Raw genomic sequence first — 55345 nt, forward strand, 5'->3', positions numbered from 1 at the left:
CCCGACGGCAGGGCCCGAAGGCAGGGCCCGAAGGCAGGGCCCGAAGGCAGGGCCCGAAGGCAGGGCCCGAAGGCAGGGCCCGGGGCGGGAGCCGGAGCGGCTCCGGGGGCGGGGCCTGCCGGACCGGGGGCCCCGGGCCGAGGCCCGAGGGGGGACCGCTCGTTCGGCTACGCCATGACGCTGCGCCAGGCCCCCGGCAGCGCACCGGCCACCTCCTGCGCCACCACCGGCGCCCCGCCGGCCGCGAACCGCCCCGCGAGCCCGTGCAGGTAGGCCGCCGCCGACCCCGCGTCCACCCCGCCGAGCCCCCCGGCGAGCAGCGCCCCCGCCAGCCCCGACAGCACGTCCCCGCTCCCGGCGGTGGCCAGCCACGGCGTCCCCGTCGGGTTCACCCGGACGGCCCCGAGGCCGTCGCCCGCGGCGACCAGCGTCGTGGACCCCTTCAGCAGCACCGCCGCCCCGTACCGGCCCGCCAACTCCCGTACGGCGCCCAGCCGGCCCGCCTCCACCGCCTCCCGGGCCACCCCCAGCAGCGCCGCCGCCTCCCCCGCGTGCGGGGTCAGCAGGGTCGCGGCCCGCCGCGCCCGCACCGCCGCGGGGTCCAGCCCGCGCAGCCCGTCCGCGTCGACCAGCACCGGCACGTCCACGTCGGCCAGGGCCCGCCCGACCTCCTCCGCGCGCCCCGCGCCCAGCCCCGGCCCGACCACCCAGGACTGCACCCGGCCCCGCCCGACCAGCACCTCGGGGAACCGCGCCAGCACCGCCTCCGCCGCCGGCCCCACGTACCGCACCGCACCCGCGCCGCCCCGCAGCGCCCCCGCCACGGCGAGCACCGCCGCGCCCGGGTACTGCTCCGATCCGGCGACGACCCCGACCACGCCCCGCCGGTACTTGTCGCTCGACGCCGCCGGCACGGGCAGCAGCCGGGCCACGTCCGCGTGTTGCAGCGCCTCCATCGCGACGGCGCGGTCCCCGAAGTCCAGCCCGATGTCCACCAGCCGCACCGCCCCCACCCGCGCGGCCCCCGGGTCGGTCAGCAGCCCCGGCTTGTACGCCCCGAAGGTCACCGTCACATCGGCCGTCACCGCCGGGCCGGACACCTCCCCGGTGTCGGCGTCCACCCCGCTCGGCAGGTCCACCGCGACCACCGCCGCCCCGGCCGGGATCCGCTCCACCAGCTCCGCCGCGGCCGGACGCAGCCCGCCCCGGCCGCCGATCCCGAGCAGCCCGTCCACGACCAGGTCGGCCCGCTGCGGAACCACCGCCCCGACCCGCCCCCCGGCGGCCCGCAGCGCGGCCAGCCCGCCCGGGTGCATCCGTTCGGGGTCCATCGGCACCGCCGTCACCGCGGCCCCGCGCCGCGCCAGCCGGGCGCCCGCGTACAGGGCGTCGCCCCCGTTGTCCCCGGGCCCGACCAGCAGCACCACCCGGGACCCGTAGACCCGGCCCCGCCCCCCGGCCGCCAGCAGCTGCGCGCACACGGCGGCCAGCCCCGCCGCGGCCCGCGCCATCAGGGCGCCCTCCGGCAGACGGGCCATCAGCTCGCGCTCGGCGGCCCGCACGGTCTCCACGCTGTAAGCAGTACGCATGCCACCAGCGTGCCGCACACCGGGGCGCTCAGCCCTCGGCGATCACCACCGCCGACGCGATCCCGGCGTCGTGGCTCAGCGAGATGTGCCAGGACTTCACCCCCAGGGCCCGCGCCCGCGCCTCGACGGTGCCGGACACCCGCAGCCGCGGCTGACCGGTGTCCTCGACGTACACCTCGGCGTCGGTCCACAGCAGCCCGCCGGGCGCGCCCAGCGCCTTCGCCAGGGCCTCCTTGGCCGCGAACCGGGCGGCGAGCGAGGCGACTCCGCGCCGCTCGCCGCTCGGCAGCGTCAACTCGGTGGGGAGGAAGAGACGCTCCGCCATCTGCGGCGTCCGCTCCAACGCCGCGCCGAACCGGGCGATCTCGGCCACGTCAATCCCCACACCGACAATCACGGCAACAACCCCTCCTACTCCACCGTCACGGACTTCGCGAGATTACGCGGCTGGTCCACCTCGTTGCCGCGCGCGGTCGCCAGCTCGCACGCGAACACCTGGAGCGGGACCGTCGCGACGAGCGGCTGGAGCAGCGTCGGGGTGGCCGGGATGCGGATCAGGTGGTCGGCGTACGGCACGACCGCGTCGTCACCCTCCTCGGCGATGACGATGGTCCGCGCCCCGCGCGCCCGGATCTCCTGGATGTTCGAGACGATCTTGTCGTGCAGCACGGAGCGGCCGCGCGGCGACGGGACGACCACCACCACCGGCAGGTCCTCCTCGATCAGCGCGATCGGCCCGTGCTTGAGCTCGCCCGCCGCGAAGCCCTCGGCGTGCATGTACGCCAGCTCCTTGAGCTTGAGCGCGCCCTCCAGCGCCACCGGGTAGCCGACGTGGCGGCCCAGGAACAGCACCGTGTCCTTGTCGGCGAGCGAGCGCGCCAGGGCCCGGACCGGCTCCATCGTCTCCAGGACCCGGTCCACCGCCGCGGCGATGTCCGACAGTTCCCGGATCACCGCCTCGATCTCGTCGCCCCACTTCGTCCCGCGCACCTGGCCGAGGTACAGGGCGACGAGGTAGCAGGCCACCAGCTGCGTCAGGAACGCCTTGGTCGAGGCGACGGCCACCTCCGGCCCGGCGTGCGTGTACAGCACGGCGTCCGACTCGCGCGGGATCGTCGACCCGTTCGTGTTGCAGATCGCCAGCACCCGGGCACCCTGCTCGCGCGCGTGGCGCAGCGCCATCAGGGTGTCCATCGTCTCGCCGGACTGCGAGATCGCGATCACCAGCGTCCGCTGGTCCAGGATCGGGTCGCGGTAGCGGAATTCGCTGGCCAGCTCGGTCTCGCACGGGATGCGGGTCCAGTGCTCGATGGCCAGCTTCGCGATCATGCCCGCGTGGTACGCCGTACCGCACGCCACGATCACGACCTTGTCGACCTCGCGGAGCACCGAGGCGGGGATGCGCACCTCGTCGAGGGTCAGCAGGCCGCTCGCGTCGATCCTGCCCAGGAGGGTGTCGGCGACCGCCTTGGGCTGCTCGGCGATCTCCTTGAGCATGAAGTAGTCATAACCCCCCTTCTCGGCCGCCGAGGCGTCCCAGTCCACGTGGTAGGCCCGCACGGACGCGGGCGAACCGTCGAAGCCGGTCACCGAGACCCCGTCGCGGCGGAGCTCGACGACCTGGTCCTGCCCCAGCTCGATCGCGGACCGCGTGTGGGCGATGAACGCGGCCACGTCCGAGGCGAGGAAGTTCTCACCTTCCCCAACGCCCACCACCAGCGGGGAGTTCCGGCGCGCCCCGACCACCACGTCCGGCTCGTCGGCGTGCACCGCGACCAGGGTGAAGGCGCCCTCCAGCCGCCGGCACACCTGCCGCATGGCCTCCGCCAGCCCCGACCCGGCCGGCCCCGAGCCTGCCGGTCCCGAGCCGGCCGGTCCCGCCGCGCCCCCGGCCTCCCGGACCGCGTCGAAGTGCTCGGCCAGCAGGTGCGCGACGACCTCGGTGTCCGTCTCGGACTCCAGCCGGTGCCCGCGCTCGGCCAGTTCGGCGCGGAGCGCGGCGAAGTTCTCGATGATCCCGTTGTGGACGACCGCCACCCGGCCGGAGTTGTCCAGATGCGGATGGGCGTTGACGTCGGTCGGCCCGCCGTGGGTCGCCCACCGGGTGTGCCCCAGGCCCGTGGAACCCGCCGGCAGCGGCTGCGCGACCAGCTCCTTCTCCAGGTTGACCAGTTTTCCGGCCTTCTTGGCGCTGACGAGCTTGCCGTCGGCGAGGACGGCGACCCCGGCCGAGTCGTAGCCGCGGTACTCCAGCCGCTTCAGTCCGGCGATGACCACATCGAGCGCCGACTGCGCTCCCACGTATCCCACAATTCCGCACATAGGGCGCAGGGTACGCCTGAGTCGGGTGTCTGTCGGGTACCCGAACAGGACGAAAACAACCCTCGGCCCTGTCGGGGCGTCAGCCCAGCTTCCTGACCTGCGCCTCGATCGCGGGGGCCGCCAACTGCGCCTCGCCGGACAGCCGGCTGGCGTGGAAGTTGACGAGGGTGGCGCCCTTGCGGACCACCATCAGCTCGGTCTGGTACGGCTCCCCGTCGCGCTCCGCCTCGACGGTGTAGGCCAGGGACTCGTCACCGCCGTACGCGGCGTGCGGGACGACCCGGGTCACGGTGAAGACCTCCCCGTCCACCGTCGCCGCGTACCCGCCCTCGCAGGCCCGCCCCGCCGCCTGCACCTCGGCGAAGTGCCCGTGGGCGGCCTCCCCGGCGTACGAGCCGACGGTCACCACGGTCACCGTCGAGCTGGCGGCGTCCAGCGCGGCCGCCCGCTTCTGCCCCTCCGACGCGTCGTCCGGCAGCGCCGAGGCCATCGCGACCACCGAGGCCCGGGCCCAGCCGGTCCGCCCCGCCGGCAGGAACCCGGAGACGGCACGGGCCAGCTCCCGGCACTCGGGCCGGTCCACGCTCGCCGGGGCGCTGTCGTGCGCCTCCGGGGTGACCTTGTGGTCCAGGAGGTCCCCCTGGGCCACCAGCAGGTGCTCCGGGGCCGCCTGGGACCTGCCCTTCTGCGGGGTGCCCGCCTGCCGCCCCTTGCGGGCCGTCCCGTCGGCCGGGTCGGACACCGGCAGCTCGGCGGCCGGGCCGTCCGCCTCCACCACGATCACGGTGGGCCGGCCGGCCCCGCATCCGGTGGCCAGCACGGCCAGCGCCAGCCCCGAGACGACCGCGGCGGCCGCGCGCCGCACGCGTCCGGGTCTCATCCGAGCTTCTTGGACTGCGCCTCGACGACCGCCTTGGGCGGCTGCGGGGCGTCGCCGAGCACGCTCAGCACCTCGAAGCTCGCCAGGACGTCGCCCTTGCGGACGAACACGAACTGCATGTTGGCCTTCGGGCCGCTCTTGAGGTCCAGCACCGTCGTGTAGGCCAGCGACTCGTCCCCGGCGGGGTCCTGGGCGACGGGCAGCACCTTCTCGACCTTCATGGTCTTGGACCCGTCGACGGCCGTGTAGCCGTCCGCGCAGGCCGCGACCGCCTTCTTGACCGCCGCGAAGGCCTCCTCGGCGCCCTTGCCCGCGTAGGAGTCCAGGAACACGGAGGTCCCCGTCCGCCCGCCGTTCTGGCGCAGCTGGTCGAGCTTCTCGTCCTCGCTCGCGTCCGCCGGAAGCGGCTTGGCCTTCCCCAGAGCCGACGCGACGGCCGTGCCGGCCGCCTTGCCGACCGGTACGCCGGCCTGCGCCCGCACGAGCGGCTCGCAGGCCTGCTTGTCGGACGAGACCTTCCGCCCCGGATCCCCCTTCGGGGTGTCCGTGTCCACCGTGTAGTCCGGCAGGTCGGCCGGTGCGATCAGCAGCCGGCCCAGCTCCGCCGCCGGCGTGCCCCCACCGCCCCCGCCGCCCCCGTCACCCGACGAGGTGCATGCGGCGGCCGGCAGGCACAAGGAAACGGCGCACACGGCCAGGACGCCGCGACGGACGGACGTGGTACCCACGTGAAGGCTCTCCCCCATGAACAAGATCACCGCGGGACGCCGGTCAACGTCGCGGTGACGAACAATGTACGACTTGCTCGATCACGTGACCGGTGTTAATGGCACATCCGCAGGATCTTCCTGGTCACACCGGGAAATCGTGATCGACACGAGACAGGACGGGCTTCCGATCGAGACCGGCTCGGGCCACCGGCGCCACCAGGCCGTTCCCGCCACCCGAACCCGCCACGTGACCGACCCCACCACCCACGGCGGCCCCCGAGCCCCGACAATGGGCGGTGTGATCACATCGCCGACGCGCTGTACGCCGGAGCACGCAACGGAGCGTTCCGGTTCCCGCCGGGTGCCCGACCCTTCGCCCTACGTCGAACTCACGCGGGCCGAGTGGAGCGCCCTGCGCGAGCGCACCCCCCTGCCACTGACGGCGGAGGAGGTGGAGCGGCTGCGCGGCCTCGGCGACGTCATCGACCTCGACGAGGTGCGGGACGTCTACCTGCCGCTCTCGCGCCTGCTCAACCTGTACGTCGGCGCCACCAGCAACCTGCGCGGCACCCTGAACACCTTCCTCGGCGACGCCGGCGGCAACGGCCACGGCGCCCAGCAGGGGACCCCGTTCGTCATAGGGGTGGCCGGCTCGGTCGCCGTCGGCAAGTCCACGGTGGCCCGTCTGCTCCAGGCCCTGCTGGCCCGCTGGCCCGAGCACCCGCGCGTCGAGCGGGTCACCACGGACGGGTTCCTCTACCCGATGAAGGAGCTCCAGCGCCGCGGCCTGACCTCCCGCAAGGGCTTCCCCGAGTCCTACGACCGCCGCGCGCTGACCAAGTTCGTCGCCGACATCAAGGCCGGCAAGGACGAGGTCACCGCGCCGGTCTACTCGCACCTGATCTACGACATCGTCCCGGACGAGCGGCTCGTCGTGCGCCGCCCGGACATCCTGATCGTCGAGGGCCTGAACGTCCTCCAGCCGGCCCTCCCCGGCAAGGACGGCCGCACCCGGGTCGGCCTCGCCGACTACTTCGACTTCAGCGTGTACGTGGACGCCCGCCCCGAGGACGTCGAGCGCTGGTACCTCAACCGCTTCCGGAAGCTGCGCGAGACCGCGTTCCAGAACCCGTTCTCCTACTTCCGCAAGTACACGCAGGTCTCGGAGGAGGAGGCCCTGGAGTACGCGCAGACGATGTGGCGGACCATCAACAAGCCCAACCTGCTGGAGAACGTGGCCCCCACGCGCGGCCGCGCCACCCTCGTCGTCCGCAAGGGCCCCGACCACAAGGTCACCAAGCTCAGCCTGCGCAAGCTCTGACCGCTACGGTGCAGGCATGCTGCATCTGCGGATGATCACCCCGCACCACCTCACCGACCAGGTGGTGGAGCTGGCGGGCCGTACCGTCGGGACCACCCACCTGGTCGTCCTGCCGGGCGCGGCCCGCGACCCCGAGGGCGATGTGGTGTTCGTCGACGTGGCCCGCGAGGCGGCGGACGAGCTGCTCGCCGAGATGCGCTCGCTCGGCATCGACGAGGCGGGGTCGATCGCCGTCGAGAACATCGACCTGTCGATCTCCCGGCGCGCCGACGAGGCCGAGAAGGAGGCTCCGGGGGAGGCCGCGGACGCGGTGATCTGGGAGCAGCTCGCCGAATCCACGCACGAGGAGTCGACCCTCACCATCACCTACAGCGTGTTCATGATCGTCGCCACGATGATCGCGGCCTGCGGTGTGGTCCTGGACAATGCGATCCTGATCGTCGGCGCCATGGCCGTGGGCCCCGAGTTCGGCCCGCTCGCCGGGATCTGCACCGGTCTGGTGCAGCGGGCCCCGAAGCTCGCGTGGCGCTCGGCGCTGGCCCTGCTGGTCGGCTTCGCCGCCGCGATCGTCGCGACGACCGTGTTCAGCCTGGCCATGGACGCGCTCGGGCTGTTCGACCGGGGGATGCTCGACCGGCCCCGCCCGAACACCAGCTTCATCTGGCAGCCCGACCCGTTCTCGTTCGTCGTGGCCGTGCTCGCGGGGGTGGCCGGGATGATGTCGCTGACCTCGGCGCGGGCGGGGGCGCTGGTGGGCGTGGCGATCTCGGTGACCACGGTCCCGGCGGGCGCGAACGCCGCCGTGGCGCTCAGCTACGGCGACGTGGGCCAGATGTGGGGATCGGCGGAGCAACTGCTGCTCAACCTGGTGGGCATCGTCGTCTCCGGCACCCTGACCCTGATCGGCTGGAAACTGCTGTGGCGCACCCAGCACGGGCGGATGCTCCGCCCGCCGGGTGCGCCACCGCGCAAGCCGTGAGGCCCTAGCCCAGCGCCGACTTCACCACGTCGGCGAGCCGACCGGCGACCGCGCGGGCCTGCTCGATGTCGGCGGCCTCCACCATCACCCGGACGAGCGGCTCGGTGCCCGAGGGGCGCAGCAGCACCCTGCCGGTGGTGCCGAGCTCGCGCTCCGCCTCGGTGACGGCGTTGGCCAGCTCGGCGGAGGTGGAGACGCGGGACTTGTCGACGTCCTTGACGTTGATCAGGACCTGCGGGAGCCGGGTCATGATCCCGGCGAGGTCGGCCAGCGAGCGGCCGGTGGCGGCGACCCGGGCGGCCAGCATGAGGCCGGTGAGGGTGCCGTCGCCCGTGGTGGCGTGGTCGAGGATGATCACGTGGCCGGACTGCTCGCCGCCCAGCGCGTAGCCGTGTTCCTTCATCGACTCCAGGACGTAGCGGTCGCCGACGGCGGTCTGGACGAAGCGGACGCCCTCGGCCTCCATGGCCAGCTTGAAGCCCAGGTTCGACATGACGGTGGCGACGACGGTGTCCTGGCGCAGCTGCCCGGCCTCGCGCATGGCGAGGGCGAGCACGGCGAGGATCTGGTCGCCGTCGATCTCGTTGCCGTCGGCGTCCACCGCGAGGCAGCGGTCGGCGTCCCCGTCGTGGGCGATGCCCAGGGCCGCCCCGTGCTCGACGACGGCCGCCTTGAGCAGGTCGAGGTGGGTGGAGCCGCAGCCGTCGTTGATGTTCAGGCCGTCGGGCTCGGCGCCGATGGTGACGATCTCGGCGCCCGCCCGGGTGAAGGCCTCCGGGGACACGCGGGCGGCCGCGCCGTGGGCCTCGTCCAGGACGATCTTCAGGCCGTCGAGGCGGTTGGGCAGGACCCCGATCAGGTGGGCGACGTACTTGTCGAAGCCCTCGTCGTAGTCCGAGACCCGGCCGACGCCGGAGCCGGTGGGCCGGACCCAGGGGGCGCCGGTGCGGTGCTCCTCGTAGACGGCCTCGATCTTGTCCTCCAGCTCGTCGGCGAGCTTGTGGCCGCCGCGCGCGAAGAACTTGATGCCGTTGTCGGGCATGGCGTTGTGGCTCGCGGAGAGCATCACGCCGAGGTCGGCGCCCAGCGCACCGGTGAGATACGCCACCGCCGGGGTGGGCAGCACACCGACGCGCAGGACGTCCACGCCGGCGCTGGCGAGGCCCGCGACGACCGCGGCCTCCAGGAACTCGCCCGAGGCGCGGGGGTCACGGCCGACCACGGCCGTGGGGCGGTGGCCCGCGAAGGTGCCCGCCTCGGCCAGTACGTGCGCGGCCGCCACGGAGAGGCCGAGCGCGAGCTCAGCCGTCAGATCCGCGTTGGCGACGCCTCGTACACCGTCCGTCCCGAAGAGTCGTCCCACTGTTGTCCTCCCGAGTTCACGCTTCGCTAGGTGACCGCTAGTGACAGATGTTTGCCGCTTTTGGCGGTAAACGAACCGCCCCGACAGCACAGAGAGTGCTGCCGGGGCGGTTTCGTTGCTGAACAGCAGGCGCAGATTAACGCTTGCTGTACTGCGGAGCCTTACGGGCCTTCTTGAGACCGGCCTTCTTGCGCTCGACCGCACGGTCGTCGCGGGAGAGGAAGCCGGCCTTCTTGAGCGCCGGGCGGTTGTTGTCCACGTCCGCCTCGTTCAGCGCGCGGGCCACGCCGAGGCGCAGGGCGCCGGCCTGACCGGAGACGCCGCCACCCGAGATGCGGGCGATGACGTCGTAACGGCCGTCGAGCTCGAGGAGCTTGAAGGGCTCGTTGACTTCCTGCTGGTGCACCTTGTTGGGGAAGTAGTCCTCAAGGGTGCGACCGTTGATCTTCCACTTGCCGGTGCCCGGAACGATCCGGACGCGGGCGATGGCGTTCTTGCGACGGCCCAGGCCGGCGGCCGGCTGGGGGTCACCGAAGCGACCGGCAAGGGACTCGGAGGTGTAGTCGCCCTCGACGACGACGTCCGACTCGGTGGTGTACTCCTCGACGCCCTCGAACTCGTCGACGGGGGTCTCGGCGGTGGTCTCGGCCACGATGCTCCTCAGAATTCTCTGTGTGTAAGGGGTGGCCGGAACTACTGCGCGACCTGGGTGATCTCGAACGGCACCGGCTGCTGGGCAGCGTGGGGGTGCTGGTCGCCCGAGTAGACCTTCAGCTTCGAGAGCATCTGACGGCCCAGGGAGTTCTTGGGGAGCATGCCCTTGACGGCCTTCTCGACGGCCTTCTCCGGGTTGTTCGCCAGCAGGTCGTCGTAACGCACGGAGCGCAGACCGCCCGGGAAGCCGGAGTGGCGGTAGGCCATCTTCTGGGAGGCCTTGTTGCCGGACAGGTGGACCTTGTCGGCGTTGATGACGATGACGAAGTCGCCCATGTCCATGTGGGGGGCGTAAGTCGGCTTGTGCTTGCCCTTGAGGAGGGTGGCGGCCTGGGTCGCCAGACGACCGAGGACGACGTCCTGGGCGTCGATGACGAGCCACTGGCGCGAGATGTCGCCGGGCTTGGGGCTGTACGTACGCACGCGTATGCCTTCGCTTCTTCAGTGGTGGGTCATCCCATAGGGCGCAAGCCCCGCGGGAAGGGTCCTGACAGGGTCACCACGGACGATCACGACAGCCCTCGTTCACATCGGGGACGCACCCGAGTGAAAACCGCTGGTCATCGGTCCGGTGGACCGGCGTAAGGCCCTTTCACGTGAGAATGAGAAAGCCAATACGCATAACAAACCAGCAGGATACCCATTCGGACCCGTACGGGTCAAAACGCGGTCCGCGATGCCGATGCTGCTGGCGTCGCGGCGCACTCCGGTTCGGTCCTGGGTGGGGACCCCGCAGTTGTTACTGGACTCAGAATAACCCGACCCGAACGCAGTGCACGACGCCCCAGCAGGAACGCGAGCCCGCACAGGGTCGCCGCGTCCTTGAACGCGCGCCGCTTGTGGGCCAGCTCCGAGGGCCACGGGACCAGCGCCAGCTGGGGCGTCAGGGCCAGCCAGAACCAGGGCGAGCGGGGCATCGAGCCCGGCCGCACCCCCGAGGCCAGCAGCAGCGGCAGCACCACCAGCAGGTAGTGGTCGAAGGAGGGACGGGACACCAGGAATGCGGCGAGCATCACCATGCAGGCCGTCTCCGCCAGCCGCAGCTCACCCGCGTCCGGCTCGGCCGCGTCCGGCCGCCGCCACCTCCGCCAGGCCCCCCACAGCCCCGCGCCGGCCCCCGCGAAGGCCACGGCCACCGCGACCGGCTGCGGCACCCCCAGCCGCGGCAGCACCGCGATCGGCGAGGCGTCCCACGGCAGCGCGTACGCGTCCTGCCCCTGGAACAGGAACGGCAGCGTCTTGGTGAAGAACAGCGTCGGGCTCGGCATCAGCAGCGCCCCCGCCAGCGACAGCACCGCCGGCACCGCCACCGCCACCGCCAGCCCCCGCCACCGCCGGGCCAGCACGAAGACCAGCCCGACCGGCACCAGCATCGGCTTGCAGGCGATCGCCAGCCCCACCACCAGCCCCGCGGCCACCCAGGACCTGCGGTGGGCCAGCAGCAGCGCCACCGGCAGGGCCGCCGCGGAGACCGCCGTCCAGTTCCCGATCAGCACCAGGTTCAGGTACGGCTTGTACAGCACCCCCAGCAGCCCCAGCCCACCGACCGCGAACCGCGAGCCCGGCGGAACGGAGAACAGCCGCAGCGCCGCCCACCAGCCGACGCCGACCAGCCCCGAGATCACCGCCGGCAGCAGCCAGCGCAGCACCCCCGTGGGCACCAGCGCCTCCGGCACCGCCATGAGCACCGCACTGGGCGGGTACAGGAAGCGCCGGTCCTCATACGGGGAGACCCCCGCCAGCAGCGCGTCCGCCGCCTTGACCACGAACGCGTTGTCCGAGCCCCAGTTCGCCCGCAGGCTCGTCGAGACCGAGACGGCCAGCAGCACCACGAGCGCCACGACCCGCCAGGGCCGCGGCGCCGCTCCGAGCAGCCAGGCCGCCGGCCGGTCCCCGGTGACCGGCCGGCCACTCCGCGTCAGCCAGATGCGCATGAGCCAGATGCTAGGCCGCAGCCCCACCACGCCTCCCCCTCGACCCGCGCGGGGGAGGTCGGTCCCCTAGCGCTTCCGGTCGACCCTACGTTCGTCCCAGACGGGCTCCTGGGTCTCCCGGACAACGCCGTCTGAACCGAAGACCAAGTAACGGTCAAATGTGCGCGCGAACCAGCGGTCGTGCGTCACGCACAGCACCGTGCCCTCGTACGACTCCAGACCGTCCTGCAGGGCCTCCGCCGACTCCAGGTCCAGGTTGTCGGTGGGCTCGTCCAGCAGCAGCGCCGTGGTCCCGGCCAGCTCCAGGAGCAGGATCTGGAACCGCGCCTGCTGACCGCCCGAGAGCCGCTCGAACGGCTGCTCCGCCTGCCGCTCCAGTTCGTAGCGGCGCAGCGCCCCCATCGCCTGGCCCAGCGGCTTGGCCGCCTCCGTCCACAGGATGTCGACGAGCGTGCGGCCGAACAGCTCGGGGTGCGCGTGGGTCTGCGCGAAATGGCCGGGAACCACCCGTGCGCCCAGCTTCCAGTCACCCGTGTGCTTGACGTCCTCCCCCGCAAGCAGCCGCAGGAAGTGCGACTTGCCCGAGCCGTTCGAGCCGAGGACCGCGACCCGCTCCCCGTAGAAGACCTCCAGCGAGAACGGCTTCATCAGGCCGGTCAGCTCCAGGTTCTCCACGGTCAGCGCGCGCACGCCCGTCCGGCCGCCCTTCAGCCGCATCTTGATGTCCTGCTCCCGCGGCGGCTCCGGCGGCGGCCCGGCCTCCTCGAACTTCTTGAAGCGGGTCTGCATCGCGTGGTACCGCGAGGCCATGTCCGGGCTGCTCGCCGCCTGGTTACGCAGCCGCAAAACCAGGGCCTTCAGCCGGGCGTGCTCCTCGTCCCAGCGCCGCTTGAGCTCCTCGAAGCGGGCGAAGCGCTCCTTGCGGGCCTCGTGGTACGTGCCGAAGCCCGCGCCGTGCACCCAGACGTCCGAGCCCGTCGGGCCCGCCTCCAGGCTGATGATCTTCTCGGCACCCTGGGTGAGCAGCTCCCGGTCGTGGGAGACGAACAGCACCGTCTTGCGGGTGGCCCGCAGCTGCTCCTCCAGCCACCGCTTGCCGGGGACGTCGAGGTAGTTGTCCGGCTCGTCGAGCAGCAGCACCTCGTCCGGCCCGCGCAGCAGCGCCTCCAGCACGAGCCGCTTCTGCTCGCCGCCCGACAGCGTGCGCACCTGCCGGAACTGGGCCTGGTCGTACGGGATGGCCAGCGCGGCCATCGTGCAGACGTCCCAGAGCGTCTCCGCCTCGTAGCCCTGGACGTCGGCCCAGTCGCTGAGCGCCTGGGCGTAGGCCATCTGCGCGGCCTCGTCGTCCACGGTGAGGATCAGCTCCTCGGCCCGGTCGACGGCCTTCGCCGCCTCCCGGATCCGCGGCTGGGACACCGACACCAGCAGGTCCCGGACGGTCGACTCGTCCCGGACCGAGCCCACGAACTGGGACATCACGCCGAGGCCGCCGCTGATGGTGACCCCGCCGCCGTGCGGCTGGAGCTCACCGGAGATCAGCTTCAGCAAGGTGGTCTTGCCGGCGCCGTTGGCCCCCACGAGGGCCACCACCGCCCCCTCCCCCACGCGGAAGGAGACGTCGGGGAGCAGCACCCGTCCGTCGGGCAGGTAGTACTCCAGATGGCTGGCTTCGAGATGTCCCATGCCGGGCATTGTCCAGGTCCGGCGGCGCCGGACCCAAACCCCGCGGGCGGAGGAGGGCTAGCAGCAGCCCTTGCCGGGCAGGGTGCGCATGTTCCGCGCCTCCTTGCTGCGGGCGGCCAGCAGCTCGTCCGCCGGGTAGCCGACCTCCTCCAGGGTCAGCCCGTGCGGCTTGACCACGTGCACGGAGGAGTCCCGGACGGCCGCGGCCAGGACCTGCCCGGGCCACTCGACGGGCCGGTGGCCGTCGCCGACGTGCAGCAGGGCGCCGACCAGGGAGCGGACCATGTTGTGGCAGAAGGCGTCGGCGCGGACGGTCGCGGTGACGATCCCGTCCTCGCCCCGCACCCAGCTGAGCTCCTGGAGGGTGCGGATGGTCGTGGCGCCCTCGCGCTTCTTGCAGTACGCGGCGAAGTCGTGCTCCCCGAGCAGGGCGCGGGAGGCCTCGTTCATCGCGTCCACGTCCAGCGGCCACTGGTGCCACAGCACGTGCCCGCGGCGCAGCGGGTCGACCCCGCCCTGGTGGTCGCCGACGCGGTAGGCGTAGCGGCGCCAGATCGCGGAGAACCGGGCGTTGAACCCCTGAGGGGCCTCGGCGACCTTCCACACCCGGATGTCGTGCGGGAGGCGTCCGGCGAGGCGGCGCAGGAGCAGGCCGGCGTGCTCGGCCCACACCTCCTCCGCGATGTCGAACTGCGCGACCTGCCCGCGGGCGTGCACGCCGGCGTCGGTGCGCCCGGCGACGGTCAGCTCGACCGGCTCGGGCAGCCGCATCACGGTCTTCAGGGCCGATTCCAGCTCGCCCTGGACGGTCCGCAGCGTCCGCTGCTTCGCCCAGCCGGAGAAGTCCTTGCCGTCGTAGGACAGGTCCAGCCGTACCCGGACGTGCCCGGGCTCCACCTCGTCACTCACGTGACAGATCCTCTCAGACGCACAGAAATGCAGAACGGGCCCGCCCCGGGAAGGGGCGGGCCCGTTCAGAGCCGATCAAGCAAGCTCGATCCCGGAGCGGGATCAGGCCTCCTTGGTCTCCTCGACAGCCTCGGTCTCGGCAGCCTCGGCCTTGGCCTCGGCCTCCTTCACCGCACGCTTGGTGGCGGCCTCGGCCTCACCGGTGGCCTGCTGGGCCACGGTCAGGGCCTCGACGAGCTCGATCACGGCCATCGGGGCGTTGTCGCCACGACGGTTGCCGATCTTGGTGATGCGCGTGTAACCACCGGGGCGGTTCTCGTAGCGCGGGGCGATCTCGGTGAACAGCGTGTGCACGATGCTCTTGTCCGTGATCGTCTGCAGCACCAGGCGACGGTTGTGGATGTCGCCCTTCTTGGCCTTGGTGACCAGACGCTCGGCGTAGGGACGCAGGCGGCGGGCCTTGGCCTCGGTGGTGGTGATGCGGCCGTGCTCGAAGAGCGCCTTCGCGAGGTTCGCGAGAAGGTGCTTCTCGTGCGCGGCGGAGCCGCCCAGACGGGCACCCTTAGCGGGACGCGGCATGGTGTTACTCCTTCATATCTGCACCGGCCGTGTCAGGTACCGGTGTCAGTTCCCCCGGGGCGGACGCCCCGGGAAAGTCTTTTCTTAGTACTGCTCGGTCTCGACGAAACCGGCGTCCGCGTCGTCGTCGGCGCCGAAGGCGTCGGCGGCGGCGGTCGGGTCGAATCCGGGCGGGCTGTCCTTCAGGGCCAGGCCCATGCCGGCGAGCTTCGCCTTGACCTCGTCGATCGACTTCGCACCGAAGTTGCGGATGTCGAGCAGGTCGGCCTCGGAGCGGGCCACGAGCTCACCCACGGAGTGGATGCCCTCGCGCTTGAGGCAGTTGTACGAGCGGACCGTGAGCTCGAGCTCCTCGATCGGCAGCGCCAGGTCGGCGGCCAGGGCGGCGTCCGTGGGGGACGGGCCCATGTCGATGCCCTCGGCGTCGATGTTGAGCTCGCGGGCCAGACCGAACAGCTCGACCAGGGTCTTGCCGGCGGACGCCATGGCGTCGCGCGGGCGCATGGCCTGCTTGGTCTCGACGTCGACGATGAGCTTGTCGAAGTCGGTGCGCTGCTCGACTCGGGTCGCCTCGACCTTGTAGGTGACCTTCAGAACCGGCGAGTAGATGGAGTCGATCGGGATGCGACCGATCTCCTGGCCCACCTGCTTGTTCTGGACGGCGGAGACGTAGCCGCGACCGCGCTCGACGGTCAGCTCCATCTCCAGCTTGCCCTTGCCGTTGAGCGTGGCGAGGACCAGGTCCGGGTTGTGCACCTCGACACCGGCCGGGGGCGCGATGTCGGCAGCGGTGACCAGGCCGGGACCCTGCTTGCGCAGGTACATCACGACCGGCTCGTCGTGCTCCGAGGAGACGACCAGCTGCTTGATGTTGAGGATGATGTCCGTGACGTCTTCCTTGACGCCCGGCACGGTGGTGAACTCGTGCAGGACGCCGTCCACGCGGATGCTGGTGACAGCGGCACCCGGGATGGAGGACAGGAGGGTACGGCGCAGGGAGTTGCCGAGGGTGTAGCCGAAGCCCGGCTCCAGCGGCTCGATCACGAACCGCGAGCGGTACTCGTCGACGACCTCTTCGGTCAGCGAAGGACGCTGAGCGATAAGCATGTCTTTTCCTTCAGTCGTGGACGCCCACTATTTGACGCCCGACATGTACTGCTGGGTACTGCAAGGGTACGGGCGGCACGGCCCCCGAAGGGGTCGTACCGCCCGGACACTCAAGAACGCACAGGTGCGTCCGCTGCGTCAGACGCGGCGGCGCTTCGGCGGGCGGCAGCCGTTGTGCGGGGTGGGGGTGACGTCCTGGATCGAACCCACCTCGAGGCCGGTGGCCTGGAGGGAGCGGATCGCGGTCTCACGGCCGGAGCCGGGACCCTTGACGAAGACGTCGACCTTGCGCATGCCGTGCTCCTGCGCGCGGCGGGCGGCCGACTCGGCGGCCATCTGCGCGGCGAAGGGGGTGGACTTGCGCGAGCCCTTGAAGCCGACGTGGCCGGCGGAGGCCCAGGAGATCACGTTGCCGGACGGGTCCGTGATCGAAACGATGGTGTTGTTGAACGTGCTCTTGATGTGGGCGTGCCCGTGAGCGACGTTCTTCTTTTCCTTGCGGCGCACCTTCTTGGCAGCGCCCTGACGACCCTTGGGGGGCATCTCTTACTCCTACGGGAGGTGGTCGGTCCTACAGCGCAAGACCGCTGAACAGGACTACTTCTTGCCCGGCTTCTTCTTACCGGCGATCGCGCGACGCGGGCCCTTGCGGGTACGCGCGTTCGTGCTGGTGCGCTGACCGTGCACCGGCAGGCCACGACGGTGGCGGATGCCCTGGTAGCACTGGATCTCGATCTTGCGGCGGATGTCGCCCTGGATCTCGCGGCGGAGGTCACCCTCGGTACGGAGGTTGGCGTCCACGTACTCGCGGATCTTGACGAGGTCCTCTTCGGCCAGGTCACGAACGCGGGTGTTCGGGTTCACGCCGGTGGAGGCGAGGATCTCCTTGGACCGGGTGCGCCCGATACCGAAGACGTAGGTGAGTGCGATCTCCACGCGCTTTTCGCGCGGGATGTCAACACCGGAAACGCGTGCCATTCAATGGCTCCTGTGTGTTCGGGGGTCTGCAACAGAACCGCTCCCGACCGCCGACCACCCGTGTGGGTGGTGGTACGTCCGGGTCCCCGGCCCCCGCCGGAGGTGCCGCCGGCCCCTGAGGGCTGGGCGGGTTCTGCTTATGTACGTTTTGTTACGTCGCGCGAAGAACTGCGGAAGGCAGGTCGGTCGGCGTGCGTCAGCCCTGGCGCTGCTTGTGGCGCAGGTTGTCGCAGATGACCATGACCCGGCCGTGACGGCGGATCACCTTGCACTTGTCGCAGATCTTCTTGACGCTCGGCTTGACCTTCATGTGGGTGAGGTTCTCCGGGTCAGTGCCACCACCCGCGCCGGAGCGGGGTGCGGGGGCAAGATCTACTTGTATCGGTAGACGATCCGGCCACGCGTCAGGTCGTACGGAGACAGCTCCACAACGACCCGGTCATCGGGGAGGATGCGGATGTAGTGCATACGCATCTTGCCGCTGATGTGCGCGAGGACCTTGTGACCGTTCTGGAGTTCCACCTTGAACATGGCGTTCGGGAGGGACTCGATCACGGTGCCCTCGATCTCGATGGCACCTTGCTTCTTGGCCACGCTTCGCCTTTCGAATCGGCTACCTTGATCGGCTCACGGACATGCGAATGCACGTAAGCCGACGAGTCAGTCTACGTCAGGGCACCCAGAAAGACGAATCCGGAAAGTTTGCCCCAGAGTCTAGATCATTAACCGGCGGCTAGCCGAGGGGGTCCGGCGCAGTGGTGACGCCGTACTCCGCGAGCTTCGCCTTCCCGCAGTCCGGGCTGGTCAGCACGATCGGGCCGGCCTCGGTGAGGGCCACCGAGTGCTCCCAGTGCGAGGACCAGGTGCCGTCCGTGGTGATGACCGTCCAGTCGTCGGCGAGTACCTCCGTCTGGGCGGTGCCCAGGGACACCATCGGCTCGATCGCCAGGCACAGGCCCGGGACCAGCTTGACGCCCTTGCCCCGCTTGCGCGAGACGTAGTTCAGCAGGTGCGGGTCCATGTGCATCTCGGTGCCGATGCCGTGGCCGCCGTAGTCCTCGATGATCCCGAACTTGCCGAGGCTGTGCTCACCGGTGGACGGGCGGGGCTGGCGCTTGATGTAGCCCTCGATCGCCTTCGAGATGTCCACGAGGCGGTTGCCCGCCTTCATGGCCGCGATACCGGCCCACATGGACTCCTCGGTCACCCGGGAGAGGTCGACCAGCTCCGGAGCGTGACCGGTGCCCACGAAGGCCGTGTAGGCGGCGTCCCCGTGCCAGCCGTCCACGATGGCGCCGGCGTCGATGGAGATGATGTCGCCGTCCTTGAGGACCGTCTTGTCGTCCGGGATGCCGTGGACGACGACCTCGTTCACCGAGGTGCAGATGGTCGCGGGGAAGCCGCCGTAACCGAGGAAGTTCGACTTCGCCCCGGCGTCCGCGATGACCTTGCGGGCCACCATGTCCAGGTCGCGCGTCGTGGCGCCCGGCACGGCCGCCTCACGGGTCGCCGCGTGGATCGCGGCGACGACCAGCCCTGCCTCGCGCATCTTCGCGATCTGCTCGGGGGTCTTCAGCTGAACCATGAAACGGGCCTTCCACCTTCGAAAAACGGGGTCTTCCCAACAGTACGGCCGCGATGCCCGGAGGACATCGCGGCCGTACTGTCGGTCACGTACTGGAGTGACTACTTCTTCAGGGCGTCCATCGCCCGCTTGGTGATCTCGTGCACCTCGCCGAGGGCGGAGATCGTCACCAGCAGGCCCTGGGCCTTGTAGTAGTCGATGATCGGCTCGGTCTGCGTGTGGTAGACCTCCAGCCGGTTGCGGACCGTGGCCTCGGAGTCGTCGCCGCGCTGGTACAGCTCGCCGCCGCACTGGTCGCAGACGCCCTCGACCTTCGGCGCCGCGTAGATCACGTGGAAGACGTGCGCGGAGTCCTGGCGGCAGATGCGCCGGCCGGCGATGCGCTTGACGACCTCGTCCTCCTCGACCTCCAGGTCGAGGACGGCGTCCAGCTTCATGCCTGCACCGGTCAGCATCGCGTCCAGGGCCTCGGCCTGGGCCACGTTGCGCGGGAAGCCGTCGAGCAGGAAGCCGTTCGCGGCGTCCGGCTGCTCCATGCGGTCCTTGGCCATGCCGATGGTGATCTCGTCCGGGACGAGCTCGCCGGCGTCCATGAACGCCTTGGCGCGCACACCCAGCTCCGTGCCCTGGCTGATGTTGGCGCGGAAGAGGTCGCCCGTGGAGATGTGCGGGATCGACAGGTTCTTGGCGAGGAACGCGGCCTGCGTTCCCTTGCCCGCCCCGGGGGGTCCGACGAGGACGATTCGCATCAGCGGAGGAACCCTTCGTAGTTGCGCTGCTGGAGCTGGCTCTCGATCTGCTTCACGGTTTCCAGACCCACACCCACGATGATCAGGATGCTCGTCCCGCCGAACGGGAAGTTCTGGTTCGCTCCGAAGCCGGCCAACGCCATTGTCGGCACTAGAGCGATGAGACCCAGGTACAGCGAGCCCGGCCAGGTGATCCGGTTGAGTACGTAGCTCAGGTACTCAGCGGTAGGCCGGCCGGCGCGGATGCCCGGGATGAACCCACCATACTTCTTCATGTTGTCGGCAACTTCCTCGGGGTTGAACGAGATCGCCACGTAGAAGAACGCGAAGAAGACGATCAGGAGGAAGTAGGCGGCGATGTAGTACGGGTGGTCGCCCTTGACGAAGTGCTTCTGGATCCAGGTCGCCCAGCTCGCGGTCGAGCCGCTGAACTGCACGATCAGGGCCGGGATGTACAGCAGCGACGAGGCGAAGATGACCGGGATGACACCGGCCTGGTTCACCTTGAGCGGGATGTAGGTGGACGTGCCGCCGTAGGCACGGCGACCGATCATGCGCTTCGCGTACTGGACCGGGATCCTGCGCTGCGCCTGCTCGACGAAGACCACGAGGGCCACCATCGCGAGGCCGACGAGGATGACGACCGCGAACTCGACCCAGCCACCAGCGATCTTGCCCTGGAGCTTGATCGTCCACAGGGCGGAGACGAAGCCGGCGGCGATCGAGATGAACATCAGGATCGACATGCCGTTGCCGATGCCGCGGTCCGTGATGAGCTCGCCGAGCCACATGACGATGCAGGTACCGGCGGTCATGGTGACCACCATCGTGATGGTGGTGAAGATCGAGCGGTCCGGGACGATCTCGCGAGCGACGGGGCAGCTGCCGAACAGGGCGCCGGTACGCGCGGTGGCGACGAGGCCGGTGCCCTGGAGGATCGCGAGCGCGACCGTCAGATAGCGCGTGTACTGAGTGATCTTCGAGGTGCCGGCCTGTCCCTCTTTCTTGAGGTTCTCCAGCTTCGGGATGACCACGGTCAGCAGCTGCAGGATGATGCTCGCGGTGATGTACGGCATGATGCCGAGCGCGAAGATCGTGATCTGCAGCAGCGCACCGCCGCTGAACATGTTGACCAGACCGAAGAGGCTGTTGCTGCTCCCCATCTGGTCCACACAGATCTGAACGTTCTTGTAGCTCACGCCGGGTACCGGGATGTGGGACCCGAGCCGATACAGCACGATGATGCCGAGCGTGAAGAGCAGCTTCTTGCGCAGGTCGGGCGTCTTGAACGCCCGGGCGAACGCGGTGAGCACGGTGCCTCCTGCGACCCCCGCGCTACTGCGTCAGAGGTGACGGTCTGAGGATCGACGATTACGTACAAGCAAAGGTGCAGGCCACCTTACCGGCGACTGCGCCCCCCGTGGAACGACCAACCGGGGATGCCCCATATGTGAGGCATCCCCGGTCGGGTTTTAGCTATTTGTCACAGAGTTCGTCTTAGACGAGCTCGGTCACGGAACCGCCGGCGGCGGCAATCTTCTCCTTGGCGGAGGCGGAGACGGCGTCAACCGAAACCGTCAGCGCCACGGAGATCTCGCCCTGGCCCAGGACCTTGACGAGGCTGTTCTTGCGAACCGCGCCCTTGGCGACCAGGTCGGCCACCGTGACCTCTCCACCCTCGGGGTAGAGGGCACCGAGCTTGTCCAGGTTGACCACCTGGAACTCGGTGCGGAACGGGTTCTTGAAGCCCTTCAGCTTCGGCAGGCGCATGTGGAGGGGCATCTGCCCACCCTCGAAGCGCTGCGGAACCTGGTAGCGGGCCTTCGTACCCTTGGTACCACGACCAGCCGTCTTACCCTTCGACGCCTCACCACGACCGACACGGGTCTTCGCGGTCTTGGCACCGGGGGCGGGACGGAGGTTGTGAGCCTTCAGCGGGCTGTTCTCAGCCATGATTAGTCAACCTCCTCAACCGTCACGAGGTGGCGGACGGTGTGCACCATGCCGCGGAACTCGGGGCGGTCCTCCTTGACGACCACGTCGTTCAGGCGCTTGAGCCCGAGCGAACGAAGGGTGTCGCGGTGGTTCTGCTTGCTGCCGATGTACGACTTCGTCTGCGTGATCTTGAGGCGGGCCATCAGACACCCGCCCCAGCGCGCGCACGAAGGAGAGCCGCGGGAGCGACGTCCTCGAGGGGCAGACCACGGCGAGCCGCGATCTCCTCGGGACGCTGCAGGCCCTTGAGGGCCTCCACGGTCGCGTGCACGATGTTGATCGCGTTGTCGGAGCCGAGCGACTTCGACAGGATGTCGTGAACGCCGGCGCACTCCAGAACGGCGCGCACCGGGCCACCGGCGATAACACCGGTACCGGGGGAAGCAGGCTTCAGCAGGACAACGCCGGCCGCCTTCTCGCCCTGGATCGGGTGCGGGATGGTGCCCTGGATGCGGGGAACCTTGAAGAAGTTCTTCTTGGCTTCCTCGACGCCCTTGGCGATGGCCGCGGGAACTTCCTTGGCCTTGCCGTAACCGACACCTACGGTGCCGTCACCGTCACCCACCACGACGAGCGCGGTGAAGCTGAAGCGACGACCACCCTTGACAACCTTGGCGACGCGGTTGATCGCGACAACGCGCTCAACGTAAGCGGTCTTCTCGGCGGCAGCGCCACCGTCGCGACCCTTCCGGTCCCGCCGCTCGCCGCCACCGGCACCGCTGCCGCGGCGCTGGGGTCCAGCCATTGGATTACCTCTCTCTGTTACGTCCGTGAGTCCCGGAACCGGGGCTTAGAACTTCAGCCCGGCTTCGCGGGCGGCGTCAGCCAGAGCGGCAATGCGCCCGGCGTATCGGTTGCCACCGCGGTCAAAGACGACGGTCTCGACGCCGGCAGCCTTCGCACGCTCGGCGACGAGCGCGCCGACGGCCTGGGCCTGGGCGCTCTTGTCGCCTTCGCCACCGCGGATCGAAGCGTCCAGGGTCGACGCGGACGCCAGGGTGTGGCCCTGGAGGTCGTCGATGACCTGAGCAACGATGTTGCGGTTCGAACGCGTCACGACGAGGCGCGGACGCTCCGCCGTACCCGAGACGTTCTTGCGGATGCGGATGTGGCGGCGAGCCTTGGCAGCGCGCTTGTACGCGTCGCCCTTGGCGATCTTCACACCGTATGCCATGGCTACTTACCAGCCTTTCCGACCTTGCGGCGGATGACCTCGCCGGCGTACTTGACACCCTTGGCCTTGTACGGGTCGGGCTTCCGCAGCTTGCGGATGTTGGCGGCGACCTCGCCGACCTTCTGCTTGTCGATGCCCTCGACCGAGAACTTGGTCGGGGACTCGACCTTGAACGAGATGCCCTCGGGCGCCTCGACCAGGATCGGGTGGCTGTAGCCGAGCTGGAACTCCAGGTCGGAGCCCTTCGCGGCCACGCGGTAACCGACACCGCTGATCTCGAGAGCCTTCACGTAACCCGTGGTCACGCCGGTGATCATGTTCGCCACCAGCGTGCGGGACAGGCCGTGCAGGGCCTTGTTCTGACGCTCGTCGTTCGGGCGGGTGACGTTCAGAACGCCGTCCTCACCCTTGACGATCTCGATCGGCGCCTTGACGACGTGCGTGAGGGAACCCTTGGGGCCCTTCACCGCGACCGTCTGGCCATCGATGGTGACGTCCACACCGGCGGGAACCTGGATGGGGAGCTTGCCGATTCGCGACATTGCTTTTCCTCCGTTCCCGACTACCAGACGTAGGCGAGGACTTCCCCACCTACGCCCTTCTTGCCTGCCTGCTGACCGGTCAGGAGACCGTGCGACGTGGAGATGATCGCCACGCCCAGGCCACCGAGGACCTTCGGCAGGTTGGTGGACTTCGCGTACACGCGCAGACCGGGCTTCGAGATCCGCTTGATGCCCGCGATGGAGCGCTCACGGTTCGGCCCGAACTTCAGCTCGAGGACGAGGTTCTTGCCGACCTCGGCGTCCTCGACCTTCCAGCCGGTGATGAAACCCTCCTGCTTGAGGATCTCCGCGATGTGCGACTTGATCTTGCTGTGCGGCATCACGACGGTGTCGTGGTACGCCGAGTTAGCGTTACGCAGACGCGTGAGCATGTCTGCGATCGGGTCAGTCATGGTCATGAAAGTGGCCTTCGGCCTCTCTCGCCGGGGTTTCCTGTATGTGCCATCCCTCTCCCCACTCGGTGGCGGGACGGGTGCGGCACGGGGACCTACGGCGTAGTAAGTCGATAGGGCGGCGGACGCCCAACCCCACAAGCCTACGGCATGTGGGCAGGGCGGTCCGCCGACCTGATGCTTACCGAGAGCGTCTGGAAAACCTCAACACCCAAAGGGTGAAGCGGATTTACCAGGAGCTCTTGGTCACGCCCGGCAGCTCGCCACGGTGAGCCATCTCACGGAGGCACACGCGGCAGAGGCCGAACTTGCGGTACACGGAGTGGGGACGACCGCAGCGCTGGCAGCGGGTGTACGCACGCACACCGAACTTGGGCTTGCGGGCAGCCTTCGCGATGAGAGCCTTCTTCGCCATCTCGCTTACGCCTCCTTGAAGGGGAAGCCGAGGTGACGGAGGAGCGCGCGGCCCTCAGCGTCGTTGGTCGCCGTGGTCACCACGGTGATGTCCATACCCCGGGTACGGTCGATCTTGTCCTGGTCGATCTCGTGGAACATGACCTGCTCGGTGAGACCGAAGGTGTAGTTGCCACGGCCGTCGAACTGCTTCGGCGACAGACCACGGAAGTCACGGATACGCGGCAGCGCGAGCGACAGCGTACGGTCCAGGAACTCCCACATGCGGTCACCACGGAGGGTGACGTGGCAGCCGATCGGCTGACCCTCACGCAGCTTGAACTGCGCGATGGACTTGCGGGCCTTCGTGACGGCCGGCTTCTGACCGGTGATCGTCGTCAGGTCGCGGATGGCACCGTCGATCAGCTTCGAGTCACGGGCGGCGTCGCCGACACCCATGTTCACGACGATCTTGACGAGGCCGGGAATCTGCATGACGTTCTCGTAGGAGAACTCTTCACGCATCTTGCCCGCGATCTCCTCGCGGTACTTCGTCTTCAGACGCGGAGTGGTAGCCATCAGATGTCCTCACCCGTGCGCTTGGCAACGCGGATCTTGTTGCCCTCGTCGTCGAAGCGGAAACCGACGCGGGTGACGACCTTCTTGCCGTCCTTCTCCACGACCAGCTGGACGTTGGACACGTGGACGGGGGCCTCGGTGATCACGATGCCGCCGGCCTGGTTCTGCCCAGCCTTGGTGTGCTTCTTGACCCGGTTGACACCCTCGACCAGGACGCGGGACTCGGTCGGGAAGGCCGCGATGACCTTGCCCTGCTTGCCCTTGTCCTTACCGGTGATGACCTGGACCAGGTCGCCCTTCTTGATCTTCATGCTTACAGCACCTCCGGCGCGAGCGAGATGATCTTCATGAACTTCTTCTCGCGCAGCTCACGGCCGACGGGGCCGAAGATACGGGTGCCGCGAGGGTCGCCGTCGTTCTTCAGAATGACGGCGGCGTTCTCGTCGAAGCGGATGTACGAGCCGTCCTGGCGGCGGCGCTCCTTGACGGTGCGAACGATGACGGCCTTGACGACGTCACCCTTCTTCACGTTGCCGCCGGGGATCGCGTCCTTGACGGTGGCGACGATGACGTCACCGATGCCCGCGTAGCGGCGACCGGAGCCACCGAGAACACGGATGCAAAGGATCTCCTTGGCACCAGTGTTGTCGGCGACACGCAGTCGCGACTCCTGCTGGATCACGTCTATCTCCTGTTTGTCTGCCGGTTCCCGGCCGGGGCTCCTTCGCGGAGCCCCGACCGAGCCTGGCGGAACGAATCCGGGGGAGGCCCCCCGGAGTGATTACTTGGCCTTCTCGAGGATCTCGACGATGCGCCAGCGCTTGCTCGCCGACAGCGGACGCGTCTCCATGATGAGGACGCGGTCGCCGACGCCGGCAGCGTTCTGCTCGTCGTGAGCCTTGAGCTTGTTCGTACGGCGGATGACCTTGCCGTACAGCGCGTGCTTGACGCGGTCCTCGACGGCGACGACGACGGTCTTGTCCATCTTGTCGCTGACGACGAGACCCTCACGGGTCTTGCGGAAGCCGCGCTCGTTCGTCTCAGTCACGTTGTTCTCGCTCATCAGGCGTTCTCCACCGTCTCGATACCGAGCTCACGCTCGTGCATCAGGGTGTAGATGCGAGCGATGTCCTTACGGACGGACTTGAGCCGGCCGTTGTTCTCCAGCTGGCCGGTGGCCGCCTGGAAACGGAGCTTGAACAGCTCCTCCTTGGCCTCGCGCAGCTTGGCAACGAGCTCCTCGTTGCCGAGCTCGCGGAGCTCGGACGCCTTGGTTCCCGTCGCCATCACGACTCACCTGCCTCGCGCTTGACGATGCGGCACTTCATCGGCAGCTTGTGGGCCGCACGAGTGAGAGCCTCACGCGCAATCTTTTCGTTCGGGTAGGACAGCTCGAACATGACCCGGCCCGGGTGCACGTTCGCGATCCACCACTCCGGGGAACCCTTACCGGAACCCATGCGGGTCTCGGCAGGCTTCTTCGTCAGCGGACGGTCCGGGTAGATGTTGATCCAGACCTTGCCGCCACGCTTGATGTGGCGGGTCATCGCGATACGAGCCGCCTCGATCTGGCGGTTCGTCACGTAGGCGGGGGTGAGCGCCTGGATGCCGTACTCGCCGAACGAGACCTCAGTACCGCCCTTGGCCATACCGCTGCGCTTCGGGTGGTGCTGCTTGCGGTGCTTGACCCTACGAGGGATCAGCATGTCGGTCAGGCCTCCGTTCCGGTGCTCTCGGCCGGAGCGGCGGCGGGGGCGTCGGCCTTGGGGGCCTCGGCACCAGCAGCCTGCTGCGGCTTGCGGCCACCACGGCCGCCGCGCTCGCCACCACGGCCACCACGGCCGGCGGGACGGTCGCCAGCGCCGGCGCCACGGGCCGGGCGGTTACCCGCACGGGCCGCAGCGTTCTCGGCGCGAACCTCGGCGATGTTCTTGACGTCGCCCTTGTAGATCCAGACCTTCACGCCGATACGGCCGAAGGTGGTCTTGGCCTCGAAGAAGCCGTAGTCCACGTTCGCGCGCAGCGTGTGCAGCGGCACACGACCCTCGCGGTAGAACTCGGAGCGGGACATCTCGGCGCCGCCGAGACGGCCGCCACACTGGATCTTGATGCCCTTGGCGCCGGCCTTCATGGTGCCCTGCATGCTCTTGCGCATGGCACGACGGAAGGAGACGCGGGAGGAGAGCTGCTCGGCGACGGCCTGAGCAACCAGCTGAGCGTCGAGCTCGGGGTTCTTGACCTCGAGGATGTTCAGCTGGACCTGCTTGCCCGTGAGCTTCTCGAGGTCACCGCGGATGCGGTCGGCCTCGGCGCCGCGGCGGCCGATGACGATGCCGGGACGAGCGGTGTGGATGTCCACACGCACGCGGTCACGGGTGCGCTCGATCTCAACCTTCGAGATGCCGGCGCGCTCCATGCCGGACGTCATCATCCGACGGATGGCGACGTCTTCCTTGACGTAGTCCTTGTACAGCTTGTCGGCGTACCAGCGGGACTTGAAGTCCGTGGTGATGCCGAGTCGGAACCCGTGCGGGTTTACCTTCTGGCCCATTACCGGGAACCTTCCTTGCTGCTGACGACCACGGTGATGTGGCTGGTCCGCTTGCGGATCCGGTAGGCACGGCCCTGGGCACGCGGACGGAACCGCTTCAGGGTCGGGCCCTCGTCCACGTACGCCTCGCTGATGACCAGCGTGGAGGCGTCCGGGTGGTTGTAGTTGTGCGCGGCGTTGGCAATGGCGCTGTCCAGCACCTTGCCGACCGGCACGCTCGCGGCCTGCGGGGCGAAACGCAGGACCGCCTGAGCCTCCGTGGCATCCATGCCACGGATGAGGTCCACCACGCGGCGGGCCTTCATGGGCGTGACGCGGATGTACCGCGCCTGGGCCCTGGCTTCCATGGTTGTCCCTTCGGTGTTAGTCATAGTCGTAACCACCCCGCGATTAGCGGCGCTTCGACTTCCGGTCGTCCTTGACGTGGCCGCGGAAGGTGCGAGTCGGCGAGAACTCGCCGAGCTTGTGGCCGACCATCGACTCGGTGACGAACACCGGGACGTGGGTCTTGCCGTTGTGCACCGCGATGGTGTGACCCAGCATGCTGGGGATGATCATCGAGCGACGGGACCAGGTCTTGATGACGTTCTTGGTGCCGGCTTCGTTCTGGGCGTCCACCTTCTTTACGAGGTGGTCGTCGACGAAGGGCCCCTTCTTGAGACTGCGCGGCATCTAAACCCGCTCCTAGCGCTTCTTGTTCGTCTTGCGGCGGCGGACGATGTACTTGCTCGAAGCCTTCTTCGGCGAGCGAGTACGACCCTCCTTCTGACCCCACGGGGAGACCGGGTGACGACCACCGGAGGTCTTACCCTCACCACCACCGTGCGGGTGGTCAACCGGGTTCATCGCGACACCGCGGACGGTCGGGCGGACGCCCTTCCAGCGCATGCGGCCGGCCTTGCCCCAGTTGATGTTCGACTGCTCGGCGTTGCCGACCTCGCCGACGGTGGCGCGGCAGCGCGCGTCGACGAGACGGATCTCACCGGACGGCATGCGGAGGTGGGCCATCACGCCCTCCTTCGCGAGCAGCTGCACGGAGGCACCAGCGGAGCGGGCGAACTTCGCGCCGCCACCGGGACGGAGCTCGATCGCGTGGATCGTGGTACCGACCGGGATGTTGCGGAGCGCGAGGTTGTTGCCCGGCTTGATGTCGGCCGTGGGGCCGTTCTCGATCCGGTCACCCTGCTGCAGACCGCGCGGCGCGATGATGTAGCGCTTCTCGCCGTCGGCGTAGTGCAGCAGCGCGATGCGCGCGGTGCGGTTGGGGTCGTACTCGATGTGCGCGACCTTGGCCGGCACGCCGTCCTTGTCGTGACGACGGAAGTCGATCACTCGGTAGGCGCGCTTGTGTCCGCCACCCTGGTGGCGAACGGTGATCCGGCCGGTGTTGTTACGGCCGCCCTTGCTGTGCAGAGGGCGAACCAGCGACTTCTCCGGCGTGGACCGCGTGATCTCGACAAAGTCGGCGACGCTGGAGCCACGACGGCCCGGGGTCGTCGGCTTGTACTTGCGGATACCCATTTCTCAGTCCTCGTCCGATTCCGGACGACTAGACCTCCGTTAGGAGGCCTGGCCGCCGAAGATGTCGATACGGTTGCCCTCGGCAAGGGTCACGATGGCGCGCTTGGTGTTGGCGCGCTTGCCGAAACCGGTCTTGGTGCGCTTGCGCTTACCCTGACGGTTGATCGTGTTGACCCCGGTGACCTTGACCGAGAAGACCGCCTCGACGGCCTGCTTGATCTGGGTCTTGTTGGCGCCGGGCGCGACGATGAACGTGTACTTGTTCTCGTCCAGCAGCGCGTAGCTCTTCTCCGAGACGACCGGCTTGATCAGCAGGTCGCGCGGGTCGGTGAAGGTCTTGCTGGTAACGGTCGCCTCAGACATCAGGCCTCGTTCCCTTCGGTCTCATCGGCCTTGGGGCCAGACACGAAGGACTCGAGCGCGGCCTGGGTGAAGACCACGTCGTCAGAGACGATCACGTCGTACGTGTTCAGCTGGCCCGGCTCCAGGATGTGAACCTGGGGCAGGTTGCGGGCGGACAGCCACGCCAGCTCGTCAGAGCGCTCGGCGACCAGGAGCAGGTTCTTGCGCTCCGAGATCTTGCCGAACAGCGTCTTCGCGGCCTTGGTGGAGGCGGCACCCTCGACCACGCCGGTGACGACGTGGATGCGGGAGTGACGCGCGCGGTCCGAGAGGGCACCGCGGAGGGCGGCGGCCTTCATCTTCTTGGGGGTCCGCTGCGAGTAGTCACGCGGCTGCGGGCCGTGGACGACGCCACCGCCGGCGAACTGCGGAGCGCGGGTCGAACCCTGACGGGCGCGGCCGGTGCCCTTCTGGCGGTACGGCTTCTTGCCACCACCACGGACTTCGCCACGGGTCTTGGTCTTGTGCGTGCCCTGACGGGCAGCGGCCAGCTGGGCGACGACGACCTGGTGGATCAGCGGAACGCTGGTCTTCGCGTCGAAGATCTCCGCGGGGAGCTCGACGGTACCGGCCTTGTCGCCAGCCGGCGAAAGGATGTCAATGGTGCTCATTACCTCAAGCCCCCTTGGCCGCGGTACGGACCAGGACGAGGCCGCCGTTCGGACCGGGGACCGCGCCCTTGATGAGGAGCAGACCCTTCTCCGCGTCAACCGCGTGGATGGTCAGGTTCTGGGTGGTGACGCGCTCGTTACCCATGCGACCGGCCATGCGCATGCCCTTGAAGACACGCCCAGGGGTGGCGCAGCCACCGATCGAACCGGGGGAGCGGTGCTTGCGCTGCACACCGTGACCGGCGCCGAGGCCCCGGAAGTTGTGGCGCTTCATGACACCGGCGAAGCCCTTGCCCTTGCTGTTGCCCGTGACGTCAACCTTGACGCCGGACTCGAACACGGCAGCCGTGATCTCCTGGCCGAGCGTGTACTCGCTGGCGTCGGAGGTACGGAGCTCCACCAGGTGGCGGCGCGGGGTCACGTCGGCCTTGGCGAAGTGGCCCTTGAGGGGCTTGTTCACCTTGCGCGGGTCGATCTCGCCGAAGGCGATCTGGACCGACTCGTAGCCGTCGATGTCGTTGGTACGGACCTGGGTGACAACACAGGGCCCGGCCTTGACGACGGTCACCGGGACGACACGGTTGTTCTCGTCCCAGACCTGGGTCATGCCGAGCTTCTCGCCCAGGACGCCCTTGATCTGCTTAGCCATCTTCTCGACGCCTCTCAGAGCTTGATCTCGATGTCAACGCCGGCCGGAAGGTCCAGGCGCATCAGCGAGTCAACGGTCTTGGGCGTCGGGTCGAGGATGTCGATCAGGCGCTTGTGCGTGCGCATCTCGAAGTGCTCGCGCGAGTCCTTGTACTTGTGCGGCGACTTGATGACGCAGTACACGTTCTTCTCAGTGGGCAGCGGCACCGGGCCCGCGACCGACGCACCAGTGCGGGTCACCGTCTCGACGATCTTCTTCGCCGAGGAGTCGATGACCTCGTGGTCGTAGGCCTTGAGCCGGATGCGGATCTTCTGTCCCGCCATGGCTACTCCGTAGTCCTGTCTCGTGTGGAAACGCTCTGGCTCCCGGTCGGCTGCGGAACGGGGTTCCGCGGCCTCTCCTCCGACCCACGCGGTCGGGCGTGTCGCACTCCCTCCGAGAAAATCCCCATACGGGAACTCCCTCATCAAAGGGGGTGCGGCCCTGGGCCGCGCATCGGGGGAGAAACACCCACCGAGTGCCTGGTGCGGACCGTGCTGACACTTCCCAGAAGATTCCCGTACGTCCGCCCTCATTGCTGCCCCGAGAGGCAGATTAAGGGCGACGAGTACCGTGGGACTCGCTTCCGGTCCTCCCGGCGGGAGGCGCGCAGCATCGGCACACAGCCGAGCAACTTGAGTAGTCTGCCATACGAGACACGTACCTGGCCAATCGGGCCGAAGAGAATACCCCGCCGAGCGATCACGTCAAACCGCGGCACGCGACGGGGATCCCAGGTCAGGACCTGGAGGCCGTCGTGCACTCCTTCGGCATGTCGGCCATGCTCCGGCTCCGGTCGTACGGGTCGACGACCGGCCCGGACGGGGCCGTCCCCGCCGCCACGCGCTCGCTGTCGAAGGTCGGGTGCAGGAACCCGGTGCCGGCGCGCCGGCAGTCGTCGTTCCCGCCGCTCTCCAGCCACTCCACGACCTGGAGCTTGCCGGGGGTCGTGACCACCTTGCGCGGGTCATAGAGGGCCATGGTCACCGTCCGCCGCACGACGGTGCGGGCGACCTCGTCGGAGCCGGCCTTCGCCCGGACCAGGGGGTAGACGAAGGTGTAGTCGGCGTGGACCTTCACCTCGCCGTCCCGGCCGCTGTCGAAGCTCACCCGGCCGCGCGTCTTGACCACGTCGCCCACGAGCCGGACATGCGCCGGGTCGAACCGGCTGAACAGCCACAGCGGGTCCGCCTCCACCGAGGGGGCGCTCAGCCCGCGCTCGATGAGGGGCCGCCCGTCCTCCTGCGCCGGGTCCAGCAGGTCCAGCGCCGCCTGGGGCCGCTCGCCCCGCAGGGTGGCCGGGTCCAGGTTCGACGCGATCAGCAGCTGCTTGGTCATGGCCAGCGCGTCGGCGACCCGCTCCTTCGGCATCCCGCCCACGGCCGCCGCCTCCGGGAGCTCGATGCCGGCGGCGCCGTCGGCCCACTGCGCGGCCGGCGAGCCCCGGAAGGGCTCCTTGAGCGTCGGGCGGTCGGCCGGCACCGCCCCCGGCGCCCCGGTCGGACGCGCCGTCTCCGCGGCGAGCGGGCCGGCGTCCCGCGCCTCCCGGCGGGCGTCCGCCTCCCCCGTCAGCCGGTCGATGACCAGCTCCGGCCGCAGCGCCACCAGCGCGAGCCCCGCGATGACGACGATCGCCGCCGCGGCCTTGAGGCGCCGCCTGCCCCGCCCCCGGCCCTCCATCTCCTGCCAGGCCGGCCCCGTCCGCCAGCCGGGCGGGTCCCCCGCCCCCGGCTTCGGCGCCCGCCCGAACCGCCGGCGTCCGGCCCGCGCCCGCTCCTCGTCCTCGCGCCGCAGCCGCTCGGTGACCATCCGCGCCCGCGCCGACGGCTCCTTCGGCGCGCCGGCGCTCTCCCGCGCGACCTCCTCGCTGAAGCGCGCCCACTCCTCGTCCGATATCTCCGGCCGTCCGCCGTCCCGCTGCTCCATGCTCCCCACCCCTGAACGTTCCTGCCGTACGTGGAAGGGCCCCTCCCCCGCCGCCGGAGCGGTGGGGAAGGGGCCCTTCCGTCACACATGGTGCCCGCTGGTGCGAGCTACCAGGTCAGAACACGAATTACTTCGTGATCTTGGTGACCTGGCCGGCGCCGACCGTACGACCACCCTCACGGATGGCGAACTTCAGGCCCTCCTCCATGGCGACCGGCTGGATCAGCGCGACCGTCATGTCGGTGTTGTCGCCCGGCATGACCATCTCGGTGCCCTCGGGGAGGGTCACGACGCCGGTCACGTCCGTGGTACGGAAGTAGAACTGCGGGCGGTAGTTGTTGAAGAACGGGGTGTGACGGCCACCCTCGTCCTTCGACAGGATGTACGCGGCGGCCTCGAACTCGGTGTGCGGCGTGACCGAACCGGGCTTGATGATGACCTGGCCGCGCTCGACGTCCTCGCGCTTGATGCCACGGAGGAGCAGACCGACGTTCTCACCGGCCTGGCCCTCGTCGAGCAGCTTGCGGAACATCTCGATGCCGGTGACCGTGGTGGTGGTCTTCTCCTGCTTGATGCCGATGATGTCAACGGTCTCGTTGACCTTCAGGACACCACGCTCGATGCGGCCGGTGACGACGGTGCCACGACCGGTGATCGTGAAGACGTCCTCGACGGGCATCAGGAAGGGCTTGTCGGTGTCACGCGGCGGGGTCGGGATCGCGGCGTCCACGGCGTCCATCAGGCCGAGGAGCTTGTCACCCCACTCCTTGTCACCCTCGAGCGCCTTCAGCGCGGAGACCTGGACGACCGGCAGGTCGTCGCCCGGGAAGTCGTACTCGGAGAGCAGCTCACGGACCTCGAGCTCGACGAGCTCCAGGATCTCCTCGTCGTCCACCATGTCGGCCTTGTTCAGGGCGACGACGATGTACGGAACGCCGACCTGGCGGGCCAGGAGCACGTGCTCCTTGGTCTGCGGCATCGGGCCGTCGGTGGCGGCGACCACGAGGATCGCGCCGTCCATCTGCGCGGCACCGGTGATCATGTTCTTGATGTAGTCGGCGTGACCCGGGCAGTCGACGTGGGCGTAGTGACGCGCCTCGGTCTGGTACTCGACGTGCGCGATGGAGATGGTGATACCGCGCTGGCGCTCCTCAGGAGCCTTGTCGATCTGGTCGAACGCCGACGCCGCGTTCAGGTCCGGGTACTTGTCGTGCAGCACCTTGGTAATGGCGGCCGTGAGGGTCGTCTTACCGTGGTCAATGTGACCGATGGTGCCGATGTTGACGTGCGGCTTAGTCCGCTCGAACTTCGCCTTCGCCACGGGGTCCTCCTGAGAGTGGTTCTGTACGCCTTGAATCGTCGGCGCCAGGTGATCTTTGCTGGAAAGCCGGCTCCCCGGGGCAACGGGAGGGTTGCTCCTGTTGCCCCAGAGGCTCCGGTGACAAGCCTAAAACGTGAACTCGGAAGAGTTACTCGCCCTTGGCCTTCGCGATGATCTCCTCGGCGACGTTCCGGGGAACCTCGGCGTAGGAGTCGAACTGCATCGAGTAGCTGGCGCGACCCGAGGTCTTGCTGCGGAGGTCGCCGACGTAGCCGAACATCTCCGAGAGGGGCACGAGGCCCTTGACAATCTTGGCTCCGTGACGGTCCTCCATGGCCTGGATCTGGCCACGGCGGGAGTTGATGTCACCGATGACATCGCCCATGGACTCCTCGGGCGTGGTGACCTCAACGGCCATCATCGGCTCGAGCAGAACGGGCGAAGCCTTGCGCGCGGCCTCCTTGAAGGCCTGCGAACCAGCGATCTTGAAGGCGAGCTCGGAGGAGTCGACCTCGTGGTAGCCACCGTCGAGAAGCGTGACGCGGACGCCCGTCATCTCGTAGCCGGCGAGGATGCCGAACTGCATGGCCTCCTGCGCACCGGCGTCGACCGAAGGGATGTACTCCTTCGGCACGCGGCCACCGGTGACCTTGTTGACGAACTCGTACGCCGGACCATCGGCGTCCGTGATCGGCTCGATCGCGATCTGCACCTTGGCGAACTGACCGGTACCACCGGTCTGCTTCTTGTGGGTGTAGTCGTGACGCTCGACGGCCTTGCGGATCGTCTCGCGGTACGCGACCTGCGGCTTGCCGACGTTGGCGACGACCTTGAACTCGCGCTTCATACGGTCGACCAGCACCTCGAGGTGCAGCTCGCCCATACCGCCGAGGATGGTCTGGCCGGTCTCCTCGTCCGAGTGGACGTGGAACGACGGGTCCTCTTCCGCGAGACGCTGGATGGCGACACCCAGCTTCTCCTGGTCGCCCTTGGAGGCGGGCTCGATGGCGACCTGGATGACCGGAGCCGGGAAGTCCATGGACTCCAGGATCACGGGCGCCTTGTCGTCACACAGCGTCTCACCGGTGGTGGTCTGCTTCAGGCCCATGACGGCGACGATGTCGCCGGCGCCCACCGCGTCGATCTCCTCACGCTTGTTCGCGTGCATGCGGTAGATCTTGCCGATGCGCTCCTTCTTGCCCTTGACGGAGTTCAGCACCGCGGTGCCGGCCTCCAGGCGGCCCGAGTAAACCCGGACGAAGGTGAGCTTGCCGAGGTGCGGGTCGCTCATGATCTTGAACGCGAGCGCGGCGAGGGGCTCCTCGTCCGACGGCTTGCGCTTGACGACGACCTCGGCGTCCTTGACGTCGTGGCCCTCGATGGCCTCGATGTCGAGCGGCGACGGGAGGTAGCGCACGACGGCGTCGAGCAGGGGCTGGACGCCCTTGTTCTTGAACGCCGTACCGCAGAAGACCGCGGTGATCGTGGGCTCGCCCTTGCCCTTGCCGGAGCCGAGGATGATGCGGCGCACGGCCGCGTGCAGCTGCTCCTCGGTGGGCTCGGTGCCCTCGAGGAAGAGCTCCATCATCTCTTCGTCGTTCTCGGCGACCTGCTCGACGAGGGTGGCGCGCCACTCCTCGGCCAGCTCGGTGTGGGTCTCCGGGATGTCGACGACGTCGTACATCTCACCCTTGGTGGCCTCGGCGGACCACACGAGGGCCTTCATGCGGACGAGGTCGACGACGCCCTTGAAGTCCGCCTCGGAGCCGATCGGCAGCTGCATGACGATCGGAACCGCGCCGAGGCGGTCCTTGATCATGTCGACGCAGCGCATGAACTCGGCGCCCGTACGGTCGAGCTTGTTGACGAAGCAGATACGCGGGACGCCGTAGCGGTCCGCCTGACGCCAAACGGTCTCGGACTGCGGCTCCACACCGGCGACACCGTCGAACACGGTGACGGCACCGTCGAGGACGCGGAGCGAACGCTCCACCTCGACCGTGAAGTCAACGTGACCCGGGGTGTCGATGATGTTGATGGTGTGGTCGACGTCCTCGAGCGGCCAGTGGCAGGTCGTCGCGGCGGACGTGATGGTGATGCCGCGCTCCTGCTCCTGCTCCATCCAGTCCATCGTGGCAGCGCCGTCGTGGACCTCACCGATCTTGTACGACACACCGGTGTAGAACAGGATGCGCTCGGTGGTGGTCGTCTTGCCCGCGTCGATGTGGGCCATGATGCCGATGTTGCGCACCTTGGCCAGGTCAAGCGAAGTGGTAGCCATAAGGCTTCAGTCTTCTCTCGGTCTCGATGTGGGTTGCGACTACCAGCGGTAGTGCGCGAAGGCCTTGTTGGACTCGGCCATCTTGTGCGTGTCCTCGCGCTTCTTGACGGCCGCACCGAGGCCGTTCGAGGCGTCGAGAAGCTCGTTCATCAGGCGCTCGGTCATGGTCTTCTCGCGGCGGGCGCGGGAGTAACCCACGAGCCAGCGGAGGGCCAGGGTCGACTGACGACCCGGCTTGACCTCGACGGGAACCTGGTAGGTCGCGCCACCGACACGGCGGGACTTGACCTCGAGGGACGGCTTGACGTTCTCCAGCGCGCGCTTCAGCGTGATGACCGGGTCGTTGCCGGTCTTCTCGCGGAGGCCTTCCATGGCGCCGTAGACGATGCGCTCGGCGGTGGAGCGCTTGCCGTTCAGGAGGATCTTGTTGATGAGCGAGGTCACCAGAGGAGAGGCGTAGACCGGGTCGATGATGACCGGGCGCTTCGGGGCGGGGCCCTTACGAGGCATTCTTACTTCTCCTTCTTGGCGCCGTAGCGGCTGCGGGCCTGCTTGCGGTTCTTGACAGCCTGGGTGTCAAGCGCACCGCGGATGATCTTGTAACGAACACCCGGCAGGTCCTTCACACGGCCACCACGCACGAGCACGATCGAGTGCTCCTGCAGGTTGTGTCCCTCACCCGGAATGTAAGCGGTGACCTCGATGCCGGAGGTCAGACGCACACGCGCGACCTTACGGAGCGCCGAGTTCGGCTTCTTCGGGGTGGTCGTGAACACACGCGTGCAGACACCACGACGCTGAGGCGAAGCCTCGAGCGCGGGGGTCTTCGTCTTCTCGACCTTGTCCTGCCGGCCCTTCCGGACCAGCTGCTGGATCGTAGGCACTACTTCTCCGGTTTCTGTGTGCCGTGTAGTGAAGCTAACCTGGAACTTTTCCGACCCACGCGGTCGGGTGTGTCGGATCCGGCGGAGCTCCGCGCAAGCGTGGAGGCGCATGAATCTCGGTGGCCGATGCGGCTCGCCGTGCGGTTGATGGACACGCGCGGGAGCCCAGGCACACCCCAGGCACAAGGTCTGAGCGTACCCACCGCATCCACTCCGGTCAAAACATAAGCCGCACCGCCACGGCCCGCACGGCCGCGCAGCTCAGGCGCCCCTTGGGTGTGGCCCTCCCGAGCCGGGGCGGCCGTGCGGAGGTCACACCGGCGTGGTAGTGCGGGCGAACTACACTGCCAGCGAATCCCAGCGAGTCAGTTCAAAACGATACGAGCGCCAGGAGCAGGACATTGGGGACGGTCACCTCGGAGCCGAAGACGGCCGCATCCCCGCCGCCCGGCCCCGTGCCCCGGCGGCGTGCCGCCCTCCCCCGCCTCTACGGCCCGCTGCTGGCCTTCCTCCTCACCTCGGCCGCCTTCTGCGCCTCCTGGGCGGCCCGCGGCAGCTTCCCCTTCGGCAACACCGGCCGGGCCATCAACGACCAGGCCAACCAGTACGTGCCCTTCCACCGCGCCCTGTGGGACCTGGTGCACGGGCAGGCCGCCGGCGACGTCCTGTTCAGCTGGCGCGGCGGCTTCGGGCAGCAGTTCCTGTCCGACTACTACACCTACCTCGGCAACCCGTTCTCCTGGCTGGTCGTCCTCGTCCCGCGCGCCCACGTCGACCTGGCGGTCTTCCTGATCACCCCGGTGACGATGGGCGCGGCCGCCGCGCTGATGACCGTCTACCTCGGCAAGCTCCAGGCCGGCCCGTGGTGGCAGCGGGGGGTCCTCGGCGCCTGCTACGGCCTGTGCGGCTGGGCGCTGAGCGACGCCTCGTACATCCCGATGTGGCTGTGGGGCCTGGTGGCCCTCCCCCTCCTCGGCATCGCCGTCGAGTGGTGCCTGGAGGGCCGGCGCTGGCCGGGCGCGGCGCTGCTCGTCGGCCTCGCCTGGTACGGGAACTTCTACACGGCGATGATGGCCACGATGGCCGCCTGCGTACTGCTGGCCGTCCGCCTGCTCACCCGCGACATGACGGGCGCGCAGCGCCTGCGCGCCCTCTTCCGCGCCGCCACGGCCGCCGCGACGGGCATCCTCCTCACCCTCCCCCTCCTCCTCCCGTCCTTCCTCTCCAGCGGTGCCTCGCAGCCGACGAAGGCCGCGGCCTTCGACCCGGTGCGCGTCGACGTCTTCCTGGCCGGCATGCTCCCGGCCACCCACCTGTGGGGCGGCCGGCCGCGCCTGTACGTGGCCTCGCTGGGCCTGATCCTGGCGGGAAGCTTCCTCCTCAACACCCGGATCGCCGCCCGCACCCGCCTGGTCTGGGCGGCGGCCACCTTGCTCGTCCTCCTCTCCTTCCAGTTCCCGCCCACCCAGTACGTGTGGCACGGCCTGGCCGTCCCGAACGGCAACCCCTACCGCGAGACGTTCGTGTTCAGCGGCATGGTCGTGGTCCTGGCCTGGCTGGCCCTGGCCAACCGCCCGCGCCCGCTGCACCTGGCCCTGGCGGCCGGCCTCCTCGTCGTCGCCACCTTCGTGCTCCGCCACACCGACGACTTCGGCGGCTGGACCTGGCCGGCGGTCCTGGGCGGCGGGGCCGTCTCCCTCCTGGCCCTCACCCTCCTCTCCCTCTCCGGGAAGCACCGGGCCCTGCTCCCCCTCGCGGCACTGCTCATGATCGGCGTGGTCTTCGCCGAGTCCACGGTCGCGGCGGCGAACGCGGACGCGCGCCGCTCCCGCGAACGCTGGGCGGCGCCCGCCCCGACCTCCAACCGCTCGATCACGAACCACTACGAAGCGGTCCGGAAGGTGGACGGCTGGCCCGCCTACCGGACGGACTCGGGCGCGCCGCAGACCTCGTACAACGACGCCCTGGCCCTGCGGGCCGAGGGCCCGCAGTACTACAGCAGCTACCTCCCGGAGGCCACGTACCAGGCCCTGGAGCCCCTGGGATACGGCTACAAGAACGACGGCCGCACCTTCTTCGGCGCCGACAACCCGGTCCTGGACGCGATCTTCTCCATCGGCGCCCGCGTCCGCCCGGGCACGGCCCCCGGCACCTGGACGGCGACGAAGCAGCCCGCCCCTCCCCTGGTCACGGTCCGCCCCGCCGCCCCCTACACCTCCCCCAACCCCCCGGCCAGCGTCTACGCCCGCCAGGAGACGGTCCTGGGCGCGACGGTCTACGAGGTCCCGGCAGCCACCGCCACGGGCACGCCCGCCTCCCAGACGTACACGGCCACCTGCACCCCGGGCTCCGAGGCCTACTGGTACTCCCCCGCCCTCTACGGCACCCTCCGCACCGGCGACCGCACGCTCCCCCTGGAGGACCGCATGACCGGGGTCCTCCCCCTGGGCCCGGTCCCCGCGTCCGGCACGGTCACGGCGACGGTCGAAACCCGCACCGAGAACGCCACGGCCGGCCCGAACCCGATCGGCTGCCTGAACCGCACGGCCCTGGACACCCGCGTCCGCGACCTCACCACCTCCGGCGCCACCGCGGTCCACGTGGGCGGCCACACCATCGAAGCCACCCTCCCGGCAACCGCCACCGGCACGGCCGTCTTCGCGATGACGGACATCCCGGGCTGGCAGTGCTCGGCCCCCACGACGAACTTCCACGGCCTCCTGGCCATCCCCCTCACCCCGAACACCCGCCACCTCTCCTGCACCTACACCCCCAAGGGCCTCACCCCCGGCCTCGCAGCGGCCACCCTGGCCCTCCTGACCCTGACCTCGGTCACCACGGCGACCTACGTCCGCCGCCGCCGCAGCGGCGAGATCGGCTAATCCACCGCCGCGCGCCCCCGGTGGCCAGTACATTGACCGCCCTGACGACCGGGGGGCGCACATGGCAACGGAGCAGGTCGCGGGCGACGGAGGGCTGGACGACCGGGTCCCCTTCCTGGCCCGCTTGGAGGTGGAGGACGGCGCCGCGTTACGGGAGCTCGGCCGCGAGCTGACCTTCGCACCCCGCGCCCAGCTCATCCACCAGAACGAACCCGCCTCCCACGTCCTGCTGATCCTCCACGGCTGGACCAAGGTCACCGCCTCCGCCGCCAACGGCAAGGAGGCCCTGCTCGCCCTGCGCGGCCCGGGCGACATCATCGGCGAATCCGCCGCCCTCACCGGGCGAGCCCGCTCCGCCACCGTGACCGCACTCGAACCGGTGCGCGCCGTGGCCGTCGATCCCGAGCGCTTCCGCGCCTTCCTCGCGCGTGTTCCCGACGCCGCCTTCCAGCTCCTCGCCCTCACCTCGGACCGCACCCGCGCGGGCGACCGGCGGAGGCTGGAGTTCGCCTCGCTGAGCGTGCGCGAGCGGCTCGCCGTGCTGCTCCAGGACCTGGCGCGCACGCACGGGCGGCGTACCGAGGAGGGCGTGGAAGTCGCCGTCCCCCTGACCAAACAGGAACTCGCCGGAGCGGTCGGGGCCTCCCGCGAGATGGTCCAGCGCCACCTCAAGGAACTGCGCGACCGCGGGGTCGTCATCACGGGGCGCCGCGCGCTGGTGATCGTACGACCCGACGTGTTGCGGCGGATCGCGCAATCTCACGACGAGGGCTGACTCCTCCCCTTCAGTGCAGGCCGTCACACTCCGGGTGTGCCATCCGCCCTCACGGCGGTGCGCCCGCCTGCCCCACTCTCTTGCTCATCCCTCCCGCTCACGCGGAACCCACCACGAGAGGCGATCATGACCAATCCGCTCCCCCGCACCTTCCTGCTCGTCGACACGGAGCGTTTCAGCGATCGTGACGACGTCCAGCAGGCCTATCTGCGCCGGATGCTGTACGACGTCGTCGACCGGACCCTGCTCGCCGCCGGGGTCGACCAGACGTTACGGCTGCGCGCCGACCGGGGCGACGCGGTCATGGAGCTGATCGACCCGCACGTACCGCTGAACGTCCTGCTCCGCACCCTGCTGACGGAGGTCCCCGCCCAACTCCGCGCGATCAACCGGCTGGCGGCCAGCTCGGCGCAGCTCCGGCTGCGGGTCGTCCTGGCGAGCGGCATGGTGATGATCGACGAACACGAGGGCTGGGTGGGCACCGACCTCAACGAGGCCTGCCGTCTCCTGGACGGCGAACCGCTGCGCGCGGCGCTGCGCGAGCGGACGGACCCCCATGTGCTCTGCGTCTCCGCTTCGGTCCACAACGGGATCGTGCGGCACAACCACCCCGGGATCCCGGCGGAGGAGTTCCACGAGGTCACCGTGGACAGCAAGAACGGTCCCCTGAAGGCATGGCTGCACGGACCCGTGCCGGCGGGAACGGTCACCGGGCCTTCGACCGCGCCCACATCGGAGGGACCACGAGGACCCGGAGGAGCGGAGGAAGCCCCGACCGGGGGTCGGACCGGTCCCGCCGGCATCCACGTGCAGGGCGTCAACGACGGAATCATCGCCGGCCACATCGAGGGCAACGCCGTCCGCGCCGGTGTGGTCCACGGCGACATCATCTTCGGTGACCGTCGGTGAGCGAGCAGCCGGACCAGCCGACGGAGCCAGCTGAGGAGGCCGAACCGGCGGCCACGGAGGACGACGCTCCGGCCGGGAAGGAGAAGAAGGCCGAGGAGGAGGCCCAGCAGCCGTGGGCCACCCGTCGTGAACTGCACGCCCACGCGCCGAAGTCGATGGCGTTCGACGGCACCAACCACGGCGTCGTAGCCGAGCGGATCATCGGCAACGTCACCACCGAGATCCACTACGGCTTCGGCGGATCCGGCAATGGCGCGCCCGCATCCGGCGAGATCCCGCCTTCCCAGCTGGACCGGCTGTCCGATGTCTTCGTCGCGGAGGGAACCCGCTTCGCCCAGCTGCGCGACCGCCTCCTGAAGGAGCAGGTCCTGGTCCTCACGGGCACGCCCTTCACCGGACGTCGGGCCGCCGCCCTGATGCTCCTGCGCTCCGTGGGCACCGCCCCGGTGCACGTCCTGGACAGCACCACGGTCCCTGGGAAGCTCACCAACCTGTTCGACACACCCGGCAAGGCGGCCGGCTACGTGCTGTGCGACCTGGCCACGAGCCGGGACGAGCCCCTGCGCGAAGCCCAGTTCAACGCCCTCCGCGACCTCATGCACAAACGGAAGACCCACCTGGTGATCACCGTCGGCGTGGGGGCGTACCTGGAGGACACCGTCCGCCCTGAGGAGTGGGAGCCTCCCGGTCAGCGGGCCGTCCTGGCCGCCCGGCTCACCGCGGACGTCGGCGCCGAAGCCACCACCCGTCTGCTCGCCCTGCCGACCGTCGACGAGTTCCTCTCCCGTGACCACCAGCTCCGCGAGGTCGTCGGGTACGCGACCGAGTTACGCCAGTATGCGGTGGGCCGGCGCGGCGAGGGCCAGCTGGCCGACTACTCCCTGCGCGCGCTGAAGCACCAGGTCCGCGAGTGGTTCGCTGAGCCCGAAGAGATCGTCCACCTCCGGGAGAAGGCCTTCCTCATCGCCCTGGCCGCCTTCGACGGCGGCCCGTACGCCCTGACGGCGGAGCTCAGCGACCTGCTGTACTCCCAGCTCCAGCGCGTCGGCGACCCCAAGCGCTTCGAAGCCATCCCCGTCTTCAGCACCCACATCGGCAAGCGGCTCCAGCTCGCCCGGGCGCGTACGTATCCGGAGCGCGAGGACACCGAATGGGGTGAGGTCACCCAGCTCAAGGCGGCCTTCCGCGACGACCGGACCGCCCTCGTCCTGCTGCCCGAGGTGTGGACCGGCCATCCCGCCGCCCGCCCCGCCCTGGTGAAGTGGCTGGACGAGCTCGCGGACGACGGCCGGCCCCTGGTACGCACCCGCGCCGCGGCCACCGCCGCCGTACTCGCGCGTACCGACCTGCCGTCCACAATGGCACTGATCATCGAACCCTGGGCGCGCTCGGACCGGGCCCGCAGACGGACGACGGCCGTCAGTGCCCTCACTCTCGCCCACCAGATCGAGGCGCCGAACATTCCCCGCATCGTCGACGGCTGGAGTGCGGACGCGGACGATCCGCGCCCCTGCTGGGTCGCGGTACGGGCCCAGGGACTGATCGGCACCGAGCGCCCGAAGGCTGCGCTGGCCGCCCTGCGGGCACAGGCCCACCTGCAGTACGGCAAGAAGAGGCCCGACCAGCAGGTGTGCGACGAGCTCCCGAAGTCGGTCGCCCTCCTCCTGCTCTCGCCCGAAGCGGACACCGTCCTCGCCGAACTGTTGCGGACCCTCCCTGACCACCGTTCGGCCCACGAACTCGCCGTGCGCGGGTTCCTCACCGCGTGCGGGCGGCGTGACGAGGAATCCGGGCACGGGCGCCCGCTGGTCCTCGACTGGTACGCACACGCCGACCGGGACGAGGCCGCCACAGCGCCCGCGATCGTACGTCTCCTGCGCGAAGCCCTCGACGACCGCGCCTACACCGAGGAAGCCGAGCGCGTGCTGCGCGGCTGGATCCGGGCCGCCGACCAGGACGAGAAGACGGAATGGGCGCTGGCTTCACTGCTGACCAGGCTGGCCGTCACCCCCCGCGAGACTTCCCGCCTGACCTACCTGCTGCGCAACCCGCAGGGCGCGGACGGCGGCCCGTATCCGGAGGCCGCCACCCGCCTACGCATCGCGCTCACCCGTCCCACGACCGCCTGAAGGGAAGGCCCGCACGATGTACGACTACAACCAGCACGCCCAACGGGACACCAAGCTGACCGACCCCGTCGTCACGGTCCGCCAGATCGGCCGCTTCGGGTTCGGCGGCCAGGCGGCGACGCGCATCGACCACGCCCTGGTCTACTCGACACCGAAGGGCACGTACGTGCCCTACCTGCCGCCGAACCGGCCGCGTCCCCGGACCGCGCGCCTCTACACCGCCGTGTACGAGGTGGACATGGGGTCTCATCCGGTCCAGGCGGAGATCGCGCTGCCCAGCGACAACGACGCCCACGAGTTCACGGCGACGGTAGAGCTCACCTGGCAGGTCGTCCACCCTGCCGTGTACGTCCAGAGCGGCTGTCGTGACGTGCCCCGGCTGCTGATCGGCGAGCTGGAACAGTCCTGCAGGCCGGTGACGCGCGGCTTTCACATCACGAGCAGCGCAGCCGCCGAAGACGAGCTGCTCACCGCGGTGCGCGCGGGCAAGCCTCTCGGAGAGGGCGTCGGGCTGACCGTCGACTGGACGGTCCGCCTGCGGCGCGACGCCGACAACATCGAGCACGAGCGGCGCCTCCAGGCCGCCCGCCACGAGCTGGAGCTGCAGCGGTACGAGGCCCAGAAGATCGCCTTCTACCAGCAGCACTTCGCCCGGGGCGGCGTTCAGGCCTGGGCCCTTCATCTGGCCCGGCACCCCGAAGACACCCGGCTCGCGCTGGAGAGCATGGAGAAGCACCAGCTCGCGCTCCTCCGCTCGCAGCTCGACCAGGTCAAGACACTGCTGGGGCCGGACGGCGGCGAGGCCCACGAACTGGACCGCACCCGGCAGCTCATGATCGAGCAGATCAACCAAGCTCTCGCGCCCGACACTCGTGTCCCGCTGCCGACGCCGGAGCTCCCGGAACTGCCTCCCGGTTACGGACGCCGCCCCCACCCGCCCACCGGCCGGGAGCGGGCCCGATGACCAGACCCGCCGAGTCGCCCGGCCCCCCGCCCGAGTACCCCCTGTACCCGCAGGCGCCACCGCCTCCGCCCACGCGCGTGCCCCCGCAGGCCCGGCCGGAGCACGACCGCCTCGACTACCGCCACCCCGGGGGAACACGCGTCCACTACCGCGCCCGGCAACGCACCGCTGACGCCGCCGCCCTCGGCCGGCTCGCCCTGCACCTGCCCGGGTTCCTGACGAGCCTGCTCGTCGTGCTGGGTTCGGCCGCCTTGCTTGAGGCCTGGCTCGGGCTGCCGGCTTGGGCGCCGACCGTGCTGTGGCTCGCCTCCGGCGCGCTGACGTTCCACCGTCCCAGCGAGCGGTTCCTGGCCCGCCACCTGCTCCGGCTCCAGCACCCACTCCCTTCCGAGCTGGCCGTGCTGGCCCCGGTGTGGCGCGAGGTCACGGCCCGTGCCGGGGTGGACGGCAACCGGTACGAGCTGTGGATCGAGGACAGTGACGAGCTGAACGCCCTCGCCGCCGCCGGCCACGTCGTCGCCGTCACCCGACGCGCCCTGGAGCGGCTGCCGGAAGCGCAGTTGGCCGCCGTACTCGCGCACGAACTGGGCCATCACACCGCAGGGCACGCCTGGACGGGGCTGCTCAGCTGGTGGTACGCGCTCCCGGGCCGCTTGGCCTGGCGTGTCCTCGCGGCAGCCACGGTGGGAACGATCCGCATCGCGAGCGGCTTCTCGCTCGTGGCTGCAGGCGTCCTCGTCATCCTGTTCGGGTGGATCAGTCTCGCCACCCTGACCCTGACGTACGGCCTGCCGCTGCTCCTGCTCACGCTGCCCTATCTGTCCGCCGCCGTCGGACGCCGTGCCGAACTCCGGGCCGACCGGCACGCAGCCGCACTCGGCTTCGCCCCAATGCTGTCCCGGATGCTGCACGACGTACTGGCCGCAGAGGCGCCGGCGTCCGACGAGGGCGGCGTGCTGTCACGGCTGCTGTCCACCCATCCCGACCCCCGCACCCGCCTCCACCACCTCCAGCGCCACATGCAGCTCCAGGCGTAGGAAACGCCGCAGGGCGGCCACCCTCTCGGGTGACCGCCCTGCGGTTACTGCCTGCCTGCGACTCAGCCGTTGTACGGGCCGTAGTCGTAGTCCTCCAGCGGGACAGCCTGGCCGGAGCCGGTGCCGAAGGGGGAGTAGTCGATGTCGTCGTAGCCGACGGCCGAGTACATCGCGGCCTTGGCTTCCTCGGTGGGCTCGACCCGGATGTTGCGGTAGCGGGACAGACCCGTACCGGCCGGGATGAGCTTACCGATGATGACGTTCTCCTTGAGGCCGATGAGGCTGTCGGACTTGGCGTTGATCGCCGCGTCCGTCAGAACTCGGGTCGTCTCCTGGAAGGAGGCGGCCGACAGCCAGGACTCCGTCGCCAGCGAGGCCTTGGTGATACCCATCAGCTGCGGACGGCCGGAGGCGGGGTGACCGCCCTCGGTGACCACACGACGGTTCTCGGTCTCGAAGCGGGAGCGCTCGACGAGCTCGCCCGGGAGGAGCTCCGCGTCGCCGGACTCGATGATCGTCACGCGGCGGAGCATCTGCCGGATGATGATCTCGATGTGCTTGTCGTGGATCGACACGCCCTGCGAGTTGTAGACCTTCTGGACTTCGCCGACCAGGTGGACCTGGACGGCACGCTGGCCGAGGATGCGCAGCACGTCGTGCGGGTTGGTGGCACCCATGGTGAGCTTCTGGCCCACCTCGACGTGGTCGCCCTCGTGCACGATGACCTTGGCGCGCTTGGAGATCGGGAACGCCGTCTCCTCGCTGCCGTCGTCGGGCGTGATGACGATCTTCTTCGTCTTCTCGGTCTCCTCGATCCGCACGCGGCCGGCGGCCTCGGAGATCGGGGCGACACCCTTCGGGGTACGGGCCTCGAAGAGCTCGACGACACGCGGCAGACCCTGCGTGATGTCGTCACCGGCCACACCACCGGTGTGGAAGGTACGCATCGTCAGCTGGGTACCGGGCTCACCGATGGACTGGGCGGCGATGATGCCGACCGCCTCACCGATGTCGACCAGCTTGCCGGTGGCCAGCGAGCGGCCGTAGCAGAAGGCACAGGTGCCGACGGCGGACTCACAGGTCAGGACCGAGCGGGTCTTGACCTCCTCGACGCCGTTCGCGATGAGGGCGTCGATGAGCACGTCACCGAGGTCCACGTTCGCCGGCGCGATGACCTTGCCGTCGATGACGACGTCCTCGGCCAGCATGCGGGCGTACACGGAGGTCTCGACGTCGTCCGCCTTGCGGAGGACACCCGCCTCGTCCTTGGTGCCGATCTTGAGCTTGAGGCCGCGCTCGGTACCGCAGTCCTCCTCGCGGATGATGACGTCCTGCGAGACGTCCACCAGACGACGGGTGAGGTAACCCGAGTCGGCGGTACGCAGGGCGGTGTCCGCCAGACCCTTACGGGCACCGTGCGTGGAGATGAAGTACTCCAGAACGGTGAGGCCCTCACGGAAGGACGCCTTGATCGGACGCGGGATGGTCTCGTTCTTCGCGTTCGACACCAGACCACGCATACCGGCGATCTGTCGCATCTGCATCATGTTTCCTCGGGCACCCGAGTCAACCATCATGAAGATGGGGTTCGTCTTGGGGAAGTTCGCGTTCATCGCCTCGGCGACCTCGTTGGTCGCCTTGGTCCAGATCGCGATGAGCTCCTGCGTGCGCTCGTCCTTGGTGATCAGACCGCGCTCGTACTGCTTCTGGACCTTCTCGTCCATCGCCTCGTAGCCCGCGACGATGGCCTTCTTGGCCTCGGGCACGACGACGTCGGAGATGGCCACGGTGACGCCCGAACGGGTCGCCCAGTGGAAGCCGGCCGCCTTCAGGTTGTCGAGCGTCGCCGCCACGATGACCTTGGGGTAGCGCTCCGCCAGGTCGTTGACGATCTCGGAGAGCTGCTTCTTGCCCACCGAGTAGTCGACGAACGGGTAGTCCTCGGGCAGCAGCTCGTTGAAGAGCGCACGGCCCAGGGTCGTCTTCAGACGGAAGCTGTCGCCCGGCTGGAACTCCTGCTCGCCCTCTTCGGCGACCGGCGCCACCCAGCCGCGCGGCGGGATGGTGCCCACCGGGAAGCGGATGTCGACGGACGACTGCAGCGCGAGCTCGCCGGCGTCGAACGCCATGATCGCCTCGGCGGTCGAGCCGAACGCGCGGCCCTCGCCCTTGACGTCACGGAGCTCACCGTCGGTGGTCAGGAAGAACAGACCCAGGACCATGTCCTGCGTCGGCATCGTGACCGGACGGCCGTCGGCCGGCTTGAGGATGTTGTTCGAGGACAGCATCAGGATGCGGGCCTCGGCCTGCGCCTCCGCGGAGAGCGGCAGGTGGACGGCCATCTGGTCACCGTCGAAGTCCGCGTTGAACGCGGTGCAGACGAGCGGGTGGATCTGGATGGCCTTGCCTTCGACCAGCTGCGGCTCGAAGGCCTGGATGCCGAGGCGGTGCAGCGTGGGCGCACGGTTCAGCAGGACCGGGTGCTCGGCGATGACCTCTTCGAGCACGTCGTACACGACCGTGCGGCCGCGCTCGACCATGCGCTTCGCCGACTTGATGTTCTGCGCGTGGTTCAGGTCGACCAGGCGCTTCATCACGAACGGCTTGAAGAGTTCCAGCGCCATGGCCTTCGGCAGACCGCACTGGTGCAGCTTCAGCTGCGGACCGACGACGATCACGGAACGCGCGGAGTAGTCCACGCGCTTGCCGAGGAGGTTCTGACGGAATCGACCCTGCTTGCCCTTCAGCATGTCGCTGAGGGACTTCAGGGGACGGTTGCCGGGACCGGTGACCGGGCGACCACGACGACCGTTGTCGAAGAGGGCGTCCACGGCCTCCTGGAGCATGCGCTTCTCGTTGTTCACGATGATCTCGGGGGCACCGAGGTCGAGAAGGCGCTTCAGGCGGTTGTTGCGGTTGATGACGCGGCGGTACAGGTCGTTCAGGTCGGAGGTCGCGAAGCGGCCACCGTCGAGCTGCACCATCGGACGGAGGTCCGGCGGGATGACCGGCACGCAGTCGAGCACCATGCCCTTGGGGCTGTTGCTGGTCTGCAGGAACGCGGAGACGACCTTGAGGCGCTTGAGCGCACGGGTCTTCTTCTGGCCCTTGCCGGTACGGATGATCTCGCGGAGGCGCTCGGCCTCCTCCTCGAGGTCGAAGGACTCCAGGCGCTTCTGCAGAGCAGCCGCACCCATGGAACCGTCGAAGTACGTGCCGAAGCGGTCACGCAGCTCGCGGTAGAGGAGCTCGTCGCCCTCCAGGTCCTGGACCTTGAGGTTCTTGAAGCGGTTCCACACCTCGTCGAGGCGGTCGATCTCGCGCTGGGCGCGGTCACGGAGCTGCTTCATCTCGCGCTCGGCACCCTCGCGCACCTTGCGGCGCACGTCGGCCTTGGCACCCTCGGCCTCGAGCTCGGCCAGGTCGCTCTCGAGCTTCTTGGCGCGGCCTTCGAGGTCGGCGTCGCGGCGGTTCTCGATCTGCTGGCGCTCGACGGAGACGTGGGCCTCCAGCGACGGCAGGTCGCGCTGACGGCGCTCGTCGTCGACGAACGTGATCATGTACGCGGCGAAGTAGATGACCTTCTCGAGGTCCTTCGGCGCGAGGTCCAGCAGGTAGCCCAGGCGCGACGGGACGCCCTTGAAGTACCAGATGTGGGTGACGGGAGCGGCGAGCTCGATGTGGCCCATGCGCTCACGACGCACCTTGGCGCGCGTGACCTCGACGCCACAGCGCTCACAGATGATGCCCTTGAAGCGGACACGCTTGTACTTGCCGCAGTAGCACTCCCAGTCCCGGGTAGGACCGAAGATCTTCTCGCAGAAGAGTCCGTCCTTCTCGGGCTTGAGGGTGCGGTAGTTGATGGTCTCCGGCTTCTTGACCTCGCCGTGCGACCAGGTTCGGATGTCGTCCGCGGTGGCAAGGCCGATCCGCAGCTCGTCGAAGAAGTTGACGTCGAGCACTGTGCGTCAATCCCTCTTTCGGGGTCGAGTCTCAATCATGGTCTGAACGGTCCCGGGGCGGCCGGGGGATCACGCGGATCCCCCGGCCAGGCCCGTCAGACCTCTTCGACGCTGCTCGGCTCGCGCCGGGACAGGTCGATACCGAGCTCCTCCGCCGCGCGGAAGACGTCCTCGTCGGTGTCGCGCATCTCGATGGACATGCCGTCCGAGGACAGCACCTCCACGTTGAGGCAGAGCGACTGCATTTCCTTGATGAGCACCTTGAAGGACTCGGGAATGCCCGGCTCGGGGATGTTCTCGCCCTTGACGATGGCCTCGTAGACCTTCACGCGGCCGGTCACGTCGTCGGACTTGATCGTCAGGAGTTCCTGGAGCGCGTACGCGGCGCCGTATGCCTCAAGCGCCCACACCTCCATCTCACCGAAGCGCTGACCACCGAACTGCGCCTTACCACCCAGCGGCTGCTGCGTGATCATCGAGTACGGACCGGTCGAACGGGCGTGGAGCTTGTCGTCGACCAGGTGGTGCAGCTTGAGGATGTACATGTACCCGACCGAGATCGGGTCCGGGAACGGCTCGCCGGAGCGGCCGTCGAACAGGCGCGCCTTACCGGTCGGGAGCACCATGCGCTCGCCGTCGCGGTTCGGGATGGTGTGCTGGAGCAGGCCGGCCAGCTCGTCCTCACGCGCACCGTCGAAGACGGGGGTGGCGACGTTGGTGCCGGGGGCGACCTGGTCGGCGCCGATCGCCTGGAGGCGCTGCGCCCACTCGTCCGCGAGCCCGGAGACGTCCCAGCCGCGGCTGGCGAGCCAGCCGAGGTGGATCTCCAGGACCTGTCCCGGGTTCATTCGGGACGGGACACCCAGCGGGTTCAGGATGATGTCGACCGGGGTGCCGTCCTCGAGGAAGGGCATGTCCTCGATCGGAAGGATCTTGGAGATGACACCCTTGTTGCCGTGACGGCCGGCGAGCTTGTCACCGTCGGTGATCTTGCGCTTCTGGGCCACGTAGACGCGGACCAGCTGGTTCACGCCCGGAGGAAGCTCGTCGCCCTCCTCGCGGTCGAAGACGCGGACACCGATGACCTTGCCGATCTCACCGTGGGGCACCTTCAGCGAGGTGTCACGGACCTCGCGCGCCTTCTCACCGAAGATCGCGCGGAGCAGGCGCTCCTCGGGGGTCAGCTCGGTCTCACCCTTGGGCGTGACCTTGCCGACGAGGATGTCGCCGGCGACGACGTCCGCACCGATGCGGATGATGCCGCGCTCGTCGAGGTCGGCGAGGACCTCCTCGGAGACGTTCGGGATGTCCCGGGTGATCTCCTCGGGGCCCAGCTTGGTGTCACGGGCGTCGACCTCGTGCTCCTCGATGTGGATCGAGGAGAGGACGTCGTCCTGCACGAGGCGCTGCGACAGGATGATCGCGTCCTCGTAGTTGTGGCCTTCCCACGGCATGAACGCGACGAGCAGGTTCTTGCCGAGGGCCATCTCGCCCTCTTCGGTGGCCGGGCCGTCGGCGAGGACCTGGGCCTCGACGATCCGGTCGCCCTCGTTGACGATGACCTTCTGGTTGACCGAGGTGCCCTGGTTCGAGCGGGAGAACTTGGCGACGCGGTACGTGGTGTACGTGCCGTCGTCGTTGGCGACGGTGATGTAGTCGGCCGAGACCTCCTGGACGACACCGTCCTTCTCCGCCTTGATCGAGTCGCCGGCGTCGACCGCACAGCGGTACTCCATGCCGGTGCCGACGAGCGGGGCCTCCGCCTTGATGAGCGGAACGGCCTGGCGCATCATGTTCGCGCCCATGAGGGCACGGTTGGCGTCGTCGTGCTCGAGGAAGGGGATCATCGCGGTCGCGACGGACACCATCTGGCGCGGCGAGACGTCCATGTAGTCCACGTCGGACGGCTCGACGTAGTCGACCTCGCCGCCACGCTTGCGGACCAGGACGCGGCCCTCGGTGAAGCGCATGTCGTCGTCCAGGCGGGCGTTCGCCTGGGCGATGACGAAGCGGTCTTCCTCGTCGGCGGTGACGTAGTCGACCTCGTCGGTGACGACACCCTCGACGACCTTGCGGTACGGGGTCTCGATGAAACCGAACGGGTTGATGCGGCCGTAGGAGGCCAGCGAGCCGATCAGACCGATGTTCGGGCCTTCGGGCGTCTCGATCGGGCACATGCGGCCGTAGTGCGACGGGTGGACGTCACGGACCTCGAAGCCGGCCCGCTCACGGGACAGACCACCCGGGCCGAGGGCGTTGAGACGACGCTTGTGCGTCAGGCCCGACAGCGGGTTGTTCTGGTCCATGAACTGCGACAGCTGGCTGGTACCGAAGAACTCCTTGATGGAGGCGACGACCGGCCGGATGTTGATCAGGGTCTGCGGCGTGATCGCCTCGACGTCCTGGGTGGTCATGCGCTCGCGCACGACGCGCTCCATACGGGCGAGACCCGTACGGACCTGGTTCTGGATGAGCTCGCCGACGTTGCGGATACGACGGTTGCCGAAGTGGTCGATGTCGTCGGTCTCGACGACGATCTCCCGGCCCGACTCGCCGACCGTCTCGGTCTCGCCCGCGTGGAGCTTCACGAGGTACTTGATCGTGGCGATGATGTCGTCGGTGGTGAGCACACCGGCGTCGAGCGGCTCGTCGGCGCCGAGCTTCTTGTTCACCTTGTAGCGGCCGACCTTCGCGAGGTCGTAGCGCTTCGGGTTGAAGTAGAGGTTCTCGAGCAGCGTCTGAGCGGCCTCGCGGGTCGGCGGCTCGCCCGGGCGCAGCTTGCGGTAGATGTCGAGCAGCGCGTCGTCCTGGCCCTGGGTGTGGTCCTTCTCCAGGGTGGCGCGCATGGACTCGTACTCGCCGAACTCCTCGAGGATCTGCTCGGTGGTCCAGCCGAGGGCCTTGAGGAGGACGGTGACGGACTGCTTGCGCTTGCGGTCGATGCGGACGCCGACCATGTCGCGCTTGTCGACCTCCATCTCCAGCCAGGCACCCCGGGACGGGATGATCTTGGCGGAGAAGATGTCCTTGTCGGACGTCTTGTCGATGGAGGAGTCGAAGTAGACACCCGGGGAACGGACGAGCTGCGACACGACGACGCGCTCGGTGCCGTTGATGACGAAGGTGCCCTTGTTGGTCATGAGCGGGAAGTCGCCCATGAAGACCGTCTGGGACTTGATCTCACCGGTCTCGTTGTTCGTGAACTCGGCCGTGACGAAGAGCGGCGCCGCGTACGTGAAGTCGCGCTCCTTGCACTCGTCGACGGAGTTCTTCGCCGGCTCGAACCGGTGGTCGCGGAACGTCAGCGACATCGACCCGGAGAAGTCCTCGATCGGCGAGATCTCCTCGAAGATCTCCTCCAGACCGGACTTGGTGGGGACGTCCTGTCCGCTCTCGAGCGCCGACTCGACGCGGGACTTCCAGGCGGCGTTGCCGAGCAGCCAGTCAAAGCTCTCGGTCTGCAGCGCCAGGAGGTTCGGAACCTCGAGGGGCTCCTTGATCTTTGCAAAGGAGATGCGCAGCGGGGCGGTGCTGGCACCGGTGTTCGTATTGGTCGAGGCGTTGCGCGAGGCGGCCAAGAGGGGGTCCTTCCGAGGGCTCGGACTCACTACGCGCGTACCGGTCCCAGCCGACACAGAAGACAGAGCCTCCCCAGCTGGACTAAAAGACCAGGTCAGGGCGTATCAATCCGGTGTGCTCGAGCGTGGGCATGCCCCTGGCGACGGGCAGGGGACAGCTAACAGGCAGCGCAAAGGGTCAGTGTAGCCACTTGGCTCACTGATGTCCAGACCAGGTTTCCGGAAACCGGCAACAGGCCCTTCCCCACGTCCTCAATCAACACCGCGTCCAACCAACACCGCGGCCGTTGCCGCAGCGCCCGTACACAGAGCGCGTATCAGTACTGCCCTCTTCGTAGTCGATCCATGCCTCGGATCCCGGATCGACCCGGGCGACCTCACGACGGGACTGAGAATTGCGCGCCGCTGGCCGTTCGTCAAGGCCCCGTGCTCCGAGCGGATCATCTCCGGACCCTGCGTCGAGGCAACGAAGATCACCCTACTCCCCAACGAGACCAGGGCAAGTCAGGCACTGCGAATACGCCAAAGGGCGACCACCCTTACGGGTGATCGCCCTTGGTTGAGGCCGTCAGACGGCCTCAGAGGTGTTACTTGACCTCGACCGAGGCGCCAGCGGCCTTGAGGGCCTCAGCGGCCTTGTCAGCGGCTTCCTTGTTGGCCTTCTCGAGGACCGGCTTCGGGGTGCCGTCGACGAGGTCCTTGGCCTCCTTCAGACCCAGGGAGGTCAGCTCGCGCACGACCTTGATGACCTGGATCTTCTTGTCGCCGGCGCCGGTGAGGATGACGTCGAACTCGTCCTTCTCCTCGACCTCGGCGGCGGCACCGGCGCCCGGGGCACCCGGGGCGGCAACGGCGACGGCCGCGGCGGCGGTGACGTCGAACTTCTCCTCGAAGGCCTTCACGAACTCGGAGAGCTCGATGAGGGTCATCTCCTCGAACTGGGCGAGGAGGTCTTCCTGAGAGAGCTTCGCCATGATGGGCGATCCTTCCACTAATTCGGCAGGTGCCGATATGTCTAGAGAGGCGGGCGTAACGGCCCGCTACGACCCACGCACTAGGCGGCGTAGATCAGTGCGCGAGCCGAATTACTCGGCACCGCCCTGCTCGGCGAGCTTGACGCGAAGCGCTTCCGCAGTGCGGACGAACTTCGACGGCAGCGCCTGGAAGAGCGAGGCAGCCTGGGACTGCTTGCCCTTGAACGCGCCGGCCAGCTTGCTGAGCAGAACCTCGCGGGACTCGAGGTCCGCAAGCTTCTTGATGTCATCGGCGGACAGCGCCTTGCCATCAAGGACACCGCCCTTGATGATCAGGTTCGGGTTTTCCTTGGCGAAGTCACGAAGACCCTTGGCCGACTCCACCGGGTCACCGGTGATGAAGGCGGCACCCGTCGGACCAGTGAACTGGTCGTCGAGCGAGGTGATCCCGGCGTTGTTCGCCGCAATCTTGGTCAGCGTGTTCTTCACCACGGCGTACTGGGCGTTCTCACCGAGCGAACGACGCAGCGTCTTGAGCTGCTTCACGGTGAGACCCCGGTACTCGGTCAGCACAACGGCGTTCGAGCTGCGGAACTTGTCCTCAAGCTCGGCTACGTCGGCAGCCTTGTCGGGCCTTGCCATAGAGCGTCGGCCTCCTTCCGGGTGATGAGGACCGCTCAGAAGGGGCTGACATACAAAACGCCCCGGCGCAGGCGCCAGGGCGTAGCTCAACCGGATGAAAATCCAGGAACGATTCCACAGTCACCTGCGCGGGTCGTCCGCAGTAGCGGATCCTTCGGCCACCGCACCCTCTACGGGCACAGCAACGACCAGCGGTCTTTGGCTTCTGTGGAAGCGTACGCGAACGATGCGCCCCGGAGCAAATCGCCCCCGGACCGGCCCCCCGACCGGTCCGGAGCACCCCGCCTCAGGAGCCGCCGAGACCGCCCAGCCCCGCGTCCTTGAGGGTCTTGTCGGCCTGCTTCAGCTTCTCGTCGGTGTCCTTCAACTTCTGGTCGGTGTCCTTGAGCGAGTCGCCGACGCCCTTCATCACGTCGTCGAAGTCGGCGACCTGATCGGCGGGCGGTGCGACGACCGGCGCGGTCTTGCCGTAGCCGGAGAACTTCGCGGAGACCTTCGTCTTCCCGTCCTTGGTGCCCTGCACGGATTCGACACGGACGGGGTAGCCGTCCTTGCCGATCCACAGGTCCACGTCGAGGGAGAGCGTGTCCTTCAGCGCCTCGTGGAGGTACTGCCGGTTCGCGGCCTCCATGACCTTGGTGGACTCGTCGGCCGCGAGCAGCTCGGCGTTGGTGAGGCTGCCCTTGAAATGCCGGGCCTCCCCGCCGTCGCCCTGCTCGGTCCCGACCAGCGTCACCTTCTGCTGGCCCAGCAGTACCGCGAGGTACTCGGCCGGGTCGTCGTTGAACCGGGCGCGGCCCTTGCCGC

At 68.9% G+C, this 55345-nt stretch carries 59 protein-coding genes (1 of these 59 cut by a window edge); 8 read left to right on the forward strand and 51 right to left on the reverse strand.

Translation table 11 applies throughout. The features are described from left to right. Nucleotides 1-167: 167 nt before the first annotated feature. The 5 genes from ACFVXK_RS04005 to ACFVXK_RS04025 all read right to left on the reverse strand — a co-directional run bounded on the left by ACFVXK_RS04005 (nt 168) and on the right by ACFVXK_RS04025 (nt 5519). Nucleotides 168-1589, reverse strand: a complete 1422-nt coding sequence (locus tag ACFVXK_RS04005) for an NAD(P)H-hydrate dehydratase (protein ID WP_389609985.1) — start codon at nt 1587-1589, stop codon at nt 168-170. Between the two features lie 28 nt (nt 1590-1617). Further along, nucleotides 1618-1986: a holo-ACP synthase gene (locus ACFVXK_RS04010; RefSeq protein WP_389609986.1), complete on the reverse strand. Its 369-nt coding sequence runs from the start codon at nt 1984-1986 to the stop codon at nt 1618-1620. Between the two features lie 14 nt (nt 1987-2000). Beyond that, a complete protein-coding gene (glmS, locus tag ACFVXK_RS04015; protein ID WP_389609987.1) occupies nt 2001-3911 on the reverse strand; it encodes a glutamine--fructose-6-phosphate transaminase (isomerizing) in 1911 nt (636 codons plus the stop codon). Nucleotides 3912-3990: 79 nt separating this feature from the next. Continuing rightward, complete coding sequence (locus tag ACFVXK_RS04020; protein ID WP_389609988.1) at nt 3991-4791, reverse strand: hypothetical protein; 801 nt, start codon at nt 4789-4791, stop codon at nt 3991-3993. Further along, nucleotides 4788-5519: a hypothetical protein gene (locus tag ACFVXK_RS04025; protein ID WP_389609989.1), complete on the reverse strand. Its 732-nt coding sequence runs from the start codon at nt 5517-5519 to the stop codon at nt 4788-4790. Before ACFVXK_RS04025 ends, ACFVXK_RS04020 begins: the two co-directional genes overlap by 4 nt. A 280-nt stretch (nt 5520-5799) precedes the next feature. On the opposite strand from ACFVXK_RS04025, the gene coaA reads away from it, so the two are divergent. Beyond that, nucleotides 5800-6822: a type I pantothenate kinase gene (coaA, locus tag ACFVXK_RS04030; protein ID WP_389609990.1), complete on the forward strand. Its 1023-nt coding sequence runs from the start codon at nt 5800-5802 to the stop codon at nt 6820-6822. Nucleotides 6823-6838: 16 nt separating this feature from the next. Further along, nucleotides 6839-7801, forward strand: a complete 963-nt coding sequence (locus ACFVXK_RS04035) for a TIGR00341 family protein (RefSeq protein ID WP_389609991.1) — start codon at nt 6839-6841, stop codon at nt 7799-7801. A 4-nt stretch (nt 7802-7805) separates the two neighbouring features. Here the strand turns inward: ACFVXK_RS04035 and glmM are convergent, their stop codons facing one another. The 41 genes from glmM to rpsL all read right to left on the reverse strand — a co-directional run bounded on the left by glmM (nt 7806) and on the right by rpsL (nt 36686). Next, nucleotides 7806-9164, reverse strand: coding sequence for a phosphoglucosamine mutase (glmM, locus tag ACFVXK_RS04040; protein WP_389609992.1), 1359 nt, complete (start codon nt 9162-9164; stop codon nt 7806-7808). Nucleotides 9165-9300: 136 nt separating this feature from the next. Further along, entirely contained in the window at nt 9301-9816 is a 516-nt protein-coding gene (rpsI, locus tag ACFVXK_RS04045) for a 30S ribosomal protein S9 (RefSeq protein WP_045945298.1), read from the reverse strand. 41 nt (nt 9817-9857) lie between these two features. Next, the gene (gene rplM, locus ACFVXK_RS04050) at nt 9858-10301 is read right to left on the reverse strand and encodes a 50S ribosomal protein L13 (protein ID WP_387265812.1); all 444 of its coding nucleotides are present in this window, start codon (nt 10299-10301) and stop codon (nt 9858-9860) included. A 236-nt stretch (nt 10302-10537) separates the two neighbouring features. Continuing rightward, nucleotides 10538-11812 (reverse strand): glycosyltransferase family 87 protein, encoded by a 1275-nt coding sequence (locus tag ACFVXK_RS04055; RefSeq protein WP_389609993.1) that lies wholly within the window; start codon nt 11810-11812, stop codon nt 10538-10540. Nucleotides 11813-11878: 66 nt separating this feature from the next. Beyond that, nucleotides 11879-13507, reverse strand: a complete 1629-nt coding sequence (locus ACFVXK_RS04060; protein WP_389609994.1) for an ABC-F family ATP-binding cassette domain-containing protein — start codon at nt 13505-13507, stop codon at nt 11879-11881. A gap of 48 nt (nt 13508-13555) precedes the next feature. Beyond that, nucleotides 13556-14407 carry a tRNA pseudouridine(38-40) synthase TruA gene (gene truA / locus ACFVXK_RS04065; RefSeq protein ID WP_389609995.1) on the reverse strand — a complete coding sequence of 284 codons (852 nt, stop codon included), beginning with the start codon at nt 14405-14407 and terminating at the stop codon, nt 13556-13558. Between the two features lie 102 nt (nt 14408-14509). Further along, on the reverse strand, nt 14510-14986 hold the full coding sequence (gene rplQ / locus ACFVXK_RS04070; protein ID WP_389609996.1) for a 50S ribosomal protein L17: 477 nt from the start codon (nt 14984-14986) through the stop codon (nt 14510-14512). An 84-nt stretch (nt 14987-15070) separates the two neighbouring features. Next, nucleotides 15071-16093 carry a DNA-directed RNA polymerase subunit alpha gene (locus tag ACFVXK_RS04075; protein ID WP_215023456.1) on the reverse strand — a complete coding sequence of 341 codons (1023 nt, stop codon included), beginning with the start codon at nt 16091-16093 and terminating at the stop codon, nt 15071-15073. A 138-nt stretch (nt 16094-16231) separates the two neighbouring features. Beyond that, the gene (gene rpsK, locus ACFVXK_RS04080) at nt 16232-16636 is read right to left on the reverse strand and encodes a 30S ribosomal protein S11 (RefSeq protein WP_003956432.1); all 405 of its coding nucleotides are present in this window, start codon (nt 16634-16636) and stop codon (nt 16232-16234) included. A 54-nt stretch (nt 16637-16690) separates the two neighbouring features. Further along, nucleotides 16691-17071: a 30S ribosomal protein S13 gene (gene rpsM, locus ACFVXK_RS04085; RefSeq protein ID WP_007265919.1), complete on the reverse strand. Its 381-nt coding sequence runs from the start codon at nt 17069-17071 to the stop codon at nt 16691-16693. Between the two features lie 196 nt (nt 17072-17267). After that, nucleotides 17268-17381, reverse strand: coding sequence for a 50S ribosomal protein L36 (gene rpmJ / locus ACFVXK_RS04090; protein ID WP_003956441.1), 114 nt, complete (start codon nt 17379-17381; stop codon nt 17268-17270). Nucleotides 17382-17443: 62 nt separating this feature from the next. Beyond that, nucleotides 17444-17665, reverse strand: coding sequence for a translation initiation factor IF-1 (gene infA / locus ACFVXK_RS04095; protein ID WP_003956442.1), 222 nt, complete (start codon nt 17663-17665; stop codon nt 17444-17446). Between the two features lie 139 nt (nt 17666-17804). Continuing rightward, nucleotides 17805-18656, reverse strand: coding sequence for a type I methionyl aminopeptidase (map, locus tag ACFVXK_RS04100; protein WP_389609997.1), 852 nt, complete (start codon nt 18654-18656; stop codon nt 17805-17807). A gap of 101 nt (nt 18657-18757) precedes the next feature. Continuing rightward, nucleotides 18758-19405, reverse strand: coding sequence for an adenylate kinase (locus ACFVXK_RS04105; RefSeq protein ID WP_389609998.1), 648 nt, complete (start codon nt 19403-19405; stop codon nt 18758-18760). Beyond that, complete coding sequence (gene secY / locus ACFVXK_RS04110) at nt 19405-20718, reverse strand: preprotein translocase subunit SecY (protein ID WP_389609999.1); 1314 nt, start codon at nt 20716-20718, stop codon at nt 19405-19407. The genes ACFVXK_RS04105 and secY overlap by 1 nt, the downstream gene beginning before the upstream one ends. Nucleotides 20719-20902: 184 nt before the next feature. Next, nucleotides 20903-21358 carry a 50S ribosomal protein L15 gene (gene rplO, locus ACFVXK_RS04115; RefSeq protein ID WP_042812339.1) on the reverse strand — a complete coding sequence of 152 codons (456 nt, stop codon included), beginning with the start codon at nt 21356-21358 and terminating at the stop codon, nt 20903-20905. A gap of 2 nt (nt 21359-21360) precedes the next feature. After that, nucleotides 21361-21543: a 50S ribosomal protein L30 gene (gene rpmD / locus ACFVXK_RS04120; protein ID WP_005313525.1), complete on the reverse strand. Its 183-nt coding sequence runs from the start codon at nt 21541-21543 to the stop codon at nt 21361-21363. Further along, on the reverse strand, nt 21543-22145 hold the full coding sequence (gene rpsE, locus ACFVXK_RS04125) for a 30S ribosomal protein S5 (RefSeq protein WP_007265914.1): 603 nt from the start codon (nt 22143-22145) through the stop codon (nt 21543-21545). The genes rpmD and rpsE overlap by 1 nt, the downstream gene beginning before the upstream one ends. Nucleotides 22146-22190: 45 nt before the next feature. Continuing rightward, entirely contained in the window at nt 22191-22574 is a 384-nt protein-coding gene (rplR, locus tag ACFVXK_RS04130) for a 50S ribosomal protein L18 (protein WP_030026334.1), read from the reverse strand. A gap of 2 nt (nt 22575-22576) precedes the next feature. Next, on the reverse strand, nt 22577-23116 hold the full coding sequence (rplF, locus tag ACFVXK_RS04135; protein ID WP_389610000.1) for a 50S ribosomal protein L6: 540 nt from the start codon (nt 23114-23116) through the stop codon (nt 22577-22579). Nucleotides 23117-23136: 20 nt separating this feature from the next. Continuing rightward, nucleotides 23137-23535: a 30S ribosomal protein S8 gene (rpsH, locus tag ACFVXK_RS04140; protein WP_007265911.1), complete on the reverse strand. Its 399-nt coding sequence runs from the start codon at nt 23533-23535 to the stop codon at nt 23137-23139. A gap of 223 nt (nt 23536-23758) precedes the next feature. Continuing rightward, complete coding sequence (locus ACFVXK_RS04145; protein WP_003956452.1) at nt 23759-23944, reverse strand: type Z 30S ribosomal protein S14; 186 nt, start codon at nt 23942-23944, stop codon at nt 23759-23761. A 5-nt stretch (nt 23945-23949) separates the two neighbouring features. Beyond that, the gene (gene rplE, locus ACFVXK_RS04150; RefSeq protein WP_358893649.1) at nt 23950-24501 is read right to left on the reverse strand and encodes a 50S ribosomal protein L5; all 552 of its coding nucleotides are present in this window, start codon (nt 24499-24501) and stop codon (nt 23950-23952) included. After that, nucleotides 24501-24812, reverse strand: a complete 312-nt coding sequence (gene rplX, locus ACFVXK_RS04155; protein WP_007265909.1) for a 50S ribosomal protein L24 — start codon at nt 24810-24812, stop codon at nt 24501-24503. The genes rplE and rplX overlap by 1 nt, the downstream gene beginning before the upstream one ends. A gap of 2 nt (nt 24813-24814) precedes the next feature. Further along, nucleotides 24815-25183, reverse strand: coding sequence for a 50S ribosomal protein L14 (gene rplN, locus ACFVXK_RS04160; RefSeq protein ID WP_003956455.1), 369 nt, complete (start codon nt 25181-25183; stop codon nt 24815-24817). Between the two features lie 99 nt (nt 25184-25282). After that, complete coding sequence (gene rpsQ, locus ACFVXK_RS04165; RefSeq protein ID WP_054222531.1) at nt 25283-25564, reverse strand: 30S ribosomal protein S17; 282 nt, start codon at nt 25562-25564, stop codon at nt 25283-25285. Further along, nucleotides 25564-25788, reverse strand: coding sequence for a 50S ribosomal protein L29 (gene rpmC / locus ACFVXK_RS04170; RefSeq protein ID WP_007265907.1), 225 nt, complete (start codon nt 25786-25788; stop codon nt 25564-25566). Before rpmC ends, rpsQ begins: the two co-directional genes overlap by 1 nt. Continuing rightward, nucleotides 25788-26207: a 50S ribosomal protein L16 gene (gene rplP / locus ACFVXK_RS04175; protein ID WP_007265906.1), complete on the reverse strand. Its 420-nt coding sequence runs from the start codon at nt 26205-26207 to the stop codon at nt 25788-25790. Before rplP ends, rpmC begins: the two co-directional genes overlap by 1 nt. A 5-nt stretch (nt 26208-26212) precedes the next feature. Beyond that, nucleotides 26213-27052 carry a 30S ribosomal protein S3 gene (rpsC, locus tag ACFVXK_RS04180; protein WP_007265905.1) on the reverse strand — a complete coding sequence of 280 codons (840 nt, stop codon included), beginning with the start codon at nt 27050-27052 and terminating at the stop codon, nt 26213-26215. Further along, nucleotides 27052-27399 carry a 50S ribosomal protein L22 gene (rplV, locus tag ACFVXK_RS04185; RefSeq protein WP_007265904.1) on the reverse strand — a complete coding sequence of 116 codons (348 nt, stop codon included), beginning with the start codon at nt 27397-27399 and terminating at the stop codon, nt 27052-27054. Before rplV ends, rpsC begins: the two co-directional genes overlap by 1 nt. A gap of 43 nt (nt 27400-27442) precedes the next feature. Beyond that, the gene (gene rpsS, locus ACFVXK_RS04190) at nt 27443-27724 is read right to left on the reverse strand and encodes a 30S ribosomal protein S19 (RefSeq protein WP_007265903.1); all 282 of its coding nucleotides are present in this window, start codon (nt 27722-27724) and stop codon (nt 27443-27445) included. Nucleotides 27725-27736: 12 nt separating this feature from the next. Further along, complete coding sequence (rplB, locus tag ACFVXK_RS04195) at nt 27737-28573, reverse strand: 50S ribosomal protein L2 (RefSeq protein WP_125822122.1); 837 nt, start codon at nt 28571-28573, stop codon at nt 27737-27739. Nucleotides 28574-28612: 39 nt separating this feature from the next. Then, complete coding sequence (gene rplW, locus ACFVXK_RS04200) at nt 28613-28936, reverse strand: 50S ribosomal protein L23 (RefSeq protein ID WP_007265901.1); 324 nt, start codon at nt 28934-28936, stop codon at nt 28613-28615. Next, nucleotides 28936-29586, reverse strand: a complete 651-nt coding sequence (gene rplD / locus ACFVXK_RS04205; RefSeq protein ID WP_007265900.1) for a 50S ribosomal protein L4 — start codon at nt 29584-29586, stop codon at nt 28936-28938. Before rplD ends, rplW begins: the two co-directional genes overlap by 1 nt. Nucleotides 29587-29590: 4 nt before the next feature. After that, entirely contained in the window at nt 29591-30235 is a 645-nt protein-coding gene (gene rplC / locus ACFVXK_RS04210) for a 50S ribosomal protein L3 (protein WP_045945285.1), read from the reverse strand. A gap of 14 nt (nt 30236-30249) precedes the next feature. Next, nucleotides 30250-30558: a 30S ribosomal protein S10 gene (rpsJ, locus tag ACFVXK_RS04215; RefSeq protein WP_003948644.1), complete on the reverse strand. Its 309-nt coding sequence runs from the start codon at nt 30556-30558 to the stop codon at nt 30250-30252. A 454-nt stretch (nt 30559-31012) separates the two neighbouring features. Further along, nucleotides 31013-32200 (reverse strand): hypothetical protein, encoded by a 1188-nt coding sequence (locus tag ACFVXK_RS04220; RefSeq protein ID WP_389610001.1) that lies wholly within the window; start codon nt 32198-32200, stop codon nt 31013-31015. A gap of 127 nt (nt 32201-32327) precedes the next feature. Continuing rightward, the gene (gene tuf / locus ACFVXK_RS04225) at nt 32328-33521 is read right to left on the reverse strand and encodes an elongation factor Tu (RefSeq protein WP_362054844.1); all 1194 of its coding nucleotides are present in this window, start codon (nt 33519-33521) and stop codon (nt 32328-32330) included. A 148-nt stretch (nt 33522-33669) separates the two neighbouring features. Further along, a complete protein-coding gene (gene fusA / locus ACFVXK_RS04230) occupies nt 33670-35802 on the reverse strand; it encodes an elongation factor G (RefSeq protein WP_389610002.1) in 2133 nt (710 codons plus the stop codon). Between the two features lie 39 nt (nt 35803-35841). Then, the gene (rpsG, locus tag ACFVXK_RS04235) at nt 35842-36312 is read right to left on the reverse strand and encodes a 30S ribosomal protein S7 (protein ID WP_007265894.1); all 471 of its coding nucleotides are present in this window, start codon (nt 36310-36312) and stop codon (nt 35842-35844) included. Nucleotides 36313-36314: 2 nt separating this feature from the next. After that, nucleotides 36315-36686, reverse strand: a complete 372-nt coding sequence (gene rpsL, locus ACFVXK_RS04240; protein ID WP_007265893.1) for a 30S ribosomal protein S12 — start codon at nt 36684-36686, stop codon at nt 36315-36317. A gap of 401 nt (nt 36687-37087) precedes the next feature. Here rpsL and ACFVXK_RS04245 point away from each other — a divergent pair, with 401 nt between their 5' ends. The 6 genes from ACFVXK_RS04245 (at nt 37088) to ACFVXK_RS04270 (ending at nt 45382) form a co-directional block, all read left to right on the forward strand. Continuing rightward, a complete protein-coding gene (locus ACFVXK_RS04245; protein WP_389610003.1) occupies nt 37088-39568 on the forward strand; it encodes a YfhO family protein in 2481 nt (826 codons plus the stop codon). Nucleotides 39569-39629: 61 nt separating this feature from the next. Then, nucleotides 39630-40343, forward strand: a complete 714-nt coding sequence (locus ACFVXK_RS04250) for a Crp/Fnr family transcriptional regulator (RefSeq protein WP_389610004.1) — start codon at nt 39630-39632, stop codon at nt 40341-40343. A 126-nt stretch (nt 40344-40469) separates the two neighbouring features. Next, nucleotides 40470-41252, forward strand: coding sequence for a hypothetical protein (locus ACFVXK_RS04255; protein ID WP_389610005.1), 783 nt, complete (start codon nt 40470-40472; stop codon nt 41250-41252). Next, nucleotides 41249-43381, forward strand: coding sequence for a hypothetical protein (locus tag ACFVXK_RS04260; RefSeq protein WP_389610006.1), 2133 nt, complete (start codon nt 41249-41251; stop codon nt 43379-43381). The genes ACFVXK_RS04255 and ACFVXK_RS04260 overlap by 4 nt, the downstream gene beginning before the upstream one ends. A 16-nt stretch (nt 43382-43397) precedes the next feature. After that, nucleotides 43398-44345 (forward strand): hypothetical protein, encoded by a 948-nt coding sequence (locus ACFVXK_RS04265; protein WP_389610007.1) that lies wholly within the window; start codon nt 43398-43400, stop codon nt 44343-44345. Beyond that, nucleotides 44342-45382 carry a M48 family metalloprotease gene (locus tag ACFVXK_RS04270; protein WP_389610008.1) on the forward strand — a complete coding sequence of 347 codons (1041 nt, stop codon included), beginning with the start codon at nt 44342-44344 and terminating at the stop codon, nt 45380-45382. Before ACFVXK_RS04265 ends, ACFVXK_RS04270 begins: the two co-directional genes overlap by 4 nt. 62 nt (nt 45383-45444) lie before the next feature. Here the strand turns inward: ACFVXK_RS04270 and ACFVXK_RS04275 are convergent, their stop codons facing one another. The 5 genes from ACFVXK_RS04275 to ACFVXK_RS04295 form a co-directional block, all read right to left on the reverse strand. Then, entirely contained in the window at nt 45445-49344 is a 3900-nt protein-coding gene (locus ACFVXK_RS04275) for a DNA-directed RNA polymerase subunit beta' (protein WP_389610009.1), read from the reverse strand. Nucleotides 49345-49439: 95 nt separating this feature from the next. Further along, complete coding sequence (rpoB, locus tag ACFVXK_RS04280; RefSeq protein ID WP_366450450.1) at nt 49440-52922, reverse strand: DNA-directed RNA polymerase subunit beta; 3483 nt, start codon at nt 52920-52922, stop codon at nt 49440-49442. 587 nt (nt 52923-53509) lie between these two features. Further along, nucleotides 53510-53896, reverse strand: coding sequence for a 50S ribosomal protein L7/L12 (gene rplL / locus ACFVXK_RS04285; protein WP_365152797.1), 387 nt, complete (start codon nt 53894-53896; stop codon nt 53510-53512). A 111-nt stretch (nt 53897-54007) separates the two neighbouring features. Beyond that, nucleotides 54008-54538, reverse strand: coding sequence for a 50S ribosomal protein L10 (gene rplJ, locus ACFVXK_RS04290; protein ID WP_042818555.1), 531 nt, complete (start codon nt 54536-54538; stop codon nt 54008-54010). A gap of 286 nt (nt 54539-54824) precedes the next feature. Then, a protein-coding gene (locus ACFVXK_RS04295) for a hypothetical protein (protein WP_389610010.1) crosses the window boundary here: on the reverse strand, nt 54825-55345 show its 3' portion. Its footprint extends 373 nt past the window's final position; 521 of the gene's 894 nt are visible here — the last part of the coding sequence; the start codon falls outside the window, past its right edge; its stop codon occupies nt 54825-54827.

The sequence above is a fragment of the Streptomyces sp. NPDC058157 genome, assembly GCF_042884105.1.
GTDB lineage: Bacteria > Actinomycetota > Actinomycetes > Streptomycetales > Streptomycetaceae > Streptomyces.

Excerpts from the sequence above, each read along its gene's own strand:
- rplX (WP_007265909.1), bottom strand. The coding sequence starts at position 24,812 with ATGAAGATCAAGAAGGGCGACCTGGTCCAGGTCATCACCGGTAAGGAC.
- rplR (WP_030026334.1), bottom strand. The coding sequence starts at position 22,574 with ATGGCATACGGTGTGAAGATCGCCAAGGGCGACGCGTACAAGCGCGCT.
- rpsH (WP_007265911.1), bottom strand. The coding sequence starts at position 23,535 with ATGACCATGACTGACCCGATCGCAGACATGCTCACGCGTCTGCGTAAC.
- ACFVXK_RS04250 (WP_389610004.1), top strand. The coding sequence starts at position 39,630 with ATGGCAACGGAGCAGGTCGCGGGCGACGGAGGGCTGGACGACCGGGTC.
- ACFVXK_RS04020 (WP_389609988.1), bottom strand. The coding sequence starts at position 4,791 with ATGAGACCCGGACGCGTGCGGCGCGCGGCCGCCGCGGTCGTCTCGGGG.
- ACFVXK_RS04105 (WP_389609998.1), bottom strand. The coding sequence starts at position 19,405 with ATGCGAATCGTCCTCGTCGGACCCCCCGGGGCGGGCAAGGGAACGCAG.
- rplO (WP_042812339.1), bottom strand. The coding sequence starts at position 21,358 with ATGGCTGAGAACAGCCCGCTGAAGGCTCACAACCTCCGTCCCGCCCCC.
- rplE (WP_358893649.1), bottom strand. The coding sequence starts at position 24,501 with ATGGCTACCACTCCGCGTCTGAAGACGAAGTACCGCGAGGAGATCGCG.
- ACFVXK_RS04005 (WP_389609985.1), bottom strand. The coding sequence starts at position 1,589 with ATGCGTACTGCTTACAGCGTGGAGACCGTGCGGGCCGCCGAGCGCGAG.
- ACFVXK_RS04075 (WP_215023456.1), bottom strand. The coding sequence starts at position 16,093 with ATGCTTATCGCTCAGCGTCCTTCGCTGACCGAAGAGGTCGTCGACGAG.
- rplV (WP_007265904.1), bottom strand. The coding sequence starts at position 27,399 with ATGGAAGCCAGGGCCCAGGCGCGGTACATCCGCGTCACGCCCATGAAG.
- rpsS (WP_007265903.1), bottom strand. The coding sequence starts at position 27,724 with ATGCCGCGCAGTCTCAAGAAGGGGCCCTTCGTCGACGACCACCTCGTA.
- glmS (WP_389609987.1), bottom strand. The coding sequence starts at position 3,911 with ATGTGCGGAATTGTGGGATACGTGGGAGCGCAGTCGGCGCTCGATGTG.
- ACFVXK_RS04220 (WP_389610001.1), bottom strand. The coding sequence starts at position 32,200 with ATGGAGCAGCGGGACGGCGGACGGCCGGAGATATCGGACGAGGAGTGG.
- rplL (WP_365152797.1), bottom strand. The coding sequence starts at position 53,896 with ATGGCGAAGCTCTCTCAGGAAGACCTCCTCGCCCAGTTCGAGGAGATG.
- rplB (WP_125822122.1), bottom strand. The coding sequence starts at position 28,573 with ATGGGTATCCGCAAGTACAAGCCGACGACCCCGGGCCGTCGTGGCTCC.
- ACFVXK_RS04255 (WP_389610005.1), top strand. The coding sequence starts at position 40,470 with ATGACCAATCCGCTCCCCCGCACCTTCCTGCTCGTCGACACGGAGCGT.
- map (WP_389609997.1), bottom strand. The coding sequence starts at position 18,656 with ATGGTTCAGCTGAAGACCCCCGAGCAGATCGCGAAGATGCGCGAGGCA.
- rplF (WP_389610000.1), bottom strand. The coding sequence starts at position 23,116 with ATGTCGCGAATCGGCAAGCTCCCCATCCAGGTTCCCGCCGGTGTGGAC.
- ACFVXK_RS04035 (WP_389609991.1), top strand. The coding sequence starts at position 6,839 with ATGCTGCATCTGCGGATGATCACCCCGCACCACCTCACCGACCAGGTG.
- fusA (WP_389610002.1), bottom strand. The coding sequence starts at position 35,802 with ATGGCTACCACTTCGCTTGACCTGGCCAAGGTGCGCAACATCGGCATC.
- rpmJ (WP_003956441.1), bottom strand. The coding sequence starts at position 17,381 with ATGAAGGTCAAGCCGAGCGTCAAGAAGATCTGCGACAAGTGCAAGGTG.
- ACFVXK_RS04055 (WP_389609993.1), bottom strand. The coding sequence starts at position 11,812 with ATGCGCATCTGGCTGACGCGGAGTGGCCGGCCGGTCACCGGGGACCGG.
- ACFVXK_RS04270 (WP_389610008.1), top strand. The coding sequence starts at position 44,342 with ATGACCAGACCCGCCGAGTCGCCCGGCCCCCCGCCCGAGTACCCCCTG.
- rpsJ (WP_003948644.1), bottom strand. The coding sequence starts at position 30,558 with ATGGCGGGACAGAAGATCCGCATCCGGCTCAAGGCCTACGACCACGAG.
- rplJ (WP_042818555.1), bottom strand. The coding sequence starts at position 54,538 with ATGGCAAGGCCCGACAAGGCTGCCGACGTAGCCGAGCTTGAGGACAAG.
- rpsK (WP_003956432.1), bottom strand. The coding sequence starts at position 16,636 with ATGCCCCCCAAGGGTCGTCAGGGCGCTGCCAAGAAGGTGCGCCGCAAG.
- rpmD (WP_005313525.1), bottom strand. The coding sequence starts at position 21,543 with ATGGCCCGCCTCAAGATCACGCAGACGAAGTCGTACATCGGCAGCAAG.
- ACFVXK_RS04145 (WP_003956452.1), bottom strand. The coding sequence starts at position 23,944 with ATGGCGAAGAAGGCTCTCATCGCGAAGGCTGCCCGCAAGCCCAAGTTC.
- ACFVXK_RS04060 (WP_389609994.1), bottom strand. The coding sequence starts at position 13,507 with ATGCCCGGCATGGGACATCTCGAAGCCAGCCATCTGGAGTACTACCTG.
- rpsM (WP_007265919.1), bottom strand. The coding sequence starts at position 17,071 with ATGGCACGCGTTTCCGGTGTTGACATCCCGCGCGAAAAGCGCGTGGAG.
- rpmC (WP_007265907.1), bottom strand. The coding sequence starts at position 25,788 with ATGGCGACGGGAACCAAGGCGTCCGAGCTCCGCGAGCTCGGCAACGAG.
- rplC (WP_045945285.1), bottom strand. The coding sequence starts at position 30,235 with ATGGCTAAGCAGATCAAGGGCGTCCTGGGCGAGAAGCTCGGCATGACC.
- rpsC (WP_007265905.1), bottom strand. The coding sequence starts at position 27,052 with ATGGGCCAGAAGGTAAACCCGCACGGGTTCCGACTCGGCATCACCACG.
- rpsQ (WP_054222531.1), bottom strand. The coding sequence starts at position 25,564 with ATGAGCGAGAACAACGTGACTGAGACGAACGAGCGCGGCTTCCGCAAG.
- rplW (WP_007265901.1), bottom strand. The coding sequence starts at position 28,936 with ATGTCTGAGGCGACCGTTACCAGCAAGACCTTCACCGACCCGCGCGAC.
- rplQ (WP_389609996.1), bottom strand. The coding sequence starts at position 14,986 with ATGCCGCGTCCCGCTAAGGGTGCCCGTCTGGGCGGCTCCGCCGCGCAC.
- rpsG (WP_007265894.1), bottom strand. The coding sequence starts at position 36,312 with ATGCCTCGTAAGGGCCCCGCCCCGAAGCGCCCGGTCATCATCGACCCG.
- rplP (WP_007265906.1), bottom strand. The coding sequence starts at position 26,207 with ATGCTGATCCCTCGTAGGGTCAAGCACCGCAAGCAGCACCACCCGAAG.
- rplD (WP_007265900.1), bottom strand. The coding sequence starts at position 29,586 with ATGAGCACCATTGACATCCTTTCGCCGGCTGGCGACAAGGCCGGTACC.
- rpsE (WP_007265914.1), bottom strand. The coding sequence starts at position 22,145 with ATGGCTGGACCCCAGCGCCGCGGCAGCGGTGCCGGTGGCGGCGAGCGG.
- ACFVXK_RS04265 (WP_389610007.1), top strand. The coding sequence starts at position 43,398 with ATGTACGACTACAACCAGCACGCCCAACGGGACACCAAGCTGACCGAC.